This window comes from Streptomyces sp. NPDC097595, assembly GCF_044761525.1.
GTDB classification, from domain to species: Bacteria; Actinomycetota; Actinomycetes; order Streptomycetales; family Streptomycetaceae; genus Streptomyces; species Streptomyces drozdowiczii_A.
The window spans coordinates 167546-225216 of sequence record NZ_JBIWCN010000007.1; the positions used below are offsets into that span (position 1 = coordinate 167546).

The 57671-nt window shown below is 69.4% G+C and carries 34 protein-coding genes and 3 pseudogenes (2 of these 37 running past the window's edge); 12 read left to right on the plus strand and 25 right to left on the minus strand.

Annotated elements, in window-relative coordinates:
* The 6 genes and pseudogenes from ACIQZN_RS13755 to ACIQZN_RS13780 all read right to left on the minus strand — a co-directional run.
* A pseudogene (locus ACIQZN_RS13755) lies at window positions 1-205 on the minus strand (IS5 family transposase) (it extends 608 nt beyond the left edge of the window).
* A gap of 200 nt (window positions 206-405) precedes the next feature.
* A complete protein-coding gene (locus tag ACIQZN_RS13760; RefSeq protein WP_403992041.1) occupies window positions 406-1806 on the minus strand; it encodes a DNA-binding protein in 1401 nt (466 codons plus the stop codon).
* 360 nt (window positions 1807-2166) lie between these two features.
* Window positions 2167-2965 (minus strand): annotated as a pseudogene (locus ACIQZN_RS13765) (transposase family protein).
* Between the two features lie 163 nt (window positions 2966-3128).
* A complete protein-coding gene (locus tag ACIQZN_RS13770; protein ID WP_403992044.1) occupies window positions 3129-3977 on the minus strand; it encodes a hypothetical protein in 849 nt (282 codons plus the stop codon).
* A complete protein-coding gene (locus ACIQZN_RS13775) occupies window positions 3974-6262 on the minus strand; it encodes a WD40 repeat domain-containing protein (RefSeq protein WP_403992322.1) in 2289 nt (762 codons plus the stop codon). The genes ACIQZN_RS13770 and ACIQZN_RS13775 overlap by 4 nt, the downstream gene beginning before the upstream one ends.
* 210 nt (window positions 6263-6472) lie before the next feature.
* Window positions 6473-6820: pseudogene (locus tag ACIQZN_RS13780) on the minus strand (hypothetical protein); the annotation flags it as partial.
* Window positions 6821-6958: 138 nt separating this feature from the next.
* Between ACIQZN_RS13780 and ACIQZN_RS13785 the strand changes: the two are divergent.
* Window positions 6959-8017: an IS630 family transposase gene (locus ACIQZN_RS13785; RefSeq protein WP_403992325.1), complete on the plus strand. Its 1059-nt coding sequence runs from the start codon at window positions 6959-6961 to the stop codon at window positions 8015-8017.
* On the opposite strand, the gene ACIQZN_RS13790 is transcribed toward ACIQZN_RS13785, so the two are convergent.
* Entirely contained in the window at window positions 7973-8383 is a 411-nt protein-coding gene (locus ACIQZN_RS13790) for a hypothetical protein (protein WP_330452530.1), read from the minus strand. The genes ACIQZN_RS13785 and ACIQZN_RS13790 overlap by 45 nt on opposite strands.
* A gap of 778 nt (window positions 8384-9161) precedes the next feature.
* On the opposite strand from ACIQZN_RS13790, the gene ACIQZN_RS13795 reads away from it, so the two are divergent.
* Window positions 9162-10754 (plus strand): ISL3 family transposase, encoded by a 1593-nt coding sequence (locus ACIQZN_RS13795; RefSeq protein ID WP_403992328.1) that lies wholly within the window; start codon window positions 9162-9164, stop codon window positions 10752-10754.
* Window positions 10755-10786: 32 nt separating this feature from the next.
* The gene (locus ACIQZN_RS13800) at window positions 10787-11368 is read left to right on the plus strand and encodes a hypothetical protein (protein ID WP_403992047.1); all 582 of its coding nucleotides are present in this window, start codon (window positions 10787-10789) and stop codon (window positions 11366-11368) included.
* Here ACIQZN_RS13800 and ACIQZN_RS13805 read toward each other — a convergent pair.
* Window positions 11256-13262, minus strand: a complete 2007-nt coding sequence (locus ACIQZN_RS13805; RefSeq protein WP_403992050.1) for a caspase family protein — start codon at window positions 13260-13262, stop codon at window positions 11256-11258. The two genes, ACIQZN_RS13800 and ACIQZN_RS13805, sit on opposite strands and share 113 nt — an antisense overlap.
* 561 nt (window positions 13263-13823) lie before the next feature.
* Between ACIQZN_RS13805 and ACIQZN_RS13810 the strand changes: the two genes are divergently transcribed.
* Complete coding sequence (locus ACIQZN_RS13810; RefSeq protein WP_403992053.1) at window positions 13824-14819, plus strand: hypothetical protein; 996 nt, start codon at window positions 13824-13826, stop codon at window positions 14817-14819.
* A gap of 793 nt (window positions 14820-15612) precedes the next feature.
* On the opposite strand, the gene ACIQZN_RS13815 is transcribed toward ACIQZN_RS13810, so the two are convergent.
* From ACIQZN_RS13815 to ACIQZN_RS13840, 6 genes are read right to left on the minus strand one after another with little or no spacing between them, the layout of a single operon-like run.
* The gene (locus ACIQZN_RS13815; RefSeq protein WP_403992056.1) at window positions 15613-17541 is read right to left on the minus strand and encodes a DUF2357 domain-containing protein; all 1929 of its coding nucleotides are present in this window, start codon (window positions 17539-17541) and stop codon (window positions 15613-15615) included.
* The gene (locus tag ACIQZN_RS13820) at window positions 17538-19904 is read right to left on the minus strand and encodes a hypothetical protein (protein ID WP_403992059.1); all 2367 of its coding nucleotides are present in this window, start codon (window positions 19902-19904) and stop codon (window positions 17538-17540) included. Before ACIQZN_RS13820 ends, ACIQZN_RS13815 begins: the two co-directional genes overlap by 4 nt.
* Before the next feature lie 4 nt (window positions 19905-19908).
* On the minus strand, window positions 19909-21357 hold the full coding sequence (locus ACIQZN_RS13825) for a hypothetical protein (RefSeq protein ID WP_403992062.1): 1449 nt from the start codon (window positions 21355-21357) through the stop codon (window positions 19909-19911).
* Window positions 21341-24754 (minus strand): DEAD/DEAH box helicase, encoded by a 3414-nt coding sequence (locus tag ACIQZN_RS13830; RefSeq protein WP_403992065.1) that lies wholly within the window; start codon window positions 24752-24754, stop codon window positions 21341-21343. Before ACIQZN_RS13830 ends, ACIQZN_RS13825 begins: the two co-directional genes overlap by 17 nt.
* Window positions 24751-26148, minus strand: a complete 1398-nt coding sequence (locus tag ACIQZN_RS13835) for a lipopolysaccharide kinase InaA family protein (protein ID WP_403992068.1) — start codon at window positions 26146-26148, stop codon at window positions 24751-24753. The genes ACIQZN_RS13830 and ACIQZN_RS13835 overlap by 4 nt, the downstream gene beginning before the upstream one ends.
* A gap of 33 nt (window positions 26149-26181) precedes the next feature.
* Complete coding sequence (locus ACIQZN_RS13840) at window positions 26182-26856, minus strand: VWA domain-containing protein (RefSeq protein WP_403992071.1); 675 nt, start codon at window positions 26854-26856, stop codon at window positions 26182-26184.
* 857 nt (window positions 26857-27713) lie between these two features.
* Between ACIQZN_RS13840 and ACIQZN_RS13845 the strand changes: the two genes are divergently transcribed.
* The 4 genes from ACIQZN_RS13845 to ACIQZN_RS13860 are packed head-to-tail and all read left to right on the plus strand — an operon-like array spanning window position 27714 to window position 35999.
* A complete protein-coding gene (locus ACIQZN_RS13845; protein WP_403992074.1) occupies window positions 27714-29270 on the plus strand; it encodes a TIGR02677 family protein in 1557 nt (518 codons plus the stop codon).
* Window positions 29267-30568, plus strand: coding sequence for a TIGR02678 family protein (locus tag ACIQZN_RS13850; protein WP_403992077.1), 1302 nt, complete (start codon window positions 29267-29269; stop codon window positions 30566-30568). The genes ACIQZN_RS13845 and ACIQZN_RS13850 overlap by 4 nt, the downstream gene beginning before the upstream one ends.
* Entirely contained in the window at window positions 30565-34689 is a 4125-nt protein-coding gene (locus ACIQZN_RS13855; protein WP_403992080.1) for a TIGR02680 family protein, read from the plus strand. The genes ACIQZN_RS13850 and ACIQZN_RS13855 overlap by 4 nt, the downstream gene beginning before the upstream one ends.
* On the plus strand, window positions 34686-35999 hold the full coding sequence (locus tag ACIQZN_RS13860) for a TIGR02679 family protein (RefSeq protein ID WP_403992083.1): 1314 nt from the start codon (window positions 34686-34688) through the stop codon (window positions 35997-35999). Before ACIQZN_RS13855 ends, ACIQZN_RS13860 begins: the two co-directional genes overlap by 4 nt.
* A gap of 176 nt (window positions 36000-36175) precedes the next feature.
* Here ACIQZN_RS13860 and ACIQZN_RS13865 read toward each other — a convergent pair whose 3' ends face one another.
* Window positions 36176-38503: a chitobiase/beta-hexosaminidase C-terminal domain-containing protein gene (locus ACIQZN_RS13865; RefSeq protein WP_403992086.1), complete on the minus strand. Its 2328-nt coding sequence runs from the start codon at window positions 38501-38503 to the stop codon at window positions 36176-36178.
* Window positions 38504-39073: 570 nt separating this feature from the next.
* On the opposite strand from ACIQZN_RS13865, the gene ACIQZN_RS13870 reads away from it, so the two are divergent.
* From ACIQZN_RS13870 to ACIQZN_RS13880, 3 genes are read left to right on the plus strand one after another with little or no spacing between them, the layout of a single operon-like run.
* A complete protein-coding gene (locus tag ACIQZN_RS13870) occupies window positions 39074-40255 on the plus strand; it encodes a pyridoxal-phosphate dependent enzyme (protein ID WP_403992089.1) in 1182 nt (393 codons plus the stop codon).
* Window positions 40252-40893 carry a transcriptional regulator gene (locus tag ACIQZN_RS13875; RefSeq protein ID WP_403992092.1) on the plus strand — a complete coding sequence of 214 codons (642 nt, stop codon included), beginning with the start codon at window positions 40252-40254 and terminating at the stop codon, window positions 40891-40893. Before ACIQZN_RS13870 ends, ACIQZN_RS13875 begins: the two co-directional genes overlap by 4 nt.
* Window positions 40894-40919: 26 nt before the next feature.
* Entirely contained in the window at window positions 40920-41324 is a 405-nt protein-coding gene (locus tag ACIQZN_RS13880; RefSeq protein ID WP_403992095.1) for an FKBP-type peptidyl-prolyl cis-trans isomerase, read from the plus strand.
* A 12-nt stretch (window positions 41325-41336) separates the two neighbouring features.
* Here ACIQZN_RS13880 and ACIQZN_RS13885 read toward each other — a convergent pair whose 3' ends face one another.
* Together ACIQZN_RS13885 and ACIQZN_RS13890 are read right to left on the minus strand one after the other, a co-directional pair.
* Entirely contained in the window at window positions 41337-42572 is a 1236-nt protein-coding gene (locus ACIQZN_RS13885) for a DUF6357 family protein (protein WP_403992098.1), read from the minus strand.
* A 28-nt stretch (window positions 42573-42600) separates the two neighbouring features.
* Window positions 42601-43452, minus strand: a complete 852-nt coding sequence (locus ACIQZN_RS13890) for an alpha/beta fold hydrolase (RefSeq protein ID WP_403992101.1) — start codon at window positions 43450-43452, stop codon at window positions 42601-42603.
* A gap of 156 nt (window positions 43453-43608) precedes the next feature.
* Here ACIQZN_RS13890 and ACIQZN_RS13895 point away from each other — a divergent pair, with 156 nt between their 5' ends.
* Window positions 43609-44442 carry a PIG-L family deacetylase gene (locus tag ACIQZN_RS13895; protein ID WP_403992104.1) on the plus strand — a complete coding sequence of 278 codons (834 nt, stop codon included), beginning with the start codon at window positions 43609-43611 and terminating at the stop codon, window positions 44440-44442.
* 66 nt (window positions 44443-44508) lie between these two features.
* Here ACIQZN_RS13895 and ACIQZN_RS13900 read toward each other — a convergent pair whose 3' ends face one another.
* The 8 genes from ACIQZN_RS13900 to ACIQZN_RS13935 form a co-directional block, all read right to left on the minus strand.
* Window positions 44509-46017, minus strand: coding sequence for a DUF4246 domain-containing protein (locus ACIQZN_RS13900; protein ID WP_403992107.1), 1509 nt, complete (start codon window positions 46015-46017; stop codon window positions 44509-44511).
* Between the two features lie 75 nt (window positions 46018-46092).
* Complete coding sequence (locus ACIQZN_RS13905) at window positions 46093-47805, minus strand: PP2C family protein-serine/threonine phosphatase (RefSeq protein ID WP_403992110.1); 1713 nt, start codon at window positions 47803-47805, stop codon at window positions 46093-46095.
* 111 nt (window positions 47806-47916) lie between these two features.
* Window positions 47917-48687, minus strand: coding sequence for a triphosphoribosyl-dephospho-CoA synthase (locus ACIQZN_RS13910; protein WP_403992113.1), 771 nt, complete (start codon window positions 48685-48687; stop codon window positions 47917-47919).
* Between the two features lie 138 nt (window positions 48688-48825).
* Entirely contained in the window at window positions 48826-50553 is a 1728-nt protein-coding gene (atzF, locus tag ACIQZN_RS13915) for an allophanate hydrolase (protein ID WP_403992116.1), read from the minus strand.
* Window positions 50550-54131: an urea carboxylase gene (gene uca / locus ACIQZN_RS13920; RefSeq protein WP_403992118.1), complete on the minus strand. Its 3582-nt coding sequence runs from the start codon at window positions 54129-54131 to the stop codon at window positions 50550-50552. The genes atzF and uca overlap by 4 nt, the downstream gene beginning before the upstream one ends.
* A gap of 30 nt (window positions 54132-54161) precedes the next feature.
* Entirely contained in the window at window positions 54162-55817 is a 1656-nt protein-coding gene (locus tag ACIQZN_RS13925) for a purine-cytosine permease family protein (protein ID WP_403992121.1), read from the minus strand.
* 82 nt (window positions 55818-55899) lie between these two features.
* Window positions 55900-56646 (minus strand): GntR family transcriptional regulator, encoded by a 747-nt coding sequence (locus ACIQZN_RS13930; RefSeq protein ID WP_403992123.1) that lies wholly within the window; start codon window positions 56644-56646, stop codon window positions 55900-55902.
* A 142-nt stretch (window positions 56647-56788) separates the two neighbouring features.
* Window positions 56789-57671, minus strand: the 3' portion of a protein-coding gene (locus tag ACIQZN_RS13935; protein WP_403992125.1) for a polysaccharide deacetylase family protein. Its footprint extends 104 nt past the window's final position; the window shows 883 of its 987 coding nt (coding positions 105-987); its start codon lies beyond the right edge, outside the window — the gene reads right to left on this strand; it ends in the stop codon at window positions 56789-56791.

Genomic DNA, 57671 nt, shown 5'->3' on the forward strand with positions numbered 1-57671 from the left:
GCCAACAAGTCTGTCCCGCGCCGAAACCCAGCTCCAGAGGCAGGAGTTGCCAGGCCATGTCGTTGTAGAGGACGAACAAAATGCCCTGGAGACAGAGTCGGTCTGACACTGGCCGTGGCCCTGGCGACCGTTCCGGCCACGGTAGCAGCAACGGCTCGATCAACGCCCACAACTCATCGTCCACGATCCACGGTCGAGTACCCACGCATCACGAACGGCCGAATCGTCACATTGGTCACGCCCGACCAGGGCATCTCAACAAGATCGTGTTACGAGCTCTTAACGGAGGTTGGTGGAGTCGAGGGTAACCAACTTAGACAACTGCGGAGCATGCGCCAAGCGCTTAGAGGCTCACCCGTTCGGTGCCGTGTCGTACGCGCGGTGCTCCCCAGAGGCGGTCGCTTCTCAGATGTTGAGTAGTTGCCGGAGGGCGTTCGGGCCGAGGCGCTTGTCCGCATCGGCGATAGCCCCGTTGAAGCGGACTCCTTCGGTTCCGAGGATTTCTGCGGGGGTGTCCGTTCGGGTTTGGTCCGCCCACTGGAAGCCGTTGCTGACGCGCCCTGCTGCATTCAAGACACGCCAGGGGCTGGGACATTGGCCGCAGGTACTCAGGTGTCTTCCGACCGGAACGGCGTGGCTGCCTATCACTGCTGCCACGTCACCGTAGGTGGTCCATCGTCCGGCAGGGACTGCGCCCAGCAGGGTGTGCAGCTCCGTCCAGTCTTTGCGGGTGCCGTTGAGTTGCTTGGCCAGCCCTGAGAGGTTGAGTCCTGCGAGGGTGGCCCATTCTTCGCTGTCGACATCGCTGGGAACATGACTGGTGTCGACGTCCCACCATGTTGTGCCCTGTATGCCGTCGGGGCTGCGGCTTGTCACGCTCGTGAAGATGTGGTTTGCCAGTCCGGTGGGGGAGTAGGACGCGCCGTCGGCGTCCCAGATCAGTGGCTGAGCAGTGTTGTTGGTCCAGACGGCGGTTGCTCTGCTGCTGTCCTCTTCTACCCACGCGTTGATGGCATTACGGATGGCTTCCGTTGTGCCATGGCGCGGTGTCATGAGCAGTTTGGTGCCTTCGGGCAGCAGGCCCGCACCGACGAGTACGTGAACGGCGTTGCGTGAGCGTGCGCGTTCCTGCAGTTTCTTGGCTGCAGCCTCGCCTTCGACTCGGGCAGGTGTGAGCGTGAACTCCTCCACCTCCGGAGTCGGATAGACCTTGGTGAAGCCGGCGACGACGTGTCCCTCCACCTTCCACAGCCCCACCTGAATGAGGTCGATGTCGAGGCTCATTTCCGACAGCCAGACCACGGAGTGGGTGACCTGCTTGGGGAAGTCAGCGGCGATGATCACCTGTCGGGGACGCTGGAGCAGTTCCGGGCTCCACTCCCCGTCCACATGATCGAGCAGGCGCTGCCTGCATGCATCGATGTCGAGGCTTTGCCCCCTGCGCGTGAGGAAGTCGCGGTGCGCCTGGGTCAGGGTGCTGAGGTCGAACCGGGACACCAAGGCGGCGTAGGTGATCGCCTGGAGGTGTACGTCCCGGTCGGCGGTACCGCGCTTCAGCTCGACCACGACGAGGCGCCCGGTTGCGTCCAGGCCCAGGATGTCCAGCCGGTCGCGCGCAGGCACGCCGTCCGTATCGGCCCATCGGTCGTACTCTGCGGTAACGACGAGCACCGACTCCCCGAGCACCTGCGGGTGGGCGATTACCCACTCCTGCAAGTGCTGCCTCTCAAGGAGGCCTTCCGCAGCCAACCCGGTGCGCGCGATCGGTGTGGCCGCCTCGCCCATGACGGTGAAGAGGTGATCCACGATGGCCTCCTGGTGCAACCGGCAGCTCGACTTTCAGAGCTTACGTGGGCCGGATCGCTCCTCATGCAGTCCTGCTTGCCGGGCCCCAGATCGGCCTCGGCCCCTTCTGGAATCGATTCCGAGATTGGCTTGCTCATTTCCAGGGCATTCACGGCGACGCCGTATTGCGGAGAGGATTATCCGCAAGGGCGGCCTGTGAGAAGCGACGTAGGGGCACTGACCTGAGCGGCTCTGTGGCATCGTGTCCATCGCTTTCCTCTATCTGCTGAAGCTGGGGAGGGTCAGGGCAGGCAGGATCGAGCGCGGTCTGAACGGGAGGTAGCTCAAGTCGGTTGGAGTGTCAGTGAGCCTTTTTCAACCTCACGTTGAGACGGGGTGAAGGACGACGACGGCCTTCACCATCTCGGTGATCCGGCTGGTGTGGAAGCGCAGCTTCCGGAGGAGGCGCTGGCCCTTGAGGGTGGCCATGGGCTGTTCGCCGAGACAGCGATCCTGGCGTGACCGCTGTTGTGACGTGGCTTCTATCGCTTGAGCTGACGGCCGCGAAAGGGCACCCGAACCGGTCCGCCAGCTCCTTGGTACGCCTGTCGGCCCAGCATTTGAGGTGCGCTTCGGCAAGGGCTTCGATGATCTCGTGGTGGCGTGCGGCGGTCAGGTCGTGAGTCGAGTCGGGTAGAGCCGGCGAGGCCGGAGTAGCCGTCGGAACGGGTCGGCCAGGACCTGGACGTTCATGCCGTGGCGCTTGTGTTTTCCGGAGTAGTAAGGGTCTCAGCGGCGATCCGGTCGATTGGCAGCGGGGTGGCGTCAAGGATTACGAACGCCTTCGTCCGGATCGTCTTCATCGCCTTGGTCAGAGATGGGGTGAGGGCGGCCAGGACGTCGACGGCCTCGCGTATGTAGCGGAAGGCGGTCGCAATCCCGATGCCGAACTCTGCGGCGAGCCGCGCGTAGGTATCACCACACCGCAGGTGTGCGAGGGCGAGCAGAGTCTGACGCCCTGCTCAGTCGTCGCCACCGCGTACCGATCTCCTCGCCGGGAGGTGTGCTGTTCGGCCAGACACGCAAGGGGGCGACTGGACAGGTCGATCGATGACGGGTAGAGAGGGGCGCGAGGCTCCTGGCAGCACGTTGGATCTTGGTCGTGACGCCGCCCCCCCAAAGGCTTCGTCGTTAGGCAGAAGTGTCCAAATCAACCCTGCCATTGACGAGTTGGAAAAGGCTCATGCTCTCAGGAAGAGATCATTTTGTCTCGGTTCCAAATGGCCTGCCCCTGTTGGTTGATTGATCCTGCTGCCTCGGTCCGCCGTGCTGGGCCGAGCGGCTCAGTTGAGCGCTCCTGCCAGAGCGAGTCCGGTTTCGCGCGCAGTCAGGTAGGGGCGAACGTCGTGGGCACGCGCGCCGTTGTTGACGGTCTGGTCCTGGATGCGGGTTCCGAATGAAGGCGCGAGCTCTTTCATCAGAGCCACGGCATCTCCGTGATCGGCGATGTTGATCCAACGCTTCACGGGCACGGGCCACCGGGCCATTCCCCCGTGAGGGGTGGGTCGAAGTCGATCGAAGATGAGGCCGCGTACGGCTAAAGGGGACCCAAGAGTGATCAGCGTGAGGTCCTGCCACTGCGGGTGGGCGCACAATGTCTCGTATGCGACGATGCTGCCCAGGGAATGGGCGACGATCACTGTCGTCTCGCCGGTCACTGCGCGGGCCAGACGTTGTCCTGCAGCCCCCCGGACGTCTGGCTCGGTGAAGTAGCGTCGGACCTGGCGGGCACTGCCGATCATCGTGCCCTCGGCGAGGCCGGCGAAGAAGGTCGAGTGGCTGAGTGCGTTGAGTGCCCGCTGGACGATGAGGGGGGTACGTAGCCGGCCAGTGGTATTCGGTCCGGGTACGCGGCTCTCGGCGTCCGCGGCTGCCTCCCACCACGACAGGAGCAGCTCGTGCTCGAGTCCCAGTTCTACGTCGGATGCGTCGAGCGGCGGCTCGCCCAGGCCGCGGTGACCAGGTCGGCGGAACAGGTCACCGTAGAAGGCGGCCGAAACGTCGTCGCGAGGCAGTGTGCGGGCACCTGAGAGGGCGAGGCCGTCGTTCAGAGACGGAAGCCACGCCTCGGCGATCGTCTCGGGCCCTTTGAGTTGCTGCGCGATGCCGTGGACCAAAACGACACGGGTCATCTGGAACCCCTCTGTTCCCCATGAGCTGCGGGGGTCAGGCGGAGCGCCACCAGCCCCATGTCTGTCGCCACGCAGATCCGGCCAGCCTCGTCGACGGCAGCGCCGTTGATCCTGCTGCCGACGTTGATTTCTGCTTGGAGGGCGACCGCCTCGAGGTCCCAGACGCGGACCAAGCCGTACCCGTCGGCGGCTACGAGCGTAGGAGTGCCACCTACGCTCGCCACGCGCACACGTCGAACCGCCGCCGGGAACCGGTCCAGTTCGGTACTGGGGGGTGAGTGGCCGTCCAACGGCACCAAGCAGACTCGACCGTCACCGGCTCCGGTCACCAGGTGGTCGCGCCCGCCGATCACTGCCAGATCCAGGGCGGTCGCCCCCATCTCATAGCCGGTTCGGACCTCCCCGAGAGGGAGACCGGTCCGGAGATCCCACAATCGCACGGTCCCGTCGTATGAGGCACTGGCCACTATCGGCACGGTTCCCACCCGCCCGGTCCGTAGAGCGCTGACCAAGGCAGTGTGCCCCGACATGGGCGAGCATACGAGAGCTTCCGTATCGACATCCCAGGCGTGCAGGGTGTAGTCCCCGGCAACGGAGATCACGACGGGGCGCCCCTCCAGGACGTCGGCGCATGCAAGCTGTGAATAGCCGGCCCGGCGTGCCAACCTGTCACGTGCGCCGAGACCCCAGACCTCGACATCTGTCCAAGTGCTGCGAACCACGATCGAGTCATCGTCAATGCGCTTCGTGACAGCGTGGTAGATGGAGGACGCCCCTGAGGTCAAGTGGCTGGCGGCCTGTCGGCCGGTCTCCAGATCGTGGACACGCACAGCACCGTCGAGACTGCCTGTCACGACCACGGCACGACCATCGGTAGCGAGGGTGATGTCGGCCGAAAGCAGGTGTTGTTCAAGGCCGTACAGGGGCTCACCCAGCGGTTGCATGGTGGTCAAGTTCCACAGGCGGACCTGAAGCGAACCAACGCCGATCATCACCGGAACGTTCCCGATCCGCCCAAAGACGGGCGGAGTCTGCGAGCCCTGCGCCAGGTTGTTGCAACTGGCCAGGGCTGGGCCCTCTTCGGCGCCGGATTTCAGGTCCCAGACGCGAAATGTGTTGTCATACGAGGTTGTTGCCATGATGGTCCTGCTGCCTATGCAGCCGAGTGTGGCTGCCGCGACGAAGCCGGTGTGGCCGGAATAAGGACCTCCTATTACGGCGGACGTCTCCATGTCCCTGGCATGTACCACGTTTCCATCGAGGATCACGATGACGACAGGCCGCTCTTGGTGGAATCCGACTCCGACGGTCCGCGCCGCGGGTGTGAGAGTGGACGCGTCGAAATGGGAACAGAGCGTTGTGGTCAGGTGGCTGGGACCGGACTGGATGCGCCACAGGTATCCGTGACCCAAGGAGGTGCAAAGGGCAACCTCAAGTCCTCGTCTGCCCCGTCGGACCGACAGGTGCCGGATGTCCCCAATGTGGCCGGTCAGCGGTGCGCAGACGTCGGTGCCGTCGCGTGCATCCCAGAGGCGCACCGTTCCGTCGTCGCTTCCGGTGAGGAGGATCAGCCGTTCTTCGACTTCACCGAAGACGGCGCAGCGAACGGCGTTGGTGTGACCGATCAGCGGGCTGGCCGAGGCGCCCGCACGCAGGGGTTCCCACAATCGCACGGTGGTATCGGATCCGCCTGTGGCCACGACCAGCGAACCGCCCATCTCTGCGACGGCAACGGCCAAGACTTGGCCCGTGTGGCCTTTCAGGGGTGAGGCGCATTCCTGGCCGGTGTCCATGTCCCACAGGCGGGCCGATCCGTCTTCGCTCCCCGTGACTGCCAGGTCCCGGCTTCGGTACGAGTGGTAGGCCGCGGCCAGCACGGGTCGTGCATGGCCTTCGGCGGGCTGGTCCGCCGCGAGGTCCCAGATTCGTGCCGTCCGGTCCTCGCTCACCGTCACGGTGAGGGCGATGTCGCCTTGGTCGAAAAGTGCCGCAGCGGTGATGTCGTGGACGTGGCCGCGCAGGGGAGGGCCGAGCTGCTGCAAGGTGCGGACATCCCATACGCGGGCTTCCATTCGCCCGCTCGTCACCGCTACGGGGCGACCTCCGAAGTGGCCGGCGGCTGCCGAGGTCACTCCGCTCCGGCTGTAGTAGACATGTGCGCTGACCGGCTCCCCGACCTGACGGCGATCGTGCAGGTCCCAGCGGCTGAGCATGCCCGCCTGGTCACCGACCAGAGCGATGGCGCGGCCGTCGACTTCGGTTACGCACACCGCAGATACGCCCATCGTCGTGCCGATGAGGGGGCTGCCGTCCACGCGGGCGCTCCCGCCGCCGACCACCTCGGACAAGTCCCAGACGAACACTGATTTGTCGTCCCCGCCGGTGACGGCGATCGGCCGTCCGTCGAGTTCCCCGAGACTTGCGGCGAGGACGGAGCGACGGTGTTCGGTCAGCTCGCTCCCCAACTGGCGCCGGTTCTGCAAGTCCCACAACCGCGCCGTGCCGTCGGAGCTGGCGGTCAGCACGACCGGGCGTCCCTCGAGGGCTCCCATCGCGATGCTTGCCACGCGGTTGGTGTGCCCGCGCAGCGGTTCGCCGTATTCCTGGCCTGCCGAGAGGTCCCAGACCTTGACCGTGCCGTCATCACCACCGGTCAGAGCCACCGTGTAGTCACCAAGATCACCGATGGCAACGGAGCTCACGGCGATACCGATGGACGGGGGATCCCCGATCTGCTGCTGAGCCGTCAGGTCCCAGATTCGCGCTGTGCCGTCCACACTGCCAGTGACCGTGATCGGACGGCCATCCAGTGCTCCAACCGCGACGCAGCTCACGGTGCGGGTGTGACCGGCTAGTGGCTCGACTCAGTTGGTCGACCCGGTAATTGCTGTGTAGGCGGTTGGCCATCAGGCTGTCTCCAAGAACTGATCTTGGAGGTGGTCGTGGGACGTCGTCCGGGAGTGTTTGTTCGGCCGGTGAGCATGGAGGAGGGCCGGAGGCTCCAGCGGATCGGCCGGACCTCGAAGGATCCGGTCCGGCTGCGTCGTGCAATCGTGGTGCTGATGTCCGCCCAGGGCCAGCCTGTGCGGAACATCACCTCACTGCTGCAGGTCAGCGAGGACTACGTGCGTGATGTCATCCACGCGTTCAACGAGCGGGGGTTCGACGCGCTGGACCCAAAATGGAGCGGGGGACGGCCCAGAACGATCAATGACCAGGTGCGCGAGCGCATCTGTCTGATCGCCCGGACGTCCCCCGCCGACTGGGGCATCGCCGCGTTCTCCACCTGGAGCCTGACCAAGCTCGCCGAGCACCTGGTCAAGCGGAAGGTCGTGCCGACTCTCAGCCGGGAGACTCTGCGCCGGATCCTGCACGAGGGCAAGGTCTCCTGGCAGACCACCACTACATGGGAAGCCTCCACCGACCCGCATTTCATAGCCAAGATGCACCGCGTGCTGGAGCTGTACGACGCTCCACCCGCCGACGGCCGGGTGGTCTGCGTCGACGAGTTCGGCCCGCTTAACCTCCAGCCTCGCAAGGGCAAGGCGTGGCGCCCACTGCGCTCCCCGCACCGACTGCGGGCCACCTACAACCGCTACGACGGCGTGATGCACATGCTCGCCGCTCTCGACCTGACCACCGGCAAGATCTACTACCGGATCCGCAAGCGCAAGCGGTGGCGTGAGTTCCTCGGCCTGCTCAAGGCCCTGCGCAGCCGCTGGCCAGCCGAGAAGCTCTACGTCGTGCTGGACAACTTCTCCCCGCACAAGCACCCGAACGTCCAGGCATGGGCTGCCGCGAACGAGGTCGAGCTGGTCTTCCTGCCCACCTACGGATCATGGCTGAACTGGATCGAGTCCGAGTTCGCAGCCCTGCGTTACTTCGCGCTCAACGGCACCGACCACCGCAGCCACGACGAGCAGAACACTGCTATCGGCGCCTACATCCGCTGGCACAACGCCCGCGCCGAGCCGAAGACGAACTTCGCCCCCGATTCACGCATCCGCACCTGGACCCAGTACCCGGCGAAGGCGGCTTGAGAAGTCCTCCACCGGGTCCTCAGGAACTCTCGGCCACCTCTCCATGGCCGTGACGATCTGCGCCAGTTGGGCCTGGAAGTCCGTCATCTCGACCTCGCCTCGCCCAAACGCCTGCCATAGGCCTACGAGCTGGTCCTCCCACTCGCCGAACTCGATCAGCTTGTCCGCCAGCGTGAACCCGTCCAGCGACGGCTTACCGACCTCAAGCACCCAGCGAGTTGCGGCCGCGCTCGCGGTGACCCCGCGCCCGGCCAGCTCGACCACGGCGAACGGCGCCCGGTCATCCGCTGCGACCGCGAGGAACACACCCAGCGACACGGAGTTGTTCACGGCCAACCCCCGCCCGGAGGCGTCGGACTCGTTCACTCGCCATCCTTCCCTCCCAGGCCCCAATCCGGTGCAGCCTACCGAGTTGCCCGGACAACGATCCGAGACGAACCACTAGCAGCCGGTGGACGCCGCTCGTCGACCACCAAGCCCAATTCGCTGCCCAAGGGCGCGCCAAGGAGAGGTCCTCAATGCGGTCGGCCAGCAGATCGGCCTCGCACCGACGGGCCGAGAGCTGCAGGTCCGCAGCACGGTCTCCGAGCAGGCGATCGTGGGTCAGTCGATGGGCCACGTGTTCGTACGCGCTGCGGATGCGCCGGGCGATGTCGCCCTCAATGGAAGAGAAGGCCGTTACGAGTGCTCGCGGATCACTGGCCAGGAGAAACCCGGGATCCTCGATCAGGTCGGTCAGGGCGTCGCCAGCGGCTGCGTGCGTCGCCAGATGACGCCGGACGTACCCGGCAGCGCCGAGCCAGTCCGGCGGGCCGTCGACCGGCCTTGAGACGAGCGAGCGCAGGGCCCGTACGATCGACTGTTGCACCTGCTCCGCCGCCCGGCCCGCAGTGGCACGAAGATGCTCGGCGAGTGCCTTGTGGTAGAGGCGATACGCGGATCGTTGGTCATCGTCGATGACTTCGGCGACGTACGCTTCAGCCACGTCCAACGCCCAGGTGACATCCTCTTCGGGGTTCTGGCTCGCTTTCCGTGACGCGTGCACGCTGAGTTACGGCTGGTGCTCCGATCAGGCTTCGGGAAGTTGCCTGAAAATGATCAGGGCCGATCTTGGTGTGGTTGACAGTGCGGCGTCGTGGAAGAAATGTCGCCCCGCCTGGAGGGCCTGCTGTTACCGTCCATCGCGGACGTGTCGGTGCTGTCGCTGGACGTGAGTCACGAGGCGATACGCATCGACCTCTGCAGTACGGCGGCCGGGGCGGCATGCCCGGACTGCGGGAGCGAGTCGACCCGGGTGCACAGCTCTTACCAGCGGTTTCCTGCGGACGTACCGAGTGGCGGACGGCGGGTGCTGCTCCGACTGCGAGTCCGGCGGCTCTTCTGTCCGGAGTCGTCCTGTGCTCGGCGGACGTTCGCTGAGCAACTGCCGGGACTGACCCGGCGGCACAGCCGGTGGACGGAGCGGTTGCGGTCGACTCTCGCCGCGGTGGGTCTCGCCCTCGCCGGCCGGGCGGGCGCCCGGCTGGCACGGGCTTTCGGGGTGCCCATCAGCCGCAGCGCGGTGTTGCGGCTGATGGAAGCTTTGCCCGAACCGAGTGTCCCGGCCCCGCGGGTGGTTGGTGTCGATGAGTACGCCACACGCAAAGGGCGGGTCTACGGCACGGTGCTCGTTGACGTCGAAACCCGCCGGCCGGTGGATCTACTGCCTGACCGAGAGGCGTCCAGCCTGGCCGCATGGCTCGCGAAGCGACCCGGCATCGAGATCGTCTGCCGGGACCGCGCACCGTTCTTCGCGGAAGGCGCCACAGCCGGGGCGCCCCAGGCGACGCAGGTCGCCGACCGCTGGCATCTGTGGCACAACCTCGGGGAGGCCGCTGAGCGGGCGGTGGCCCGCCACCGCCACTGCCTTCGCGTCCTGGTCCCCGACCCCGAGGGGAAGGTCGACGAACCGGCGCCGCCCGAGGAGAAGGCGGACTCGCCATGGCGGAGCGAGCGGTTCGCCAACCGCGTCCGAGCCCGGCACGCCATGGTCCACGCGCTGCTGGAAGCCGGCCACAGCCGCCGTTCCATCGGGCGTCAGCTCCAGATGACTCACCGGACCGTCAAGAGCCTCGCCGACGCGGCGAAGCCGGAAGACCTCTTCCGTGGCCAGTGGCAGCACAACAGGACCTCCATCCTCGACGAGTACAAGCCCTTCCTGGACGAACGCTGGGACGAGGGCTGCACCAACGCCTGGAAGCTCTGGGAGGAGATCGTTCCCTTGGGCTATCGCGGCAGCTACGGCCGGGTCAGCGCCTACCTGCGCCAGAAGCGCACCTCGCCACGACCGGTCACCGCGCAACCACCGGCACCCCGCGTGGTGACGCGATGGATCCTCAGCCGACCCGAGACGCTGACACAGATCGAACAGCTCCGGCTCAAGGCAGTCCTGGCCAACTGCCCCGAACTCGACGCCCTGACCGGCCATGTCCGGTCCTTCGCCCAGATGCTCACCGCGCGCCAGGGCGAACGACTCCCGCAATGGCTCGACGCTGTCCGCCAGGACGACCTGCCCAGCCTCCACAGTCTCGCGGCCGGCATCGACCGAGACCTCGACGCGGTTATCGCCGGACTCACCCTGCCCTGGAGCTCCGGCGTCGTTGAGGGCCACGTCAACCGGATCAAGATGCTCAAGCGCCAGATGTTCGGCCGGGCCGGTTTCGCACTGCTCCGCAAGCGGGTCCTGCTGGCTCACTGATCGATGTCAGATGCGCGCGATAGCTTCCCCACATGGGTGTTTACCTGGTGAGCGTCGGCGCGGAGGAATGGTTCGGTGACGAGGAGGACGGATGGGGTGAAGTTGCTTCGGAACTCGATGCTGAACTCAGGCGGCGGGGCCTGCCGCCCTACGAGGACGTCCCCGCAGAGACGGACTTCGCACCTGGCTCAGGACAAGCCTTCGAGGAAAAGCTGACCCCCGACATGACCGGGTTCCTCGCCTTGTGCCAGACGCACCTGTCACGAGAGGAATCGGAGATCCTCTGCGGCTGGACCGTGCTCGTGCCCTTCTCGCTCGATGAGGAGATCTGGTTGCCCATCGAATCCGACGACCACGAGTCCATGGTCGTCGGCGCTCCTCAGGTACTACCGCTCGCCGAGAAGCTGGCGGCAGCCATCGATCTGCCAGCCGAAACCCCGGCAACGTGCGACAACCTCGACCTGAGCACGTGGTTCAGGCACCAAGCAATGGAACCGGCCACTACTCGGACAGGACCGTGGACCAAGGACCTGGACACAGCCTTCTACGTCGCACTGTTCCTGCGCGCTGCACAGCACTCGATCCGACGCGGCTGCCCCATTGTCTGCAGCTGAGGCGCGACTTCGGTCCCACTGGTCTCTCAGCGAAGATCACCCACCGTGCACGCGTCACGGAAAGCGAGCCAGAACCCTCTTCGGTGCACACAACGCCCGAGATCACCGAACTCAGCGTCGTCCACACATCACCCCTGGGCAGCCCTTTACCCTCCGAGAAGGCCAGCGCGAGCAGCATCCGTCGCACTCGGGCCTCGTCCGGACCGAAGCGGGCCAGATAGTCGTCGAAGGCCTCACCGACCTCGCTGGGCAGGTCCTCCGCCCAGCCAGCGCGGTCGGTATCGAGGGGAGAGCAATCGGAGCGCAGGGTGCGGGCTGTCGTCCTTGCGTAGAGGTAGACTCCGGCCGCCTTCGCCGCGACCGCGTCGGCGACCGTACGTGCGCGGTCGGCCTGGTCTCGGTAGGGCGTCGGAATCTCGGGTTCGTCCTCGGCCAACAACACTCGTGCGACGTAGCCGGACACGTCCTCCTGCGTGGCCCGGTAGCCGTCCCGATCCAGGTCCATAACCGTGAATGTGCGGCCCAGCGGGCTCACAAGTTCATGGCGAGCCCCCACGAGCAGCCTCACGCCGTAAATCTCAGACATGGGGCGCAGCAGCTCCCGCGTGATCCGGCGAGGCTCACCGTGGCCGCCGGCGTCCGCGGCGGTATCCGAACCTGCTTCGTCGACGGCGTCGACCACTACGACGATGGGTGCTCCCTGACGCCCGCGGCGGGTCAGCTCCTGCAGCAGAGCGGCGGGGCCATCGGTACGGGTATCGAGCGCGGTGGCGATGCGTTCGACCACCTCCTCCAGCCGTTTGTGCCGCGCGTGGACCGCAGCTGAGACAGACCCGACAGGAAGAACGGTCGACGCTTCGACACCGGAGAGGTCGAGACGAGCTCGGTATCCAAGGTCCGAAAGGGCGACGATCCGTCCGAGCACCGCCGACTTTCCGCATCCCGGGCTCCCGGTAACCACTCTTCCGCGACCGTCGCCCTGGGGCGAGGTTAGCCAGTCTACGAGTTCGGACAGCACCTGGGTCCGGCCGCTGAAGTAGAGGCCCTGCTCGGACTCGAACTCCACACCGCGCGACCGGGGGCCGAAGTGTTCGTCCAGATCTCGCTCCGCCACTCGTCGTTGGACCTGTAGATCGGTACCCAGGGGAGGAAGTTCCTCCCGATAATTCGAGTTCGCAAGGAACGGCGCGAGGCCGGTCACGAGTCCACTGGCCAACTCGGCTCGTTGGCCGCGACCTTCAGCGTCGAACTGTTCGTTGACGGCTTTGACGAGTTCGGTGAGGTCCAGGTACCGCTGGCGTTGGCCGGTCCTCCCGGCGGTGGTTTCGACGCCCTTGATCAGGGCCGTGACGAACTTGCCGTCCTCCGTAATGTCCTTGTGCCGGGCCGAGCCCAGAAACCACAGGCCGGTCGAGGCACCGTCGGCGGTGCTCCGGTAGGCGATTGTCTGAAGTGCGACCACAGCCGCGTCCGCGCTCCCTGCTCCGGCTGAGCAGGTGTCGAGGATCAGCAACAGGTGACGTAGCTCGCCGCGACAGAGGATGCGTACGAGGTCTTCAGTGGCCAAGGCGCTGGAGACGAGGTCGTCCTCCTGCGAATCCCAGCAGAGCAGATAGTGGCGGTCGCGTTCCTCAACGGATCCGTGTCCCGCGAAGTAGATGACGACGACGTCGTCGGCCGTCAGATCGGCATCGGACGACCAATGGGTCATTTTCCGCCGTATCTGATCGGCGCTGTCGTAGTCCCCGAGGCCCGGCAACACAGCTGTGTAGCCGAACGCTTGGAACAGCTCGGTCGTCGCCCGTACGTCCCCGGGCACGGAGGCCAGCTGCTCCTCCTTCGGGAGGTGGCAGTACTTGCCGCTCCCCAAGGCGATGAAGAATTGCCTTCCCACCCCACACCCCGACGTCGTGGACTGCTGGCCCCGAACTTTACCTAGCGACAGGTCAATCCGCCGAGAGTTGCGACGAGCAGGGGTGCATCAAACCTCCGGCGGCAGCCCGCCTCCGTCCTGAGGGTCGTGGCCACCCGCCCCGCGTCGGGGAGTTCAGCCAGTACCGCGAGATGGACGTTGCTGCCCGCCAAGTCGGCGTACTGCTTGGGTGTCCGACCTACCGTAGGCCGCAAAATACGAAGCCGCCCTGACGGCCTGACCGACGCAACCTCGTCGAAGCGAAGCAAGCTCACAACCCCGCAGGCAGCGTCATCGAGTCCGGTTGCTCCGCGGCCTCGCCCGCCACCCGTCCTTGTGGCCGGGCGGAGGAGAGCATTTGCTTGCGGCGCGCAGGGTATGCGCTAGCCTGCGGATAGGAATGGAGCCTGGGACGGTACCTGGGCCACCTCCGGTCGTCTTGAGGTACGGAGCGTCGGAACGCGCCCTCGCTACCACCTCCTTCCCGCTTCCTTCGCACCTGTTCTGTCCGGCCCCTCTGCCGGACAGCCGAAAGGCGTTTCGTTGACCATCTACTCTCAGCACGCCACCCGTGGAAAGTCCCAGATCCTGGCGACCTACCAAGGTCCGGACGGCGTCGTGTCCAAGACCGTGACAAGTCTTGCCGAGCCACACCTTGCGGTTCCGGTCGTCGACGCCCTCAACAGGATCTCCGCCTTCGCTACCGTCCCTGTCAGCATCCACGACCGCCGGGAACGGCGTGTGGGCTACTACCCGCGCACGCACCTCGCCGCCCTGACCGATCCTGCCGCCCGCCCCAACCTTCTCGGCGGCGCCCACAGCCTCTGGTACGAGTACGTCTGCCTGCGGCTTCACCAGGCGCTGGCCGACCTGGAAATTGCCGTGGCAGCTCTCCCCGGCACGGTTAGCAGGGCGATCCGATCCGAACTGGAGCAAGAGAAGCACGGGTTGCAGACAGGACTCGCAGAGTTCTCGGGAGCTGCCACCGAGGATGAGCCGGAGACCGAGCGCTGCTGGGAGTTCAGGCACCCCTTCGTGAAGTACGACGACGGGCTGGACACGCTGGGCGACGAGACGCGCGAGCAGCTCGACCGACGCGAGTCGGGATTCACCTCGGAGGAACGGGAGAAGGCGGTCGCTGCCCTCCGGGTGCTGGTCACCGCGCACGCCCAGGGCGGCGACGTGGGGGCTTCACTCGACGACCCCAGCTGTCGCCTTTTCGTGGAGCCGTACGACTCCGACGGCTTCTACCTGACGATCGAAGCGCCGGAGCCAGGCGACGACGAGACTTCGTGGGAGATCGAGGTCGGCCGATGGGTGCCGGACGATCCCGAGGAGGAGCCCGGGAATCACACTAGCGCGACAGGCCACGACATGGTCGGCTGTGCCCTTGCGGTCGCGCCGACCGCCGAGGAGATCACTCATCTGCTGAAGTCCGTGGACGAGAAGCCGCTGCTGCTCGCCGAGTGGGCCGAGTCGCGCGTGGGAGCGGTCCTCGCAGGGACGGCGATGGTGGTGACCGAACGCTACGTCTCGTGATCGAGTCGGCAAGGAAGGCTTGATGCTGACGTGGTGGGGACTGGGCACGGCTCGCCACACATGCCGAGTGGATGCTTAAGCCGTGGTGGTCACCTCGCGAGGTGACCACCACGGCTGGGCAGGCGTGCGTTGGGATCCGGATAGGCTGGGGGTTGCCTTAACGGAGTGTGGTCGACACGAACAGGAGCAACACCAACCGTCAGGTCAGGTTGTCGTTCCTGGGCGGCGTTGGCGGGGCCTGACTGTAGGGGGCGTGTCCGGCCGCCCTAACTGCCCGGGCGGTGGCGCGTGGCCGCATCGGGTACTCACGCTCCCTGCGGCTTCGTCACCGATGTGCGGTGTGGTGCGGCTGCTATTTGTCCCCGGCTGAGGGTCACCCGCCCAGCCCTCCCGCAGGCGCATTGGGCCACTGGGCACGGTGGTCCGGGGGACGGGTGTTGCCTGAGCGGTGGTGGAGCTCTCGCATGCGACACAGCTGGCAGACAGGTGAGTTCTCGACTCTCCTCGACCCCGGCCGCGATCCGCGCCCGGTGCACGTTCACGGGCTCCCCCGTGCGTGTCTGGTCGGCCCACTCGCCTTCGAGGGGATGGCTCCGTGCTTCGGGAGCACGTCTCGATATGCCGCGCGGCGGCCGGCCGACGAGGGGGCGGAAGGGGTGGCGTCACGTCGTCCTGGGAGACAGCAGATGTCAGGACGAGACGATCCTCTCCCGTTGTACCCCCACCGGCCGACTCGGCGGCCTCTTCGGTTCTGAGCCAACTGACCGCAACGAACGTCGGACCAAACGCCCAGTCAGTGTGGGGCCTGAGTCGAACATCCGCGTGGGCAGGAAACGGCTCGAGTCGCCTGGCCGCAGGTGCTGCACGCTGGGCAGATGAACTGACCGGTGCCCTCCGACGCCCAGCACGGGGCAGCCAGAAAGGCGCCACCGAGACGGCCGTCGAGGTCGGACTCGGTGGCTCCGGCAGCGGCGGAGCCATCCGATTCCAGTAGAGGGAAGGTCCGTCTACAGGCCATGCAGCGGCGGAGCTCCCACCGGGTGCGGCACGCGGAACAGAGTGCTGCGAACAGACCGCCTTCGCGGGGCTCGAACACGGTCTGACGCTGAGAGCCGGTCTTGGCGCACACTGGGCACACTTCGATCAGTTCGGCCTGGACGGCTGCGTCCTTCAATGTCTCGGAAACAGTCCGCAGTCGCTGGACTTCGTGCTCCGCTGCTCGACTACTGCCGTGCCGCCCTTGGGTCGTCTTGAGTAGGGCGGAGAGCTGCTCCAGCTCTCCCGAGACCGGGGCGCGCACGACCGCCACACCGTCGGGATGGGGCTCGAGCCAGTCACAGGTCGCCACAGTGGAACGCGTGCCGGCGGGCACGGGGACCGTGAGAGGGTAGCGGCGCGCGTCGGCGCCCAAGGTGGCCCATTGGACGGCCCGCACTAGACGGCTGACGCTGAAGATGTCCAGTGGGGACAGCGGGGCAACGCCGACATGCTGTCCGGACGCATCGCCGTCGCCGTGCCCGATCCGATACGCCGCCCCGGTGACGTGGGGCTCTGCGTCCTGGCGTTTCTGGAGCAGCCCCGGATGCACGATGAGGTCGTCGCACTCGGTGGCCGGCCGGTCACGACGGACGCCTGAGATCGAGGCAGCGATGGAGGCTGCGTCGGGAGCCGTGCACAGGTCGATCGTGAACGGAATGACGCGCAGCGCCTGGCGGTCATGCCAGTGAAGGGTGAAGTCGCCTGTCCGGGACCAGGTGAACGTCAACTGCTGACCGCGCATGCGGAAGCGGGTGGTCCGGCCAGGGGCAGGAGCCGGCTGATGGGCGTCCGGGGTGGCCTGAAGCAGTGTGCAGGCGAGGAGCAGTAGGAGGCCGGTGAACCGTTCGAAGGCGACGCGGACCTCCTGGCGGCGCTGAGCGGTCTCGGCCTCCCCGGGGCGTACGGCGGCGACGGTGACGCAGGCCTGCCAGAGTGAGGCCACCCTGCGGTAGTGCGGGTCGCTGCTGAGCAGATTCGTGGGGTGCAGTTCGCGCGGTGCAGAGCGGTGGTCGACCGCGCGCGCCAACGGTGAACTCAGCATGACCTCCACTACCGCAAGCAGCGATTCCAGGGTCCGCAGACGCGTTCCTGCGGCCGCCCGTTGCCGACCGGAGTCCTCGATGTTCCTCAGCAGGCCGGCCAGGTCCCGCCGGGCCCGCCAGGAGGTCTCCTCAGAAGTCATGAGCAGACCGTGTACATCGTCCGTCATCCTGCTGAGGTCCCTGAGCTGTGTGATCCGCTGTTGCAGGTGCGACCGCATGACATCGAGGACAGCTACGGCGACGCGGTTCTCGTAGATGTCGGCGTCCTCCTCGCTGCGCCGGGCCAGCAGACGGCTGGGGCGCACGCCGGCGAGCGTGTGCGAGGCCCAGTCCTCGGGCCGGGAAGCCAGGCGCGCCGGAGCGCCGGAAGCGATCGAGCGGACCCGGGAAGTCGGCACCACTTCCTCCACCGTGCGCAGACGCGTGTACGGACGGTGGCAGACTGCGCGCAGCGCACCGGACTCGCGCTCGAAGACGTCCTCCAGCGGCAAGGCCTCGGCCTCCTCGGCGACATCGAGGATGATCGGGGGCATGGTCAGCCAGTCGTCGAGCGTGGCGGCTTCGCTGAGACGGGCTGACAGGGCCAGAAGGTGACGGACGAGAAGGGAGTCCAGTCCCGGCTCGGCTGCTTCCCGCTTCATTGCCGACCCCGTGAGCGGAGCTCGTCGTCCAGCAGCCGTCGCGTCGCTGTCGGTTCGTGAGCGCCGTCGAACCGCCTCAGACTTTCGACGAGGTCGGCGCGCAATGCGTCGAGGGTGTCGCTATGGATGTCGTACCGTCCCCGGACCGAGCGCAGGATGCGTGTGGCCAGAAGATGGTCCAACGCCTCACCCGGGCTGCCTCCGGCGGAGACCACGACGGGTGCGAACTGCTTGATCTGCCTCTCGAGCCGGTTGCCCCACCCGATGCGCAGTTCCTCCGCGAGGCGATCGCGCCAGTGGTTGTCGAGGAATCCGATGATGCCGTCGGCCTGCGCGCCGTAGGTGGCCTGCGCCCGGTCGAAGGACTGGGTGAGAGCTTGATGGCCGAGCGGTTCCGGGAATGCGGGTGCCGTCTCCGGTACGTCCGGGTGCTGCCAGGGCAGCTCCAGGACGAAGGCCCGGTCGTAGGTCTTGTCGGCGAAGCCGACGGTTGTCTCGTCGTGATTGGCGGTGCCGATGAACCAGACGTTGTCCGGGACGGCTAGGTGCGTTCCGTCGATGATCAGGTCGGCAGGGTTTCTGACCGGTGCCGTGGTCAGTGCCAGACTGGGCCGGTCCTTGATGGCCAGTGCCGACAGCACTCCGCTGAAATACTGTTCCGGATGGGAGAGGTTCATCTCGTCGAGGACGATGAAGAAGGGCCGGTCCTTGAAAGCGGGGCACTGGGCACGGTACAGAGCCTTGGTGAACTCGGATTCGTAGAAGATCCGGTCGAAGCTGTTGTAGTAGCCCATGAGGTCCTGCGGGTCGCGCCAGCCGGCCTGGACGGGCACCACGGCGGCGCTGCTGTCACTGCCGAAGGCGATGGCAAGCGCGCGGGCCAGACCGGTCTTCCCGATACCGCTGATGCCCTGGAAGAGATGGAGACGGCTCATCGCCATGCCCGCCAGGACCAGGCGCAGGTCGGACTGACGGTAGGAGAGACCGGCCTGCTGGCGGATGACCGCCTGCAGCTGGTGCACCAGCTCTGGCATAGCCGTCGCGCGTGTGTCGAAGGGCCGGGGCGTGCCGAACTCCCGGTCCATGTACGAGCAGGCCGGAAAAGTCTGGCCTTCCTTGCCGACCTGGGCCGTGGCCCGGAGTTTGGCCGCTTCCTCGTTGAGCAGGTGCTGCAGTTGGTCGTTGGCAGCGCGCAACCAGTTGTTCTGTTCGAGGTAATTCTGACGCTCGTTGACCGCGATGCGATCACGTTGAAGCGCTGACTCCAGTTCCCCGCGCTCCCGAACCAGCTCTTCGTTGTCGGCGGCGAGGCGCTTGACCTGCTGCCTCAGCTGCTCGAGCAGGAGGGCGTCGGCTTGTGGCGCGGCGGCGCTCTCCTCCAGAAGACGCGCGTTCTCGGCGCGAAGCTCGGTCAGGCGCTCGACGACCTGCTCCAGGGTCATGCCCCCCAGCGACGCCAATGCGCCGTCGTACTCGTTGAGTCGGACGCTCAGACGTCCGTGCCCCTCGGTGAGGACAGCAATCCTGTGCCGGCTCTCCTCCATCTGCTGAAGCAACTGGCCGGTACGGCTCGTCACCTCGTGTTCGAACCGTTCCGCACGGGTGACCTGCTGCTCCTTGAGGGCGGCCTTGAGGTGGACGACGTCCTCACGTTCGTCCTCCAGCTGGAGCCGGGCGGATCGCAGATCTCTCTCGCGTTGGGCGAGTTCGCTCTCCTGCTGGTCCAGGGCCGCCTGAGTGTCAGCCAGGCGACGCTGTTCCTCGCTCCACCGTGCCTGTCGGTCCTGGCGTTCGGTGTCCAGCGCGGCCACTGCTGTCCGGCGCTGCTCCGTCAGCCAGGCCTCAAGCTCTCGGCCTGCCTCCAGGCGGCGTTCGGTGAATGCCGCTTCGGCCGCCTGCTCACGGTCGGACAGATCGCGGTCCCTGCGGTCGAGAAGTTCCGTGCGCGAGTCCAGCGCGGCGCTCCTCTCCTGCAGGGCTGTGGCTTCCTCGGCCCGTCGCGCGGCCGCGGCAGTGAGTTCCTCCTGCTCGGCACGGAGCGCCTCCGCCTGCACCGACATCGAGTTCGCCGCGGCTGCCTGGCGCTCGGCGAGTGCACGGTACCGCTGCCAGGCCGACGCGAGGTTGGAGCTCGCGCCGTCGGACCCTGACCCCGCCGCGACCACCACCTGGGCCTCGCCCCCTACCTGCCGTATCTCCTCCAGCAGCGCCGCGGTGTTGTCGGCGCTCTTAGGGTCGGTGGGGGAAACCATCGGGGCCGGCTGACGGGCACGGGCGGCCTCGGTGTGCGGAGGAGCGGGCGGCTGGCCCGGCCAGACCGTCCCCTTGCCCTTCTGACGCGTGCGTGTCTGCCTCTTCCCCATGTCGTCAGTTCACCCTCTTGCTGATTGTGGGTCGGCCGCTGCTCAGACCGAGCAAGTGGCGGGCCGCGTCGTAGGCGAGAGTCCGGATGTGCTCCAGCTCATCAGGGGCCGGTGCGCCGGTCGGTCCGTGCGTCGCGTTGTTGCGCAGGATGCGTGACCGGTCGAGATCCTCCAGGAGGGTGGGGCGCTCGCGGATAAACGCGGCGAGCGGATGCTGTGCGTTCTCCCCGGCCGCCCAGACGGCTCTGATCACGTCTCCAGCTAGCCCGCCGGCCGGTCTGGAGCAGTACTTGCGCATCTCCGGCGGCACGGATGTGGCGCCCAGGCGCTGGGCGGTCAATACGAACGTGCGCTCCCGCACCCCCGGCTCCCTGGATGGTGGGATCCGGGCAGGGAACCGTTCGTTGAGCTCGGGGAGTATGCACTCGAAGATGCGAATGGCGTTGCGCGCGGCGTTCTCCCGTTCCCGCGCGGTGTCCTTCAGCAGCGCCAGCTCGATGTCCGCAAGGTGGGTCAACACCTCGGAGTGGTTCCGGATTTCCTCGCCGAGCATACGTACCACGTCGGCGCGGGCATCCTCGGCGAGCTCCCGGTCGACCTTGCGCGCGGCGGTGGTCCGGTCGTGGCGGCTCTTTCCGAGCATGTCGTCGATCAGCCGGGCCAACTGCTCGTCGGTCTCTGCACGGGTGGCCAGAAGATCTGCGAAAAACCGCCCGTCGCCCACCGCGAACGGGTCCTCCACGGTCCACATGCGTCCGGACCCGTCGTTGCCCTCAACGACGTAGCACACGACATGGGCCGGGTTCGCCGTACCGTGGAACCCGATCCGTCGGGCCGCCCCCACGGAGCTGTCCGGATCGCGGGAAGCACCGCGCAGGCCCCGCGCCGCCAGGTCGTGACTCTTGCAGGCTTCGAGGACATCACGTTCCGACGGGCGCATCCAGGAACCGCCGGCCCGGAGCGTCAGCGCGCTAACCTCCCGGGAGGCGCCAGCAGTACCGAACTGGATGGTGACCCAGCGGCCGCGATGTGCTCGCAGGTCGGCGCGTACGGGATCGGCGACCAGGATACGAGGCAACAGCATCCCGGTGGCCGGGTCCTGGAAGACACGGACGAGCCGGGGCTCCGTCTCGGCGACTTCGCCTTCGGCCACGGTGCGCCGCCCCGCCTCGGTCAGCTGCAGCTCGTGTGCCATCAGCTGCCCCTCCACGAGCCGGGCGATCACCGTGCGGCACAGGGCAGTGTCCAGCCCGATCAACCGGGACAGGTCACCGACATCGCGGACCCCGGCGGCACACAGGCGCAGCACCACGGTCTGGAAGACGTCCAGTGTCCGGGAGTAGCCGGTCGGTGCCGTTGCCTGGTGAACCCACACGGGCAGGAGAACGGGCCGGTACCGTTGGCGGGGGGGAACGGCCAGCTGGAAGACAGGGGTCTCACGGTCGAACGACACGGCCGTCCACTCCCTTCCGGCACAGCTCCAGGAACCCGGCAAGAGGCTTGACCGCCTCCGGACTGCCGGGGCCGAACATGTCGTCGTCGCCCACCACGGCCAGCACCCGCTGCTGGCGGCTCATCGCCACGCACAGCCGGTTGGCGACGGTCAGGTGCCCGTAGGCGCGCTCGGCGTCGTTCCGCGCGACTGGTGTGCAGCTGCGCACAGTGGACAGATAGGTGACCGAGAACTCCATGCCCTGGAAGGCATCGACGGTGCCGACCCGCAATCGGTCGAGCGGCGCGCCGTCCTCGTCACGGCTGAGCCGGGTCACGGGGCGCCACCCGCCCGCATCGGTGAACTCGGCGAGTCCGGCCTTCTTCAGTTCCTTCCACACCTCGGTGACCTGCGCGGCGTAGAACGAGATGACACCGAAGGTCATCCTCGGGTACCGCTCGATCAGCGCGGCTATCTCCGCGGCGATGACGACGGCCTCGGCGTGGCGGGCGCGGCTCGTTCCCCGTTGGGTCTCACCGCCGGCGGACTGAGGCACGGGAACCCATACCGCGGGAACTTCGCCGTATCGTTCGATTCCGTGGGTGAAGTCACTCGCCTCACGGCCGTTGCGTAATTGCCCCTGGTAGAAGTTGTCGCTGACGAAGCTGCCGAGCACCGGATGCATACGGAACTGGGTGTCGAGGCGGACGAACCGGGAGTGCCCGTCGGAGGAGCTGTGCTCCCACTGCCGGGCCAGTCGTTGGAACAGACTCTCCTGCAGCCGCTCACGGACGTCGTCGCCGAGCGAACTCAGCTCGCGCTCCACGTCGGGTTCCAGCATGTGGGGAAGCTGGGCGTGGTCACCGACCAGCACGATCCGGCGGCGGGCCTGGGCGAGAGGGATGAGGAGATCCAGAGGGTTGGCCCGCGCTGCCTCGTCGACGACGACCGACTCGAACGCTCCGTCCCGACGGCCGACATCGACCATGGCTTTGGAAACGGCCTGCTGGCAGGTCGAGGCCAGCGAGACGGTGTAGGCGCGGAGTGTGTCGTCGACACCTTCTGGGTCGCTGCGCAGATCATCCCGGTAATCCAGCAGCGCCGCGGCTATGGCGTCGGGTGACCGGGTCACCGCTTCCGCGAGCTGTGCTGCGAGCCGGTCGAGGAGGTCGACGATAGCGGGATCGGCCACGGTGACCTCTGGAAGCCGGATGCGCGCGGTGAGACGGTCGAGCAGGGTATCGCGCAACGCGGTGAGCTCGTTGAGCAGTTCGGTGTGTGGTGCGGTGACGCTGATTGCCGAACGCAGGGGTTCCTGGTAGGAGATGCCGTCGAACAGCGGACTGTCGGCGAGTGCCAGCCGTGTCAACAGTGCCCGGGCTGTGCGGGGCCCGTCATCGTGGAATCCGGTTGCGGTGCAGCGCAGCGACCGGATGTAGGGCAGCAGATCCGCGCGCACGTCGGGGTCGGCCATGGCGGCGGCTCGCATGCGCTGCTGTTCGGCCCGGTCCCTGTGACTGCGGAGTTCCCCGACCAGTGACGGTTCGGCGATGTCCCCGACCTGGGTGAGTACCTGGTCCAGGAAGCGCGACAGGCTCTCGGGTGGGACCGGCGCCGCCCGATAGGTGGCGGCCAGCTCGGCGGTGGCTCGCCGGGCAGCCAGATGAGGCCCGGCCGGGCGCTCACGCAACCGCAGGTCGGCAGCACGGGCTGCCTCGATACGCCAGGTGTCCAGTGCCACTTTGCTGCCCCGGCCGCGCGAATCCACCTTGAGCGGTGGAAGCCCGAAGACCCAGCCACGAGTGACGAGGTGGTCCACCGCCGCATGCTGGAAACTCGTCAACAGGGTGCTCCCGGCCACATCTCCCCCCTGAGCGAGGTCGCCCAGCTGGTTGACCAGAGCAGCGATCACCTGGGTTTTGCCGGTGCCCGGTGGTCCTTGGATGATCGCGACGTCAGGAGTGTTGAGGGCGGTGAGCACCGCCTCCCGCTGGGCCGACGTCGGTCCGTGAGGAGCGAAGCAGCTGAGCGCGGAGGGGGAGAGCTTCGTGATCCGCTGCCGTGTCGGCTGCGGCCAGGCTCCTCCCTCCAGGAGAGTCGGCAGCGCAGGAATGTGCGTTCCGTCGGTGCGCAGCTGCTGCATGGCCTTTTCGCGCCGGTCGAGCCGACGCTGGTCGCCGCGGTGCGCCAGGTAGAGCCACCCTTGAGGGGGCGGGTCCTGCTGGTTGTTGAGGGTCGCAGTGAGCCTCAGGACCTCGGTGACACTGTCGTATCCGAGAGGTTCACCGACCCAGGCCTTCACCTTCTGCGCGCGGGAAGCGACGAGCCACTCCCGGTCGGTCATCGCGGTGTCCGTCACGGAGGCCGGAAGCCTCTCGGCAGCCTCGAGCTCGACGCGTTCGGCCGCAGCTGTGTTCTCCAACGCGGCTCGGGTGCGTGGCAGGGCCCGGCCGAGGTCCACAGTGAACGCGCAGCGGCCGTCGGACTCGACCTTGACGTCGGTGTAGCGGATGGTTCCGAAGTCGCGGAGGCGTCTCCTGATGTGGCGCGCCTCCAGCTCCTGGTACCTGTCCCACATGGCCAGGTAGCCGTTCTGGCTGGCCACCAGGTCGAGGCCCTGCTTTATCCTCTCGCGGTCCCGCTGTCTGGCGGTCATGTCGCGGAACTCGATGGATCCGACGGCCAGTGCCTTCTGAATGGTGCCGCCTCGGTCATGGACCGAGCTGAGCAAGCGGACGATGCGGTAGCCGGCGCTGTGTTTCTCGACATCGGCCATGAGCCCTGGCCCGTGCACCCGGAAGCCGGCTGCGAAGCTTCCGGCCGGTCCGGCCGAGACCACCATGCGCCTTGCGTCCGCTGGAGCGCCGGGACGGGGCTCCAGAAGGAGTTCGCGTGCCATGAACTCCATAAGCGAACCGACGTTGACGGTGTCCGTGCGGTCCGCGTACTTGGTGGCGTCCTCCAGCACGGCGTCGTCGACATCGAGGAGCAGTCCGGTGCTGAGCGGTACCGCGAGTCCTGTGGCAGGGGCGTAGATGTGAACCCGCACGGTGAAAGGAGTGTCGGCCGCCGACGAGGACTGATGCGGGTTTCCGGTACGGCGCCGAGGCGGCGGGACAGGCGTGGGCGGTTGCGGGCGGACCGGATGTGCGGTCACTGCCACACAAGTGGTCCCGGCCGCCTGGACCCGATCGAGCTTCCGCTCGTCCTTCGGAGTGGCCGGCCTGATCCCGAACGTGGTGGTATCGGTGACCAGGTCCAGTTGGCCTGTAGGCCGGTGATGGAGCCGGACCTCGACGCCGTCGGGGATGGTCTGGTCGGTGAACTCCTGTGGTATTCGATGCCAGAGGAAGGAAAGGAGCACGGGTTCGCCCGGCATACGGGCCGGCATCGCCGGTCTTTTGGTGCGCACGCTCACCCGCTCGCCTCCAGCGTCATCAGACGTACCCAGCGATGGATGACACCCTGCTTGCCGAAGTGAAGTGTCCAGGAACGGCCGTCGACCGGCACGGTTGCCTGGCTTCCCTGACCGATCTCACGCCACGGCCGACCGTCCTGGTGGTCGAGCCAGAGGCTGTCGCGCGAGAGGTTTGACACAGTCACGTCCTGGCCCTGGCACCGCAAATGCGCGACCACCGCATCGAGCTGGTCCGGGGCGGGCGAGGTGTGACGGGCCGTCAGTGTTGTAAGGCTGTCGGGGCGCAGCACGGTGAAGTCGGGCAGAGGCACCTCCGACAGCTCTACAAGGGGAGTGTCGTCTTCGGTACCGACCGGGCCGGTCAGTCCGTGGCGCAGTAGCCAGACCCGTCCGCGGGGCTTGCCGCAGGCCAGACAGGAGGAGGCCGCGGCTCGGTAGCTCCAGTGACACTCCGGGCACTCGACCGTCTGTCCCGCTGCGGAGTGCAGCGCTGCGGCCCATCGGGCAGCCGACGGCCGGACCAAAGGATCGGTCACGGCGTCCACGAAGCACCGGGTGGCCAGGCCCCACAGCTGACCGGACAACACCTCTTCCCGTGGTGTGATGCCCAAGGTGCACTCGTTGGTGCGGTCAGTGGGGTGATCGATCCAGGGAAGGCGGAAACAGTCTGCGTACTCCTGTTGGTAAGCGGGAGCGGAGTCCAGAACGTCGTCACCACGGAACGGGTGACTTGCCGTGAGGGTCTCGAAGATCAGGACGGCGAGTGCGTGCGCGTCGGCCAGCGTCGTGGCACCACTGCGCCCGGATACGATTTCCGGTGCCCCGTATCCCGGGGTGTGCACCGGCGCAGATGCGACAGTCGAGACAAGACCGAGATTGTCCACGTCAATGAGGCGGATCTCCTGCTGCTCGGGAGCTGCGGAGACCAGCACGTTCGAGGGCGACAGGTCCTGGTACACGATGGCGCGTGAGTGAAGCCGGGCGACGGCACCCGCGAGTTTGGCGAGCAGCCGCAGTCGGCGTTCCAGGCCGCCGGTGCGCACGTACCAGGCCGCGAGGTCTTCCTCGTCGGGCACACACAACGTGTCCAGCGGCACCATCTCGTCGGCGAGTTCCATCACATAACCGAGCTTCGGCGGAGCGAGCAGGGCGAGGACGCCCGCCAACGGAACGCCGTCCAGTGGCAAGCGCTGGATGCGGCGCAGTCGCGTGTGAACGGCTTCTGCCGCTTCCTGAGTCGAAGCAGTGATCATCTTGATGGCGGTACGTCCGCCACGGGCCAGCCATACCTCGCCCTGGCCGCCGGCACCTATCGAGTGGGACAGCGGCCACAACTGGTGGTACTCGTCCTCGACGGGCCGCAGCAGACCGTCGAGATCCCAGCGCGATGCCACGGATGCTTCCTCTCGCTGCGTTCTCCGACAGGGTCAGGCGCCGAATTCGGACAGATCGTCGGGGCGCAATACCGGTGCCCGATCCGGACGAGTGCTTCGAGCCTGCTGAGTGACGGTGACCGTGACCCAGCGGAAGTACTGCTGGATACGTCCGACGTCATGTGCCTCGAACACGCCGTTGGCCTCGTCGCTGGCGAAGCGGCGCAGTACGGCCTTCGCCTGTTCGGTCATGTCGGGACCGATGGCGACAGCCAGCCGGTTGGCGCGAGAACCCTTGGGGGAGTCGAGCAATCGGTCGAGGGCCTCTTCCCACTCGTCAGTGGGCATGCCGTCGGAAACGAGAACGAGAGTGGGAGAGAAGGAGCGGGCCGGGACGGCTGACTCGTCGCGCAGCACCTCGTCGGCGAGTCCGAGGGCCGCGCCGAGCGGGGTGCCTCCCGAGGCTTCCATGTCGATCCAGGAAGCCTCGGCCGCGGGCACCATGTCTTGGTGCAATTTGGCCTGGTTCTGACTGAAGGCGATCACACCGACGTGGATGGTGCCTCGCCCGACATCGGCGGTAGCGAAATCATCGAGCATGTGGCGGATGCACTCATTGAGTACATCGATCTTCTCCCGGGGTTCCCCCATGCTTCCGCTCACGTCCGCCAGTACAAGCACCGGCAACGGACGAGCCTTGGCAGCCATGAAACGCGGCGCGGCACTCACGATGTCCCCCCATCGCTCCCACCACACCATGGGCTGCACGTCGTAAGCCCAGTTGCGGCAAGGCCTTTCCTAACGCTGAAGCAGACAAGGTACTACGAATCACGCTTGGGCGTGATCAGACATAGCAACAGATTCGCTGGGGAGGGCGCCCGTCTCCGACGACCGGTCCGCATGGACGTAACCAGGTACGGGGAGGGTTGCCTTAACGGAGTGTGGTGGACACGAACAGGAGCAATACCAACCGTCAGGTCAGGTTGTCGTTCCTGGGCGGTGTCGGCGAGGCCTGACTGTACGGGTCATGTCCGGCCGCTCCAACTGCCCGGGCCGTGGTGCGTGCCGCATCGGGTACACACGCTTCTGCCGCTTCGCCACCGAGGTGTAGTCGTGGTGCGAGCCTCTCTTCGCTCCTGGCATCGCCCGCTGACGAACCACCCGTTTCCTCTACCTCGCAGGCGAAGTGGGCCACTGGGCTCGGTAGTCCGACGGACGGCTGTTGCCGTGTCTGACCGGGCGGAGCGGGGCCGCACCGCCGTGCACTTCAGCCTCGCGTGGGACACAGGTCCCCCGTGAACAGGAAGCCGCCGTCGCCGGACGCGATCGTGGTCGCCGGAGCCGCACTGGTCACTGTACGGATCATCCTGGAACCGTCGAAGCACCTGCCCTACCGTGCGAGCGGCAATGTACTCGTCTCCTGCATCCGGGTCTCGCAAAGCCTTGTCCACCCGTTCGAGAGCACGGAGCAATCCTCGGCCGTGAGTGCCATGAGAATGACGGCGAATCGAGAACGGGATTTCGGACCGTCCCTTAGCGTGGGCGCCGAAGTACCGCAGGGGTGGCGGAGGAGGGGACGTACCAGCATGCGCAGGGTTCCGCCGGAGATGTTCCGGTTCACCACGGGGGAGACGGCCGACTTGAACGGCGCCGTGCTCGAGGCTTTCGGGGTGGCCGGCGAGCACCTGGAGACCGCGCTCGGGCTCGACGGCGTACGGGAGCGGCTGCGTGCGGTGGGCTGGGTCTCGGACCTTGAGGACGAGGAACTGCACGAGACGCTGAAACGGCTGGTGAAGTGGGAACTCCTCGACGTGGTCCACAACCACGCGCAGAACTACCGCACGGCCGAGGAGTACGAGCGGCGCAACCTGCACTACTCGCTGACCCGCCGGGGCGAGGCCGCGCTCGCCGGGGTGCGACACGCCCTGGAGGTGCTGGCCTCCACGGGGGCGCTGCAGACCGCGGTGCTGGAGGCGATCGCCGACCGGCTCGACGAACTGACCCTCCTGTCAGGCGAACCTGCCGCGGCCGACCGACGGATCTTCAGCACCCTGCGGGAGCTGGAGGGGCATCTGGAGGGCTTGGTGGAGAACACCAAGGCCTTCAACGGCCAGTTGCAGAGACTCCTTCGCGCCGAAGGAGTGGATCTGGACGTGTTCCGTGAGGTGAAGGCCGCCACCGTTGCGTATCTCCAGGAGTTCCTGGTCAATCTCGACCGGCGCGGCGAGACGGTGGCCGCCGCCGTGGCACGCGTGGAGGAGCGGGGCATCGCGGTGCTGCGTGAGCGGGCCCTGCGCGGTGCCGAGCTGCCTCCGACTCCGGGAGAGGACCCGGTAGCCGGCTGGCTGGAGAGCCGGCGGGCGCGCTGGGCGGGGCTGAGGGCCTGGTTCCTGCCGGACGACGGGGCGCGCCCCCGGATCGAGCAGCTGCACGACATCGCCCGGCGTGCCATCGTCTCCCTTCTCCAGGTCCTGGAGCGGATCAACGAGTCCCGGCGCCGCCCCTCCAGCGCCGTACAGGACTTCCGGGAGCTCGCGCGCTGGTTCGCTGCGGCTCCCGACGAGGAGGACCTGCACCGGCTGTGGTCGGCCGCCTTCGGCCTCGGCCCGGCCCGCCATGCCCACCTCGCCCACCCGGACCCGGAGCTGATCCCCTCGTCCCACTCCTGGTCCGAGGCGCCGCCGGTACAGGTGTCGGCCCTGCTGAGGACCAGCGGACGGACCGAACGCTTCACTCGTACGGCCACGGTGCGGGACGTTGCGGCGGTCAGGGCGGAACGCGCCGAGCGGGCCCGGGCGGAGCGAGCGGAGCTGGCACGCGCCTGGCAGGCGCTGGAGACGGACGGCCCGGTACGGCTCTCCTCTTTCAGCACCCTCGACCCCGCGGCCTTCGACCGTCTCCTCGATCTGCTGGGCCGGGCGCTGGCCGCCCGGCCGGACGTGGGTGGCCGGCGACGGGCCACGACCGGCGACGGCCGGGTGGAGGTGGCGCTGTCGCCGCCCCCCGACGGGCGCACCGCCGTACTGCGTACCGTGCAGGGGACGATGGCAGGACCGGACTACGTCATCCACGTCACGGCCGTGGGTGGGGCGATCTCCTTCCCGGCAGTCCGCGCCGCCACGGGGCAGGAGGCCGCAGGATGAGCACCCTCGCCAACCAACTGGCCTCCGCCGAACGGGAGGAGGTCGCCCGTGCCATCCGCCTCCTTCTGGCCCGCCCGCTGCTCACCGAGGCAGCCGACCCGACCGGTTTCGATCTGGTGCGCCGCCGCCGTGACCCGCTGACTCGTTGGTTCGACTACACCTGCGGCTGGAATCTGGTCGTGGAGCCCCGCCGGGGCTACGCCCGCCTCACCAAGGTCCGCGTCAACCCCGACGGCTCCCGCCCCGCTCGCCGGGCGCGTTCCGGCCGGGCCCCGTTCGACCGCCGACGGTACGTCCTGCTGTGCGTGGCCGCCGCGGAGCTGCTGTCGATGCCGATGACGACCATCGGCATGCTCGCCGACCGCGTCGTCCAGGCCATGGCGGCCGACCGCGCGCTGGCGGGGTTCGACCCGGTCCACCGGCCGGAGCGCATGGCGTTCGTCGACGTCCTGAAGCTGCTGGAGTCGTACGACGTACTGCGTGTGGTGGACGGCACGACCGAGACGTACGTCGACTCCGCGGAGGCGAAGGTCCTCTACCGCGTGGACAACACGCTGCTCATGCGGCTGCCCGCCGCACCGGTCGGCGCCTCCCGGCTCGCCGTGCCTCCGGAGGAGGTGCCCGCGCGGTTCGAGGACCTCCTTGTCGGCCTGGTCAGGGAGCGCCGCTACGGAGGCGCTTCTGCCGACGATACGCACGCCGAGACCACCGCGATCACGGACGCCCAGCGCAACCTGAGGCTGCGCCACTCGGTGCTGCGCCGCCTCTTCGACGACCCCGTGCTCTACCGGGCCGATCTCGCCGACGACGAGCTCGCTTACGTCACCTCTTTGACCGGACGCCAGATCCTGCGCCGCTCTGTCGAACAGGCCGGTTTCCTCCTGGAGGAACGGGCGGAGGGCTTTCTACTCGTCGACCCGGACGCCATCGCCACCGACGTCCGCTTCCCCGACGACAGCTCCACAGCCCGAGTCGCCGCGCTGCTCCTCCTCGCACCGCTCTGCGCCACGCCCGCGGGCCTGCTGCCCGAGCAGCTGGCCGAAGCCGGAGCGGAGCTGCTGCGCCGCTTCCCGGGCTGGGCCAAGGCGTACCAGTCGGAGGAAGGCCCGGCCCGCCTTGCCGACGACGCCGTACGGATCCTGCTCGACGTCGGCCTGGCAGCCAGGGCCCGAGACCGTGTCATCGCGCGACCGGCCGCGTACCGCTACCGCCTGACGGAGGCCACCGGCCCAGCCCCGAAGAACGATCCGCCAGCCGTGACCGCCACCGGCATTGCCGGAGAAGGAGACAAGCAGTGAGCGTGACGGAACTCCCCCTTCAGCGAAGGCCCGAGGAGACGATCGAGCCGTCACCCGTTCACGAGACGAACGCAGCCCGCGGACGCTGGCAGCCCCATCGCGCGGGCATCCTCAACGTCTGGCGCTACTACGACGAGACCTTCACCTTCCACCAGGGTCGCCTGCTGCTGCGCGGTCAGAACGGCACCGGCAAGTCCAAGGCCCTGGAACTGCTGCTCCCCTTCCTCTTCGACGCCAGCCTCCGCCCCAACCGCCTCTCCACGTTTGGCGGTTCGGAGCGCACGATGCACTGGAACCTGCTCGGCCAGGGAGCGTCCGGAAAGACCCGTGTTGGGTATGTGTGGATGGAGTTCCGCCGCGTCGGAGACGACGGCACCGAGCACTGGTTCGGCTGCGGAGCCCGTCTGCACGCGAGCGTGCACACCACCACGGCGCACGCCGACTACTTCACCACCACCGCCCGGATTGCCCACCCCGACGGGGTTCACCTCGTCAACGACACCGGACAGCCCCTGACCAAGGCGGCCCTCACCGAAGCCCTGCGCGACCGCGGCGAGGTACATCCGGCAGCCACCGACTACCGCGCCACTGTGCGGCGCGAACTCTTCGCGGGCATGGGCGAGCAGCGGTACGAGTCCCTGCTTTCCGCCTTGCTCCAGCTCCGCCAGCCCAAGCTGTCCGAACGGCTCGACCCCTCCCTCCTGTCCACCCTGCTGTCCCGCGCCCTGCCCCCGCTCGGCGAAGGAGAGATCACCGAGCTCGCCGAGGGCTTCGAGCGCCTGGACCGACAGCGGGACCACCTCGACCGGCTCGACGCCGAGGTGACGGCCGCCGAGAACGTCGCCTCCCGGCAGCGCGCCTACGCCCGTCGGGTCCTGCGGGCCGGCGCGGCAGCGCTGATCTCTGCGACCACCGAGATGGACGACCTCACCCGGAACGCCCGCGTCAGCGCCGAGGAGTACGAGAAGGCGTGCGAGGAGCGCGCCTCCACCCTGGCCCTGCGCGAGGAGCTGGAACTGCGGGCGCACGCCTTGGACGAGATCATCGAAGGGCTTCGGGAGAGCGACGCCTACCAGAAGGGGGAGGAGCTCCGCCGCGGCACCGAGGAACAGGTCGCGGCCGCCGCGGAGCGGCGTACCGCCGCCCGGTCCGCCGAGGCCGAGGCGGAGGAGGACCGGAAGCACGCCGACGAGGTCGCGGGACACGCCCGCTCGCGCGACGAACACGCCCGCGCGACTGCGGACGAGGCACACCGCTCGGCCCGGGCCGCAGGCATGGAGTCCATTCACCACGAGGTGAAGACGATGCTGGACGCGGAAGGGGAGGTGAAGCCCCTCGGCAACGAGTCGGCGAACACCCCGGTCAGGACGGGGAGCAGGCGGTCCGATGCTCCTGGCACCGCCGCCCGCCGACTGCTCCGGGGCGCGGTCACCGCCCGACGGCAGCAGGTCGCCGACATCACCGACGCGATCGACGCCCACGACCGGGCGGTACGCGACCGGGGTACCGCCGAGGGCCTGCTGGACGAGGCCCGAACCCGGCTCGCGGACGCGATCACCCACCGCGACACGACCGCCGCCGCCTGGGACGAAGCCCTGGCAGCCCAGGCGGAGCGGCTGCTCGCCTGGGCCTGGGACTGCACGGAGCTGCGCATCCCCGACCTCGATGAACTGGCCGCCAGGGCGGCCGTCGAGGCAGACGTGCGCGAGCTGGTCGAAACGGTCGCACGACCGCTGGACCAGGAGATCACCACGGAGCGGGCCGGAGTCCGCACGGCGCAACAGGGGTTGGAGCAGGAACGTGACCTGCTCGACGCGCGGAGGCGCAAGCTCAGCGGCGAGACCGATCTCCAGCCCGTCGCTCCACCCACCCGCACCACCGTCCGCACGGCTGCGGCGGGCGCGCCGCTGTGGCGGCTGATCGCCTTCCACGAGGACGTCCCGCTCCCCGTACAGGCCGGGGTGGAAGCGGCACTGGAGGCGTCGGGCCTCCTGGACGCATGGGTGAGCGCATCCGAAGGGCTCACCCTTCCTGGGCACGACACCCGTGTCGAGGTCGGCCTCGCCACGACCGCCCCCGGCTCCAGCCTGCTGGACGTGCTGAGGCCCGAGGAGGACATTCCCGTACCGGCCGGCACGGTGACCCGCATCCTCGCCGGCATCGCGTACGGCACCACCCTGCCCGGCGGTCACCCTGCGGCAGTCTCCTCCGACGGCGCCTGGCGCCTCGCGCCGGCCACGGGTTCCTGGAGCAAGCCGGAGCCCGCCCACATCGGAGCCCTCGCCCGGCAGCGGGCCAAGCAGCGTGAGATCGCCGAACTGACCGAGCTGATCGCCGAGAAGGACGCCTCCCTGGCCACCCTCGCCGACCGGCTGCGGGAACTCGGAGCCCGCGCCGCCCGGCTGGCGGAGGACCGCACCGCCCGGCCCGACCACCGGGAACTCGACGCCTGCCGACGGGACTGGGACCGGGCCGAGGAGAAGGTGGCCGCCCGGGACGACGCCGTGCGTGACGCGACCGAGCATCTGGCCGCACGCGAGGGTGACGTGGCCGGCGCGCTGCGCACGCTGAGCCGCAGGGCCGCCGAACACGGACTGCCCACGGACCGCGACCGGCTGCGCGAACTCGGCCGCGACGTGGAGAGCTTCCGCGACCTCGCCGATGCCTGGACGGACGCCCGCATCGACGCGATCGCGGCCGCTGAAAGGGCTGGTGAGACGGCCGCACGGGCGGACCGGTCACGCCTTCGCGCGGAGAAGCAGACCGCCGACGCGGCCGCTGCGGAAGCGAAGGCGGCTGGTATGACGGCACGCCTGAAGGCGGTGGAGGAGACGGTCGGCGCGGACTACCGGCAGATCGTCGCGCGCGTTGCGGAGACCCGTGCCGAGCGGGTCCGCTGCGGCAAGGAAGCCCGCCAGGCAGCCGAGCTCCTCCTGGGCCTGGAAGGCCGCATCGGCGAGCTGAGGGCCACCAGTGGCCAGGACGCCGACCGGCAGGAGAAGGCAGCCGAGGCCCGCGACGGCGCGGCGCGGCGGTTCCGGCACCTGTGCCTGGTGGGTCTGGCCGAGGACGCGGGCGTCGTACCCGAACTCGACGCCGGGGACGGCACCAAGGCCACTCTGGAGGCCGCCCGCGCCATGGCGGCACGGTGGCCCCACGTCCCGCACGCCCCGCGCCACCTCGGCGACGCCGCCACCCGCCTCTCCGAAGCCGTCCACGAGGCCCGCCGCCACCTCGGCGTCCGCGCCGACCTGGAGCTGGAGCCCGACGACGACATCCAGCTCTTCACCGCCACCCTGGAGGGCGTCCGCGTGGGGGCGACCGGTCTGCTCGCCGCGCTCGCCCAGGAGCGTGACCGCAGCCGCGAGGACATCAGCACCGCCGAACGGCGCCTCTTCGACCAGATCCTCACCGGTGACATCCGCCGCCACCTCGCCGCCCGCATTCGCCGGGCCGGCGAACTCGTCGCGCACATGAACGGGCACCTGGAGCGGGTCCGTACCGCCTCCAACGTCGCCGTCCAGCTCGTTTGGGACGTCCGCCCGGACCTCCCCGACAGCACCCGCACCGCCCGCCAGCTGCTCCTGAAGGATCCCGGTCGGGTCACCGAGTCCGACCGGGAGGCCCTGCACGCCTTCTTCCGTGCCCGCATCGAGGAGGCCAAGGGCAGCGACACGGCCGCGAGCTGGGAGGAGCACCTCGGCGAGGTGCTCGACTACACCGCCTGGCACATCTTCACCGTCCGCCTCGACCGGGCGGACGGGAGCGGCTGGCAGCCCCTGACCAAGCGGCTGCACGGCGCGCTCTCCGGCGGGGAGAAAGCCATCGCACTGCACCTGCCCCTGTTCGCCGCCGTCGCCGCCCACTACGAGGACGTGCCCCTGGCCCCCCGCCCGATCCTCCTCGACGAGGTCTTCGTCGGCGTCGACACGGTCAACCGCGGACAGGTCTTCGCCCTGCTCACCGCACTCGACCTGGACCTCATGATCACCTCCGACCACGAGTGGGGAAGCTACAGGGAGCTGCCCGGCATCGCCGTCCACCAACTCCTGACCGACGGAGACGACGCCGTCACCAGCGCGCGCTTCGTCTGGAACGGCACCGGAATGGAGGAAGGATGACCTTGCGGGACCACCCCGTGTCCGGCGGGACGACCTCTCGGGAGCATCTCGCGCCGGGTGACGCGACCCTTCGCCGCCCCGAACTCCATCCCGTCTGGCAAACAGTCCACGACCGTCTCTCCTCCGGCCGCCCCGTCAGACGCGTACGCCTCGGACTGCTGGACGAGACCCAGCGCGAAGCCCTCGCAGACCTCCTCGGCCTGGACCGCCTGCCGGACCCCCGGCCCTCCGTCGCCCTGGCCCGCCTGGAGGAGGCCGTCACCGAGCTCTCCGGCCGCACCGTACGAGAAGTCGTCGCCGAACTCATCGGCCCGCTCGGCGACAGAGCCGGTGAACGCCGCCGCCAGGAGGACGAACGCGAGGGCCTGTGGGCCTGGCTGGCTGGTCACGACACGGTACGGGCGCAGCCGGTGCTCGCCGACTGGGCTGCGTCCTGTCGAGCCGCAGGGCTGGTCGGCGGCTCGACGGAACGTACCCGTAAGCTGCTCACCGACGCGCTCAAGGTGCTCGCCGAACTACCGGGCCAGGCCGAGCCCTTGCCCGTCTTCGCCGCCCGAGCCCTGAACGGCCACGCTCACGCTCTCGACGACGGCGCACCCGTCTCCACCCTCGTCCTGCGTGCCCTGGCGACTCTGTACGACATTGCTCCGCCGCAGTCCGCAGCGGAACGGCGCGCCCTGTGGTCCCGCGCTGGCGTCGCCGACGACGAGCTGTCCGCCACCGTCGCCGTCGGCGGACTGCGCCCCGGCGGCGACGGCCTTCTCGCCCGTGTGGCCCGCCTGTGCACGGAGGCCGGCCAGGCCGCCAGCCTGACCCTCGCCCACGTCAGGAGCCCGGGCGAGCTCACCCTGCCCGCCACCCCTGTCCCACCCGTTGTCCACGTCGTGGAGAACCCGAGCATCTTGGCTCTGGCTCTCCGTCGCTTCGGCTCCGACTGCCCACCGCTCGTCTGCACGTCCGGCTGGCCCAACGGCGCAGCTATCCAGTTCCTGCGCCTACTCGCGGACCGAGGCGCTGCTCTCCGCTACCACGGTGACTTCGACGGCGAAGGTATCCGCATCGCCGCGTACGTCATCGAGAAGACAGGGGCGTACCCCTGGCGCATGACGGCGGCGGACTACCGATCCGCGATCGTCCGCAACGCCCACGGTCCTCGACCGGGGCGCATCACCGGAGCCCCGTGGGATCCCGAGCTGGCCGAAGCCATGGCGGAGTACGGCATCGCCGTGGTCGAGGAGCTGGTGGCCGATGTGCTGTTGGAAGATCTCGCTGCTGGGGCACGCCGGCATCACCCCTTGCGCCATGCCTAACGCTCCAGGCGATCGAACGGCCGTAGGGCACTGCTGACCTGTGGGAAGGCCTCCTCGTTCTGGACGAGGACGATGCCAGTGGCGTCGCAGCCCTCGCTGGCGCCGCATACGGCAAAGACCGGGGCTCCTCGCAACCGCGAGGTGCCCCGGTCAACCTTTCACGTCAGGTCATTGCCTCATGGGTAGGCGACCACATTGCTGGGAGTGGTGTTCGAGGCGGTCACCGCCCCCGCGTCGTTGATGACGTGGGTGATGGAGCCCACGCCGCCGAGTGAGACCGTCAGAGCGTTGTGGAACTTCACGCCGGGAGTGTTGGGCACTTCGAAGGCGTGGTAGCTGTTCACCGCGGGGTTGACGTTGAAGTAGCAGTAGCTTCCGAGTCCCCACGCCTCGTGGGTAGTGACGCCCGCGCCCACCTTGTAGGCGGCATATCCGTTGACCCCTGCCGCACTCATCCACGCGCCCTGATTGGGCACGTCGTACGGCATCTCGTTCTGGAAGAAGATCGTCTTCCCGTTCTGGCCGTTCCAGACGACTTCGTGCTTCTGGTAGTGCTCGACGAAGAGACCGGTTGCCAGAACGCTGCTGCCGTTGACGATCACGCCCGTGTCCGCCGTGTTGGTCGTCCAGCCGAAGCTTCCTGCCTTGCCGTGGTCGGCCCGCCAGGCCCAGATGTGGTCGACGATCACGTTGTTGCTGTTGACGATCAGACTGGTCGTCGCCTTGCCGGCGATCTGGCCACCGATCCGGAAGAACACGTCCTGGATGGTCGTCGGATTGCCCGCGTGGCTCGCGGACGATCCGGACGGGCCGACGGTCAGCAGCGCCGCCGAGTTGGTGGTTCCTGCGTCGATCAGCAGGCCCTTGAGACGGACTCCGTCCACGTCGGCGACCTGGATCGCGTTGACGCCGTTGTCCGGGACGAAGGTCGGGTAGCCGATGCCGAGGACGACCGTGTTGGGCCGGGTGATGTTCAGGGTCTGGTTCAGGTGGTAGACGCCCGGCGTGACGAACAGGTTGCAGCCCTGAGAGAGGGCGTTGTTGATGGTCGCGGCAGTGTCGCCGGCCTTGACCACGTAGAACTGGCTCATCGGCTGAGAGGTGCCGGGAGTGCTGCCGTTCGCCCAGCTCGCCCCCGATGCGTTGGTGCGCAGCGACGGAAGGAACACGCGGTATTTCCCGGCGCCGTCGACGTACAGATACGGCACGTCACGGGAGACCGGGGTGGTGGCCAAGGTGGTCTCGGGCGGGTTGGGGAAGGTGTTCGCGGGAGCACCGGTGGTGCCGGAGAAGACCATGTTCCACACGCCGCCGGCCCAGCTGCCCAGGTTGCTGTCCCGGGTGTACCACTGCTGCTGCGAGATGGACGCCGCCTGGCCGCTGACTTTGGTGTCGGCGATGTAGCCGCCGCTCGCCCAGCCGTAGCTGGCCGGGTAGAGCTGCAGGTCGCCGCGGACGTCGATCCGGCGGAACGGCGCAGCCTGCGCCACGGCCCAACGGTTCCCGCCCACCGGATTGATGGCCAGATTCTCGGCCGAGCGCCAGAAGTTCTGCGTCGCGTTGCCGGCGTCCGAGGCGTTGAAGGCGTCCACGGTGACGTGTCCGTTGATCGTCACGTCGCCCGGATTCTGCCCGAGACCCGCCACCGAGGTGTAGTAGCCGACATTGTCGTCGACGGCGTACGTACCCGGCTTGAAGAGCTGTGCCACCCGGTTCTCGCTGAACTGCGCGGAGGCGGTGTCCTTCATCTGGGCGAACTGCGCGTCGAGCTGTGCCTGAATGGTGGCACTGGACATGCTCGGGTCGTAGATGTGCACGTTCGGGCCGAAATTCGGCGTGTCCGACTGGGTGGGGCAGCTTGCCGACGCGCCGATCGTGTACGTCGCGCTGGCGATCGCGGAGTCGGCGAGTCCGGACTTGATGGCGATGGCCTTGATGGTGGCGGTGGCCGTGATGCTGATCGGCCCGCTGTACAGAGTGGACGCCGCGGTGGGGGTGGAGCCGTCACGCGTGTAGCGGATGCTCGCGCCCGCGGTCGCGTCGGCGAGCGTGACGCTCTGGGCCGATGCGTAGGTGCCCGCCGCGGGAGTGAAGGTGGGGGTGGCAACAGTGCCGGTTCCACCACCGCCCTGGGTGTACGTGAAGTGGGGTGTGTCGTACTGCGGCCCGCTCTTCTCGTAGGTGAACCAGTACTCCAGGACCGTTCCGTTGGCGAGCGAGCCGACGGTCTGGGTCCACGTGCCCGCATTGTTCGTCATACGGACGTTCTGCTGGTTGGCGCTGCTGACCAGGTAGTGCACATCGACGTAGACCGCGGACGTGGTCGGTGTGAACGAGATCTGAGCTTGCGTGGAGCTCAGTTGAGTGACGCTCTGGGTGTAGTCAGGCGCGGCTGCCGAGGCGGGAGCGGCGCTCTGATCGAAGCCGAGCAGTCCGACGAGTGCGAGTATGAGGGCACTCAGCAGAGCGATGACGCGGTGCTTCGGACCTTGCAGGGGTCTCATGCGGCCGGGTGGGACGGTTGTGCGCATGGGTGGGAGTCCTTTCACCTGGTTTCGTGAAGTGAACACCGGATCAACGCTGCGGAGGACAGGGTGCAGACGGTCTCGACACTGTGCGGGCATCGCCTTGCCAACTCTGCGGACCTTTGAATGAACCTCTTGAGAACGCTCTCAATCTACGGATGAGCGAGGTGCTGGCGCCGTCAAGGCAGTGTTGAGTGACAGGGGCGAACCGTCAAGAAGATGCACAAGCTTCAAGCCTTGAACGCTTATCACGCGTCAAGTCGCATCTGAGTTCCGCCCAGAGAGGTGGACTCGCGCGGTGCGGTTCGGGTAAGGAACGGTCGGCGCGGGCAAACCTGTTCCGCAGGGCATGAAGACGGACGGTGACGAGCCGACGACGTGAGGAGAGAGCCCCATGGCCGACTTCTGCGCGCTGTGCCCGCTTGAGCCGCTGTGCGCCCCCGCGCGGTGTTGACGTTGGACGGGCTCGGTCTTGGATTTGTTGTTCATATCTGGATGATGCGTCTAATCTGAGGTGTACGCCCAGTGAGACGGAAGCCGGGATCGACCATGACCGATGAGCAGCCTTCAGGTGTCGCCGTCCCCGTCCTCCTCGACCGGTCCGGCAGGCGCTACCCCCTGGATGATCCGCGCTGGCGGGGTGACGACGGGGGTCCCCTTGCCGTCAGTGCGGTGGCGGGGCTGCGGCCGGAGCAGATCGATACCGCCGAGCGGTCCCTGTGGCGATATCGCGCCGCCCTGCCCGTGCCGGCTGACCGGCGGGTGAGTCTGGGGGAAGGCTGTACGCCGATGATTCCGGTCGACTGGGGCGGGCGGCGGGTTCACTTCAAGTTGGAGTGGTTCAATCCGACCTCCAGTTTCAAGGACCGGGGGGTGTCCGTGATGGTCTCCCACCTTGTGGCGCACGGGGTTGAGCGCGTGCTGGAGGACAGTTCGGGGAACGGCGGTTCCGCGGTGGCCGCCTACGCCGCCGCTGCCGGGATCCGGGCCAAGATCATCGTCCCGGCCGCCACCTCGGCGGCGAAGATCCTCCAGGCCCGGGCGTACGGGGCCGAGATCGAGCTCGTGGAAGGTACGCGCGACGAGGTCTCGGAGGAGGCGATCCGGCAGGCGGAGCGGATTCCGTACGCCAGCCACAACTGGCATCCCATGTTCATCCAGGGCACCAAGACCGTCGCCTACGAGATGTGGGAGTCCCTGGGCTTCACCGCGCCCGACAACGTGGTCCTCGTGGCCGGGGCCGGCAGCAATGTCATCGGGTGCGACCTCGCGTTCGGCGAGCTGCTCGCCGCCGGACAGATCGCCCGGCGCCCGCGCCTCTTCGTGGGACAGCCCGAGCACTGGGCGGCCATCGCCGACACGTTCAACGGCATCGACCCGGGCTCGCGCGGTGAGCGGGTGCCGACGATCGCCGAGGGCGCGTCCATCGCCCGGCCGGTCCGGCTGCCCGAGGCCGTGGAGGCCGTCCGCCGCTCCGGCGGAGCCGCGTACGCCGTACCCGAGGCGGAGATCCACGCCGCCGTCCGCGCCCTGAGCGCGCGCGGCCTGTACGCCGAGCCGACCAGCAGTGTCGCGGCGGCGACCCTCGACCACTTCATCGCGTCCGGTGAGATCGCACCCGACGAGACGACCGTCGTCGTGCTCACCGGCGCGGGGCTCAAGTCCGCCGAGAGGATGGCCGCGGTCTTCGACGGCCCCGGTGACGACGTACGGGAAGCGGGCGGCCGATGACCGGCCCCACCGGCGATCCGGACGACGAGCACCTCGTACGGGAAGCCGAGCGCATCGCCGTCGCGGTCGGGCGCATGTTCCCCGGGCTGTGCGAGGTCGTCCTCCACGATCTGCGCCGGCCCGACCACGCCATCCGCGTGATCGAGAACAATCTGTCCGGACGGCAGGTCGGCGACCCCGCCACCGAACTTGGCCTGCGCCGCATCGCGGACCCCGACTACCCCGGCGTCGTCCAGAACTACAGCAACCGGTTCCCGGACGGGCGCCCCGCCAAGAGCACATCGATCGGCATCAGGAACGCGGAGGGGCGCTATGTCGCGGCCCTCTGCCTGAACCTGGACGTCAGCACGCTCTCGCCGCTGGCCCTGACCCTCGCCAACCTCGTCGCCACGGGTGCCGAACACCAGGGCGAGGTGCTGGAGACACTGCGCGACCGCGGCGGCCGCGAACTCCGGGCGGTCATCGACGCGTTCGCGGCGGAACGCTCCAGCACCCCGCGCGGCCTCAACCGCGAGCAGAAGCGCGAGCTGGTCCGGCGGCTGCACCACGACGGGTTCTTCGAGACCCGCAGCTCCGCCCAGCTCATCGCCGACCAGTTGGGCGTTTCGCGGGCGACCGTCTACAACTACACGAAGTAGCCGTGCCGACAAGCGAGGGATCCGTGATGAGTGAACCGGCCAAGCCCGAGATCGAGGTGCCGGAGGGCCCCGCGCCCACCGAGTTGACGACCCGGGACCTCGTTGTGGGGGAGGGGCCGGAGGCGCTGCCCGGGCGGGTGGTGCAGGTCCACTACGTCGGCGTCGCGTTCGCGTCCGGCAGGGAGTTCGACTCCTCCTGGGAGCAGGACCGGCCGTTCAAGTTCGCCGTGGGCGGCGGCAAGGCCATCAAGGGCCTGGACCGGGGCCTGCGGGGCATGAAGGCAGGCGGCCGGCGCGAGATCATCGTTCCTCCGCGTCTCGGGTACGGCAAGCAGTCACCGTCCGCCTTCATCCCGCCGAACTCGACCCTGGTCTTCGTCGTGGACCTGCTTACGGTGGTGGGCCCGGGCGGCTCGACTGGACCGGCCTGACCCCGGCACCGCCTACCGGCCGCCCCGCCCCCGACGCGCGCGCTCGAACTCCGCGTGGTCCGCGATCCACGGGCCCAGCCCGTCGAGCGCGGCGCACCCGCCCCGGACGAAGGCGCTCACCAGGCGCCGGTACCCGCTCATCCCGTCGACCAGGCTGTACTCGACCCGGTACTCCGGCTCGGCCCCGCCCCGCCCCTTGCGCACGGTCGTGATCCGGGCGATGGAGTCCGCGTAGAAGTGGACCTGGATTCCCTCACCGCGCTCCTCGTCCTCGATGGTGAAGACCTCGTTGGCCGAGCCGACACGTTCCTCGACGAACTCCCAGAACGCCACGGCGGCGCTACGGGGGCTGCCCGGGCGCCACTTCTTCTCGGCGCCCTTGTCATCGGTGAACGCCAGGGCCCGGCGACCCTCGGCGGCCTCCTCGTACGCTGCCAGGGGCGTGCTTCTGGCGCGGTCGACGGCCTCCGAGCACATCAGGAAGCCCAGGGTGCGCACCGCGTCATCGGCGAGTTCCGGGTGGTCCCGGCGTACGGCCGACTCGACCGTCGCCGCCATCCGCTCCCAGTCCCGCTTGTCCGTGCCGCGCCTGCCCCGTCGTGGATCGCGGCCGATCCGCAGGCCGGCACACGCGTGTTCCGCGGTGGCGACCACCCGCATGACCTCGGGCAGCAGCGCCGGGTCGACGGCGTCGGGCAGCCGCCTCGGGATCGTCGCGCCGTGCACGTACTGGCCCGTGTACCTCAGCACGGCCGCGTCGAGCGGACCGAGTACGGTGCCGCGCTCGGCCCGACGGCGCTCCGCGTGGTACTCCTGAGCCCGTTTCGCGTCGGAGGACTCGGTCGCTGTGCGCATCGCGGCACAGACCTGGCCCCGTTCGAGCAAGTCGATGCCGGCCCCGTGGGCGATGAGCCGGCCCTTGTCCCAGGGGATGCGCCGGAAGTACGCGTCGACGTCGGCGGGCGCGGCGAGCAGGACCGGGTCCAGGAGCGCGACGGCGGCGTCCTCATCGAGCCGGCCCCGCGTTCCGGCGGCATCGCACAGGGGCAGGACCGCACTCCACAGCAGCAGATGCCTGCCCAGATCCTCCCGGATCACCGCGAGATGCTCTTCCCCGACCGGGAACGTGAACGTCCGGGGCTCATGATTGGCATCCGCCCCGGCCCCGAGCATCAGCTTCAGCACCCCGTCCTCGCGGACCACACGCGGAATCCAGCCACTCCTACGCGTGAATACGACCTCGCTCATAGCCCCAGTCTTTCCCACGGTCGGGGCTTCAGGAGGAGGCACCCCCGTCGTCCAGTACAAAGGACCGGATGTGGGCGCTCAGCTCTGCCGGCTGGTCCTCGGGGATCAGGGTGTAGCTGTCCTCGATCTCCACCAGCCGGCCCTTGGGCAGGAGCTCGGCGAGTCGGCGGCCGTGTTCCGGGGGCATGACCTTGTCCTCGGCCGCCCACACCACGAGGGCGGGCCGGTCGAAGTCGCGCAGTTTCTCCGCCCAGCCCAGCAGTTCGCTCTTCGGCGGGACGCCCAGTACGTACGTGCGCAGGTCCCGGCGGATCTCCTTGGAGGTCCACAGCGGGGTGAACCAGGCGTCCATCACCTCGTGCGGGACCGGGCGCTTGCTCATCCAGCCCCAGGTCACGGGCAGCCGGCGCATCGGCTTCAGCTTCAGCAGCCTGAACGCGAGGTTGATGCCGCCCGGCAGCCTCGCCGAGGTGAACAGATTGCTGCCCGGCACGCCCGGCGGGAAGTTGTCGAACGCCTCGCACGACGTGATGACGAGCCGCCCGATCCGCTCGTCGCGGCCCTCGGAGACCAGGGCCTGCGCACCGCCCCAGTCGCTCATCACCAGCGTGACGTCGCGCAGGTCGAGCCGGTCGAGGAATTCGGCGACCAGCCGGGCCACGCCGGCGATCGACAGGTCCGCGTCGGGGCGCATCGGCCGGCGGTGGCCTCCCAGCGGCAGCGTCGGCACCACGCAGCGGACATCGGATCGCAGCCGCGCCACCACGTTCCGCCACAGGGTGCCGTCCATCGCGACGCCGTGCAGCAGGACCACGACCGGCCCCTCACCGCCGGTGTCCTGGTACTCGACCGTGCCCGCCGAAAGGTCCACCTCAGCCATGTCTCGTCTCCTCACCGTGACCGTGTCTACCAGCTCCACCAGGAGTTCGTCACCACCGGGAACACCGGGTCCCGTCCGGGCGGTTGCATCGACGGGGGTGCGGCGCGTCCGCCGCACCCCCGCACCGCATGTTTGTTCCCGCTGGAGGATTGTGTGATGACTGACCGGCCGCTGACCCTCATGGCAGTGCACGCCCACCCCGACGACGAGGCCACCGGGACCGGGGGTGTGCTCGCCCGGTATGCGGCGGAAGGCATCCGCACGGTGCTGGTGACCTGTACCGACGGCGGTTGCGGTGACGGACCGGGCGGCGTGAAGCCGGGCGATCCCGGGCACGACCCGGCGGCCGTCGCCGTGATGCGGCGCCGGGAGCTGGAGGCCAGTTGCGAGGTCCTGAAGATCAGCGATCTGGAGATGCTGGACTACGCCGACTCCGGGATGATGGGCTGGCCCGCCAACGACGCGCCCGGCTCCTTCTGGGGGACGCCCGTGGAGGAGGGCGCGGCCCGGCTCGCCGAGCTGATGCTCCACTACCGGCCCGATGTGGTCGTCACCTATGACGAGAACGGCTTCTACGGGCACCCCGACCACATCCAGGCCAACCGCATCACGATGGCCGCCCTGGAGATGACCGGGCTGACGCCCAAGGTCTACTGGACGACGGCACCGCGCTCGATGATGCAGCGCTTCGGGGAGATGATGCGCGAGTTCGGCGAGGACCTGCCGGAGCCCGACCCCGAGGAGACCGCCGCGATGGCGGAGATCGGCCTGCCCGACGACGAGATCACCACCTGGGTCGACACCACCGCGTTCAGCGGCCAGAAGTTCGACTCCCTGGCAGCGCACGCCAGCCAGGGCGAGAACATCTTCTTCCTCAAGATGGGCAAGGAGCGGTTCGGCGAGCTGATGGGCGTGGAACCCTTCGTGCGCGTCAAGGACACCACCAACGCCCCCGTCCCCGAGAACGACCTCTTCGCCGGACTGCGCTGACCTCCGGGCCGTCCGGCCGGATCCTGCCGGCTCACACCCCGCCCGGGTGTGAGCCGGAGGGCGTACTCAGTGCTCGCAGAGGGAGAACTCCCGCTCGAACAGCTGCTCGTTGTGCTCGTCCACGAAGAACTTGCGCTCCCGCATGAGCTCTTCGCGGTACGCCTTCGCCTCGTCCAGGGTCATGGTCGACGTCCCGGCCCAGGGCTGCTGCGGTGCTACGTCGGAGGTCGAGACGATCGTCTCCGACGGGTCCACCAGGAAGAAGGCCACGATCTTACGGTGCCCGGCGCGGCTCGGGTCCGCGAGGCGGAACGGACCGACGCGGTGCTGAAGGACGTTGGGGAACGCCAGGCAGCGTCCGGCCGGGGTCGAGGCCGAGCCCAGCACCTGGTTGAGCGGACCCTCGTCGTCCAGGCCGTACACGTCGCTCACGCCGTTGTGGTCGTTCTGCTCGTAGTCCGGGTCGTCGACCGCGGCACGGAAGCTCAGCCGGCTGTCCGTGATGTTCTCGCTGTCCCAGTAGTAGATGCCGGTCGACACGATCCGCTCGTTCAGCATCCCCTCGACGTGCCAGGAGCCGCCCGCGTACTCGGGCTTCTCCGGCGTCAGGTGGATGGTCGCCAGCTTGGCGATGACCTGGAGCCGGCGACCGCGCAGGACGACCCGGTCCGACGCGGCGACCGGCTCGGGCGCGGTGAATTCCGGGGCGTCCGGGATGACCGGGCGACGGTTCTGGTACCAGTCGTCCTGGGCCAGCTCGTACGCGTCGACCGCCTCCTCATACGCCTTCTCGTCGCTGAAGTCGTCCTCGTCCGGGTGCTCCGGCTCCGAGTCGTACCAGCCGTACGGGTTGGCCTTGATCCTCGGCGGGCGCGGATGGCGCAGATCGGTGAGCACGTTCTCCAGCAGCGGGAGCATCCGGGTGAACAGCTCCGGCAGGACGGCGGCCAGCTCCCGGTGGTCCTCGGGGTGGACGTTGTTCACGTACGAACGGAAGGCGGCCTTGCCGTCCGCGCTGACGTCGACGTCCGTGGGCAGCCACTGGAACCGCTCCGAGAACTCGTACTTCGAGTAGCGGTTCGCCGGGTTCTCCCAGGCCCGCTCCGGGCCGCCGCTCACGTCCCGCACCAGGCAGAACAGCGAGGGATGCACCAGGTCCAGCACCTGGCCGTCCGACCCCGGGTGCCAGTCCTTCTCCTCCTCGGGGACCTCCTCCAGCACCCGGACCGCCTCGCGCAGCCGCGACCGCAGCTCCGTGTCGATCAGCGCGTCCGACTGCCAGACCCCGTCCACGGCGGAGACCTCGATGCCGGTACGGGCGTCCCGCAGCTGTGCGTAGTGCGCGAGCTCGGCCAGGACGAAGCGCACCTGCGCCTCGGTGAGGCCCTGGTCGGCGGCCTCCCGCGCCCACGTGGCGGCTATGGCGGAGTCGTGCATCTTCTCGAACCATCCCGGCTTCGCCCGAAGGTGCGCGCCGCACGCGATCATCTCCAGCTCGCGCAGGGTGCGGGGCCGCGTGGACCCATGGGCGCGGGAGGTGTGGAACGGCAGCGGAAAGGCGGACAGGCCAGTCAACTCTCTTGGTCCTTCCAGGCGGTGAGTGATGGCCGGAAGACTACGGGAGCCCACTGACACCGCCCCGGGCACCGGTCAGGGCCGGCGCAGGGCCAGAAGGGTCGCGTCGTCGGTGCAGTGGGGGCCGTCCAGGAGGCCCACGAGCCGTTCGACGTAGTCCTGGAGCCCGGCGTGGCCGGGGCCCGGCGCGGACTCCCGGAAGCAGTTCTCGGCCGCGCCGAGGAAGCGGTGGGTGTCCTGGTCGGGGTCGGCCGGGCGGCGCTCGGTCAGCCCGTCCGAGTACATCAGGACGATGTCGCCCGTCTCCAGCTTGGTCTCGGTGGCGTTGTACGAGGTCCCAGGCAGCACGCCCAGGGTGAGCCCGGGCCCTCCGGCGGGCGCCGGCAGTTGAGCGGCGCGGCCGTCCCGCAGCAGCACCGGGCGCGGATGCCCGGCGCAGGTCCAGCGGAGCAGGGCGTGCTCGGGGTGGTAGTGGGCGATGATCGCGGTGGCGGTGGACTCCCTGGCGTCCGCGCACGCCACCTCGTTGAGCCACTGCGTCAGCAGCTCCACGGGCTGAGAGGTGTACGCGAGCCCCGCGAGCGCGTAACGGAGCTTGGCCATCAGGGTGACCGCCTCCAGGCCGTGGCCCCGGGCATCGCCCAGCGCCAGCAGCAGCCGCCCGTCGGGCAGCCCGCGGGCCTTGTACCAGTCGCCGCCGACCCCGGCCCCGAGCGCGTCGGGGCGGTAGACGGCCGCCACCTCCAGGCCGTAGCCGTCCAGTTCGTCCTGGAAGTGCGGCAGCACCGCGTCACGCAGGACCCCGGCGATCTCCGCCACCGCGTCGGCCCGCTCGTGCTCTCGGCGGGCTTCGCGCTCGGCCCGTCGTGTCGCCTCCCGCCTGCGCCGGTCCGTGGTGACGTCGGTCATGACGGCCCGTAGGGCCCACACCAGGCCGCCGGGCGCGATGCGCACGGGTTCGGCGACCATGCGGAAGACGCGCTCGCTGCCGCGGAAGCGCAGCTCGCAGCGGGTGACCCGCTTGCGCAGGAGGACGTCGTACAGCGCCTGGTACAGCGTGGTCAGGCAGTCCGGTGTGGTGGCCGCGGCCAGGTCGGACAGGCTGGGCACCGGGGCGCTCTCCGCCAGGCCCAGCACCTTGCGGAACCCCCGGGACGGCTGGATACCGTCGTCGGCGAGATTCCACTCCGCCCAGCAGGTGCGCATCAGGTGCTGGGCAGCGGCGGCCATGTGGAGCCGGCCGCCCGGTTCCCAGGTGAGCAGGAAGTGGTCGCCGCAGGGGGCGATCCGGACCTCCGCGCTGACCCGTACCGGCCCCGTGCGCGTGTTCACCAGCCACTCCACCGTGTCGCTGTGCTGGGGCGCACCCTGGTGGTGCGCGTCGGTCAGCATGCGCGGGATCGCCGTGGCGGCCAGCGAGGGGATCCGCTCGAACAGCGACACCGGTCCGGTCCACGGGGGCAGGGCCTCGCCCGGGAACCGGGAGGTCTCGTCGGCGCGGGCCGTGGCGTTGCGGGCGAGGAGGACGACATCCCGGATCTCGCCGTCCTCACCGAACTCCGGGGTCAGCAGCAGGGCCGCCACCGGGAGGGCGTCGAGCACCTCCTGACCGGAGGGCGGCGACGTGGCGGCGGCCTGCGGGGCCGGGGCCACGATGTCGGGCGCGGGCCCGTACCGCTCGGCGTACCGGGTGACGCGCCGCCGCTGGGCGTCCAGCAGCGCCCGGATCGCCTGGAGTTCCAGACGTGCGCGTGCGCCGCCCGCGGGAGGGGGTTCGTCCACGGGCATGTCGGGCCTCTCGGTGCGGGTGTACGGGCGGCGCCGGAACAGCATCGGGGCGGGGGGCCGGGGGCGCCACTCGGTGTACGCCGGGTGGCGGCCGCCCGGGAGCCGGGGGGACTACGCCGCGACGGCGAGCGGTCGGCTGTCCACCGAGTCCAGGAAGAGCACCACGGTGTGCAGCGCGCCGCTGGTCGCAGGGCAGATCGCGTACCGGGTCAGCTGCTCGTCCAGCTCGGCGAGGCGCCGGCGCCCCTCGGGCATCCCGGCGCCCCCGGCGGCCAGGACCGCGGCGGCGTCCTCCTGGACGATCCGCAGCGCCAGCGGCCCCTTGTCGCGTACGACCCGCTCGTCGTCCATGGCCGCCATCAGCGTGAGCAGCGCGTCGAGCTGCGCGGTCTCCTCGGCGAGGCCCCGGGCCCGGGCCTCGCGCACGGCGGAGAGTGCCGCCTCGGTCGTCGTGAGGTCATGGGGACCGGCCCGGCGGCCGCCGGACGGCCCCACCCGCTCATCGAGGGCGAGGGCCCGCGTGCAGGCGTCCCGGGGGCCGGTCGCGCCCTGCGCCCACGCGGCCGTCAGCAGGCAGAGCGCGCGGGCCGCCAGGTCGAAGCCGTGCAGGGACGCGGTGGCGGGCAGCAGCTCCTGGGCCGCGCGGCAGGCGGCGGCGAGCCCGCCGGTGTCCGGTCCGGCGTGGGCGGCCGCGCGCAACGGGCCGTGGAGCCGTGCCCCGACGTCCACGAGCGAGGAGAACACCGAGTTGGCCGGGGTCTGCGCGGTGCGGGTGTCCGGCAGTCCCGGCTTGGGCGTGAGGAACACCTCGCGGGTGAAGGCCGCGACGGCGAGGTCCGCGAGGCCGTCGGCGTCGATCCGGGGCAGGTGCTGAGAGGACATGCGTATCGCTTCCACTGGGCGGTGCGGCTCGGACGGGCCCGGCACGGGGCCGGGCTTCCAGGGTGATGCCCGCCACCGCAGGGACAAACCGGGACCAATGTCCCTACGGTGTGGGCCGTCCTTCCCGCACTCGCGCCCTCAGGCGGTCGTGGCCTCCCCGGTCGTCTCCCCGGTCGCCTCCAGATAGGCGCGCCAGCCGCCGTGCTCCGTGATGTCGGTGCCCCCGGACGCGGAGTGCGGGTCGCACTGGAAGCCGAGGACCCAACTGCCGTCGTCGAGCTCGACGCGGCCCAGCGACATGGGCGCCGGCAGCGCCGCGAGGAAGCGCCCGAGGGCGGCGGGCGGCAGGAGCCAGCGCTCGCCCGAGATCGCCGCGCCGTCCTTCGGCCCCACGCGCACGAGGCCCGGCTTGGGCGGGGTCGTCCCGAGCGCCGTGAGCCGGTAGGACGCGGCGGTGGTCACCTCACCGGCGTACCGGGCACCGGAATCGGTGAGCTGGTGGTTGAGCGGCTGCCCGGTCAGGTGGGCGCCGAACACGGCGAGGCCGATGCCCACGTCCGGCAGGGGGCCCGGTCCCTGCTCCCCGGTGAACAGGGCGGCGATGTCGATGGCCGGCTGGTCCTCGAAGGCGCGGGTGACGACGCTGACGCCGAACGGGCTGCCGTCGGCCTCCCCGGCCGGGACCGCGACGGCCGCCATGTCCAGGAGGTTCACGAAGTTCGTGTACGTGCCCATCCGGGAGTTGACCACCACCGGATCGGCCAGCACCTCGGCGATGTCCGGGTGCCCGGTGGTCGTCGGCAGCAGCAGCGCGTCGTAACCGGACAGAAGGCTGTACGCGTGCGCCCGGTAGCGGTCCAGCCGCTCCTGGTCGGCGGCGAGCGCATGGGCGGGCAGAGCGCCGGCGGCGAGGATGATCCGGGCGACCGTGGGGTCCACCGCCGACCGCTGCTCCGCGATGAAGTCGCCGACGGACGCGTAGCGTTCGGCGACCAGCGCCCCGTCATAGAGCAGCCGGGCCGCCTCCAGCAGCGGTGACACGTCCACCACGGCGGTCGTGGCGCCGGCGGCCTCCAACTGCTTGACGGCCGCCGCGAACGCGGCGCGCCCCCCTGGCGACAGCGGGGCGAGGTCGTCGTCCCGGGGCACCGCGATCCGGGGCCGGGCCGGCGCGGCCAGGCGGACGTCGTCGGGCCAGGCCCGGCTACGCGGGTCATGCCTGTCCGGGCCCGTCATGAAGCCCATGGCGGTCTGGGCCTCGGTGAGGGTGCGGGCGAACACCGTGACCGCGTCGTAGGAGCGGGCGGCGGGGATCACACCGGTGGTGGGCACGACGCCCAGCGTGGGCTTGATGCCGACGATGCCGTTGAGGGCGGCGGGGACCCGGCCGGAGCCCGCCGTGTCGGTGCCGATCCCGATGTCCGCGATACCGAGGGCCACGGCGACCGCCGAACCGGAACTGGACCCGCCGGAGATCTTCTCGGGGCGCAGGGAGTTGCGCACGGCACCGTACGGGCTCCGCGTCCCGACCAGGCCGGTCGCGAACTGGTCCAGGTTGGTCTTGCCCAGCAGGAGCGCCCCCGCGTCCACCAGGCGCCGCACGGCCGGCGCGGAGGCGTCCGGGAAGTAGGTGAAGCCGGGGCAGCCGGCCGTCGTGGCCATGTCCGCCACGTCGATGTTGTCCTTCACCGCGAGCAGGACACCCGCCAGGGGCAGCGGTTCACCGGCGGCCAGCCGGGCGTCCAGGGCGGTGGCCTCGGCCAGGACCTCCTCCTCCGGGCGCAGGGCGATCCACACCTCCGGCCGGTCGGTCTCGGCGATGCGGCGGTAGGCGGCGGTGACGCGTGCGGTGCAGCTCTGGGTCACGCTGCTTCCTCTCGTGCGACGACGGCCAGCGGGGTGCCGGCGTCGATCTGCTGTCCGGGGGCGACGAGGACGTCGGTGACGACGCCATGCGCGGGGGCGCGCACCACGACCTCCATTTTCATGGCTTCCAGGACCAGAAGTGCCTGTCCCGGCTCAACTCGGGTGCCGGGCCCGGCTTCCACCTTCCATACGGTGGAGCTCAGCGGAGCCTCGACCAGGCCCGAGCCCGGCGGGAGGGCGAGCGGGGCCGTGGCTTCGGCGACCGGTTCCGGTTCGGCGCGCGGGGCGAACTCGCCCGCCGCCTCCCAGGCCAGCCGTTCGGTCTCGAAGGCCGCGGACTGGCGGTTCCGGAAGGCGGCGATGTCCGCCGCGTTCTCGCGCAGGAACGCCTCGTGCTCGGCGAGCGAGAAGACGCCCGGCCGGATGTCGAGAGCGGTGCGCCCGGAGGCGAGATCGCCCCGGATGTCCAGGAGTTCGGCCGGATCGACCGGGTGCCAGACGATCCGGTCGAAGAACCGCAGCAGCCAGGGCGTGCCGTCGGCGAAGGAGCGGGGCGGGCGCAGACCGCCCCACACCGGCACCGTCCGGCCGATGAGCTGGTAGCCGCCGGGGCTCTCCATCCCGTAGATGCACAGGTACGAGCCGCCGATGCCCACCCCGGCCTCCGCCGTCCAGGTGCGCGCCGGGTTGTACTTGGTGGTCACCAGGCGGTGGCGCGGGTCGAGCGGGGTGGCGGCCGGGGCGCCGAGGTAGACGTCGCCGAGGCCGAGGACGAGATAGCGGGCGTCGAAGACCGTACGGCGTACGTCCTCGACGCCGGCCAGGCCGTTGATACGGCGGATGAACTCGATGTTGGACGGGTTCCAGGGGGCGTCCCCGCGCACCGAGGCGGCGTAGCGGTCGATGGCCTCGTCCACGGTCGGGTCGTCCCAGGACAGCGGAAGGTGCACCTCCCGGCTGGGCACGCGCAGTTCGGCGGTGGCCGGCAGCTGGTCCTCGGCCTCCCGGAGCAGACCGAGCAGGGTGCGCAGCGGCAGCACGTCCGGATCGGTGTGCAGATGCAGCGAGCGTACGCCCGGAGTGGCGTCGACCAGTCCGCGCGGTGCGAGCGCCCGTATGTGCTCGGCGAGGGCGTGGACGCGCATCCGCAGACCCAGGTCGAGGGTCATCGGGCCGTACTCGACGAGGATGTTGTCGTCGGCGCCCCGCCGGTAGGTGACCTCGGGGGCGGCGTCGGTGGCGGGGCGGCGGCCGAGCACGCCGTCGTCGCCGTCCGGGCCGCCTGGGGCCGGGAGCGTGAGGAGCGCGGGGGTCCGGCGCAGCGCGTCGGCGGTCCGCTCGGTGACCGGGACGAACTGCACGGTGTCGCCGGGCCGGAGCTGCCCGGTCTTCCAGCGCTCGCCGCGCACCACGGTGACCGGGCAGGCGAAACCGCCCAGGCTCGGTCCGTCGGGGCCGAGGATGGCCGGGGTGTCGCCGGTGAGGTTGACCGCGCCCACTGAGTACGCGGTGTCGTGCACGTTGGACGGATGCAGTCCCGCCTCGCCGCCGTCCGGACGGGCCCACTCGGGGCGGGGGCCGACGAGACGCACCCCCGTGCGCGCCGACTGCGCGGAGACCTTCCAGTGCGTCCCGTAGACCGTCCCGATGCCTTCCCGGGTGAGGAAGTCCGGTGCGGCGTGCGGCCCTTCGCTGACCGCGATGCGCCAGTGCGCGGCGAAGTGCGGACGCGAGGCGGCCGGTACGGGAGCGGGCGCCGGTGCGTCGGTCCCGGGCCGGGCGGGCCGCAGCACGTCACCGGTGCGCAGGGCGCGGCCCGCGTGGCCGCCGAAGGCGCCGAGCGTGAAGGTGGCGGCGCTGCCCAGGTAGGCGGGCACATCGAGGCCGCCGCGCACCAGGACGTAGGTGCGCATCCCGGGGCCTTGTGCGGTGCCCACGTCGAGCAGCTGCCCGGCGGCGAGCTCGACCGGCTCCCACATGGGCGCGGGGCGGCCGTCGACGGTGACCGTGGCCGGGGCACCGGTGACGCAGACGGTGACCGGCGCGGAGAAGCGCAGCGCGGGCCCCTCCAGCGTGCACTCCAGGCCGGCGGCGCCCTCCGGGTTGCCGACGGCCGTGTTGCCGAGCCGGAAGGAGAGGTCGTCCATCGGTCCGCCGGGCGGGACGCCGACCTCCCAGTAGCCGGTGCGCCCCGGCCAGTCCTGCACCGTGGTCTGCGCGCCCCCGCGCTCCACGTCGATCCGGGGGCGCGGGTCGCGCAGACCGGCCAGGGTCGCCGTGGTGTGCCGCGCCTCGAGCACGACCGGTGCGCGGCAGGCGGCGCGCAGCAGCCCGAGATTGGTCTCCACCCCGTCCACCACCGTCCCGTCCAGGGCCTCGGCCAGCCGGGCGAACGCCTCCGCACGGGTGTCGCCGGTCGCGACGACCTTCGCGAGCATCGGGTCGTACGCCGTGGAGACGTGCTGCCCGGTCTCCGCCCAGCCGTCCACCCGTACGCCGGCGGGGAACCCGACCCGGGTCAGCAGGCCGGAGCTCGGCCGGTGGTCCCGGCCCGGGTCCTCGGCGTAGACGCGCGCCTCGACCGCGTGGCCCCGGGCGGCCGGCTCCGTCAGGAACCCGCGTTCGCCGCGCGCCAGCCGCAGCATCCAGGCGACCAGATCGATGCCGTGGATCTCCTCGGTCACCGGATGCTCCACCTGGAGACGGGTGTTGACCTCCAGGAAGTACGCCTCCTCGCGCACCGGGTCGTACACGAACTCCACCGTCCCGGCCGACCGGTAGTCCACCGATGCGCACAACTCCCGGGCGGCGGTGTGGAGTACGGAGCGCAGATGCGGCGGCAGGCCCGGCGCCGGGGCCTCCTCCAGCACCTTCTGGTTGCGCCGCTGGAGGGAGCAGTCGCGGTCGCCGAGCACCACGACGGAGCCGGCGCCGTCCCCGAAGACCTGCACCTCGACGTGGCGGGCGTGCTCCACGTAACGCTCCAGGAAGACCCCGCCGTCGGCGAAGCTGCCCCGGGCCAGCCGCGACACCCGGGCGAAGGCGTCCCGCAGCTCCCCGGGCCCGGCACACGCCTGCATGCCGATGCCGCCTCCGCCGCCGGTCGCCTTGAGCATGACCGGGTAGCCGATCGGCTCCGCCGCGCGCAGGGCCTCCTCCTCGTCGGCGAGGAGCCCGCTGCCGGGCAGCAGCGGCACGCCCGCCGCGAGCGCGGCGTCCCGTGCGGTGTGCTTGGCGCCGAACACCTCCAGCTGGGCGGGCGTGGGGCCGACGAAGGCGAGGCCCGCCTTCTCCACGGAGGCGGCGAACGCCGTGTTCTCGGACAGGAAGCCGTAGCCGGGGTGCACCGCCCCGGCCCCGGTGGCGAGGGCGGCCTCCAGGACCGCGTCGGCCCGCAGATAGCTCTCGGCGGCGGGGGCGGGGCCGAGGCGCACGGCCTCGTCGGCGAGGCGGACGTGCGGGGCGGTGCGGTCGGCGTCGGAGTACACGGCCACCGTACGCAGGCCGAGGGCTTCGGCGCTGCGGATGACCCGGCAGGCGATCTCGCCGCGGTTGGCGATGAGCAGGGTGTCGAACATGACGGCAACTCCTGGGTACGGGGCCGGGTTTCAGGCGACGGGCGGCTGTGCGGGCAGCACGTGGTCGCCCACGCCGTCGGTGCTCAGGCAGAGCGAGCAGACGACCGCGTCATGGGTGGCGCAGGCGGCGAGGTCGGGGCGTTCGTACGACTGGTGGCAGACGTGGCAGTCGTAGGTCACCGCGCTCGGGTTGCCGTCCGCGTCGAGCATCGGCTCGTCCAGGCCGTCGTCGGTGCGGCGCAGGTAGTAGCGGCCCTTGGTGACGTACGCGACCAGGGGCGTCAGCACGAAGGCGATCACGGCGGCGGCGACGGGGGAGTACGGCTGGAGGGCGTCGCCCAGGGCGTGGAAGTACATCGCGATCGACAGGCCGGAGGCCGCGGTGAAGGCGATCACGCCGACGGGGTTGACGGCGTACAGCATGCCCCGGCGGAACTCCGGCCGGAGCGGCGAGATGCGCAGCAGGTACTTGTTGACGCCGATGTCGGTGGCGACGGTGACGATCCAGGCGATGGCGCAGTTGGAGTAGAAGCCGAGGATGTCGTTGAGGAAGCTGAACATGTCGGCCTCCATCAGCGCGAGCGCGAAGCCGAGGTTGACCAGGACGAACACCAGCCGGCCCGGGTAGCGCCGGGTGACCCGGGTGAAGGAGTTGGTCCAGGCGAGCGAACCGGAGTACGCGTTGGTGACGTTGATCTTGATCTGGCTGATGACCACCAGGACCACGGCCAGCGGGACGACCAGCCAGGACGGCAGCATCGCGTCGAACGCGCCCCGGAACTGCTGGATCGGCTCGGGCGCGGCGTCGGCGCCGACCTCCGCGATGATGTACACGGCGAGGAACACCCCGATGGCCTGCTTGAGCGCGCCGAGCACCACCCATCCGGGACCGGCCATGATGACGGCGGTCCACCAGGTGCGCTTGTTGGCCTCGGTCTTCGGCGGCATGAAGCGCAGGTAGTCGATCTGCTCGCCGATCTGCGCGATGAGCGAGAGGCACACGCCTGCACCGAGGAGCACGGACGCGGTGTCGATGCCGCCCTTGCCGTCCGTTCCCGCGTACGAGAGGAACCGGTCGACGGTGCCGGGGTCGGTGGCGACCAGATAGACCAGCGGGCCGACCATGAGCAGCAGCCAGATCGGCGTGGTCCACACCTGGAGCTTGCTGAGCGCCGACATTCCGTAGATCACCAGCGGAATGACCATCAGCGTCGAGACGAGATAGCCGAGCCAGAGCGGCAGTCCGAGGCCCAGTTTCAGGCCCTGCGCCATGATCGAGCCTTCGAGGGCGAAGAAGATGAAGGTGAAGCTGGCGAAGATGACGCTGGTCAGGACCGAGCCGTAGTAGCCGAAGCCGGAGCCACGGGTGATCAGGTCCAGATCGAGGTTGTAGCGGGCGCCGTAGTACGCCAGCGGGAAGCCGGTGGCGAAGATGACGACGGCGGCCACCGCGATGGCCAGGAGCGCGTTCCCGGTGCCGTGGGCCAGGCCGATGCCCGCGCCGATCGAGAAGTCGGCCATGTAGGCGATGCCGCCCAGGGCGGTGGTGGCCACGACCGCGGGGGTCCAGCGGCGGTAACTCCGGGGCGCGAAACGGAGGGTGTAGTCCTCCAGCGTCTCGCTGGTGGCCCGGTTCCCGGTGGCGGTCGGTGGTGTGGACGTCGCACGTGACTCGGTCGTACTCATGGGCAGCCCTTCGGGGAGCGGTGAGCGGAGGGAAGGCCGTGCTGAGGACGGGCGGGGGCGGACGTCGTCGGCCGCCGGGGTCTCAGACGCGGTCGGCGTGCAGGGCCATCTGCGTCATGGCGCGCTGTGCCCTTTCGAGCACGACGGCCATGGAGTCGCCGACATGGGCGTGCAGAGCGCGGTGGCCGTCGGTGAGGCGGCCGTCGAGGACGGCCTCCATGATCGCGATGTGCTCGGTGATGGTGGTGCCGACCCGGTCCGGGGTGAGGAAGTCGTACATCCGGACCCAGCGGATGCGCTCGCCCACGGCCACGAGGGCGTCCGTCAGAGCCGGGTTCCCGGAGGCGCGGGAGAGCTCGGCGTGGAAGCGCTCGTCCTGGACGACGAAGCGGGGATCGGGGTCCGGGGGCCGCTCGCGCATGGCGTACCAGCGGTCCAACTCGGCCGTGAGGACGGCCGGATCATGCCGTACGGACGGGTCGTCGATCGCCCGGGCGATGCCGCGCAGTTCCAGGGTGACCCGGAGTTCGTAAAGGTCGCGCAGCTGGGCGAGGTTGGGGATCGTGACGAAGAAGCCGCCGTCCCCGCGCTCGATCAGGCCGTCCGCGAGCAGGCGCGCCAGGGCCTCGCGCACCGGGGTCCGTGAAACGCGGAAGCGTGCGGCGAGCCGGGTCTCGGCCAGTCGCTCGCGCGGCCCGAACTCGCCGTCGAGCACGGCCGCGCGCAGCTGTCCGTACACCGTCTCGCGGAGCGAGGGCGCGGGTTCCGAGTCCGTGCCCCGCGCGGTGTCCGTGGGCGTATACAGCGTCGTATCCAGCGTCGCATCCATGGGCGGAGACGCTAGGAACCGGTTGTTTCACCGGAGTCCACGGCGGAGTGAACTACTGGTTTCCGGCAGCTCACGCCGGCCCGGGGCACGGCGAAGCGCCCCGCACGCGGGCGCGGGGCGCTTCACCATGGGGGCGGGGTGGTCAGCCGGTCGCGCAGGAGACCGTGGGCCAGGTCCAGTTGCCGTTGGACTGGATGGTGACGCCGAAGTTGTTGCCGCTGCCGTTGGGCTTGGCGGTCAGCACCTGGGCGCTGGGGTAGCCGGCGCTGATGTTCCAGGTGGACAGGACCTTCTCCGGGGACGGGAGGTTCATCGTCACGGTCCAGTTGCTGGAGCCGGAGACCGCGACGTTGAGGTTGTAGCGGTCGCCCCAGCTCTGGCCCGCGGACAGGGTGGCCGTACAGCCGCCGGTGTTCCCGCCGCCTCCGCCGCTGCTGCCGTCGGGGGCGACGGCCCGCCCGGTCTGCGGCGAGATCATGCCGGAGCACAGGCCCCGGGAGGCGAGCGACTGGGCGATGCGCGGGATGGCGGCCAGGGTGTTGGCGGGCCACTCGTGCATCAGGATGACCTGGCCGTCGGTGAGGCGCGACACGGCCTGGACGATCGCGTCGGTGCTCGCCCCGTTCCAGTCCTGCGAGTCGACGTCCCAGATCACCTCCGTGAGCCCGTACTTGGCCTCGACGGCCTTGAGCGTGGCGTTGGTCTCCCCGTACGGCGGCCGGAACAGCTTCGGGGTGCCGCCGCCGGCGGCCGCGATGGCCTGCTGGGTGCGGGAGAGCTCCGAGTCGATCTGGGCCTGGCTCTGCTGGGTGAGGTGGGGGTGGGTGTAGCTGTGGTTGCCGACCCACATGCCCGCGTCGACCTGGGCCTTCACCTGCGCCGGGTACGAGGCGGCGAACTGGCCCTCGTTGAACATGGTGGCCCGCAGACCGTTCTGCTTGAGGGCGTTGAGCAGGGCGGGGGTGTGGTCGTTGGACGGGCCGTCGTCGAACGTCAGACCCACGTAGCCGTTGCAGGCGGCGGCC

What these genes read in the sequence shown, in the direction of transcription:
- ACIQZN_RS13770 (WP_403992044.1), bottom strand. Translation starts at nt 3,977, where the DNA reads ATGACCCGTGTCGTTTTGGTCCACGGCATCGCGCAGCAACTCAAAGGG.
- ACIQZN_RS13775 (WP_403992322.1), bottom strand. Translation starts at nt 6,262, where the DNA reads ATGGGCGTATCTGCGGTGTGCGTAACCGAAGTCGACGGCCGCGCCATC.
- ACIQZN_RS13785 (WP_403992325.1), top strand. Translation starts at nt 6,959, where the DNA reads ATGGAGGAGGGCCGGAGGCTCCAGCGGATCGGCCGGACCTCGAAGGAT.
- ACIQZN_RS13795 (WP_403992328.1), top strand. Translation starts at nt 9,162, where the DNA reads ATGTCGCCCCGCCTGGAGGGCCTGCTGTTACCGTCCATCGCGGACGTG.
- ACIQZN_RS13800 (WP_403992047.1), top strand. Translation starts at nt 10,787, where the DNA reads ATGGGTGTTTACCTGGTGAGCGTCGGCGCGGAGGAATGGTTCGGTGAC.
- ACIQZN_RS13815 (WP_403992056.1), bottom strand. Translation starts at nt 17,541, where the DNA reads ATGAAGCGGGAAGCAGCCGAGCCGGGACTGGACTCCCTTCTCGTCCGT.
- ACIQZN_RS13820 (WP_403992059.1), bottom strand. Translation starts at nt 19,904, where the DNA reads ATGGGGAAGAGGCAGACACGCACGCGTCAGAAGGGCAAGGGGACGGTC.
- ACIQZN_RS13845 (WP_403992074.1), top strand. Translation starts at nt 27,714, where the DNA reads ATGCGCAGGGTTCCGCCGGAGATGTTCCGGTTCACCACGGGGGAGACG.
- ACIQZN_RS13850 (WP_403992077.1), top strand. Translation starts at nt 29,267, where the DNA reads ATGAGCACCCTCGCCAACCAACTGGCCTCCGCCGAACGGGAGGAGGTC.
- ACIQZN_RS13860 (WP_403992083.1), top strand. Translation starts at nt 34,686, where the DNA reads ATGACCTTGCGGGACCACCCCGTGTCCGGCGGGACGACCTCTCGGGAG.
- ACIQZN_RS13865 (WP_403992086.1), bottom strand. Translation starts at nt 38,503, where the DNA reads ATGAGACCCCTGCAAGGTCCGAAGCACCGCGTCATCGCTCTGCTGAGT.
- ACIQZN_RS13870 (WP_403992089.1), top strand. Translation starts at nt 39,074, where the DNA reads ATGACCGATGAGCAGCCTTCAGGTGTCGCCGTCCCCGTCCTCCTCGAC.
- ACIQZN_RS13875 (WP_403992092.1), top strand. Translation starts at nt 40,252, where the DNA reads ATGACCGGCCCCACCGGCGATCCGGACGACGAGCACCTCGTACGGGAA.
- ACIQZN_RS13880 (WP_403992095.1), top strand. Translation starts at nt 40,920, where the DNA reads ATGAGTGAACCGGCCAAGCCCGAGATCGAGGTGCCGGAGGGCCCCGCG.
- ACIQZN_RS13885 (WP_403992098.1), bottom strand. Translation starts at nt 42,572, where the DNA reads ATGAGCGAGGTCGTATTCACGCGTAGGAGTGGCTGGATTCCGCGTGTG.
- ACIQZN_RS13890 (WP_403992101.1), bottom strand. Translation starts at nt 43,452, where the DNA reads ATGGCTGAGGTGGACCTTTCGGCGGGCACGGTCGAGTACCAGGACACC.
- ACIQZN_RS13895 (WP_403992104.1), top strand. Translation starts at nt 43,609, where the DNA reads ATGACTGACCGGCCGCTGACCCTCATGGCAGTGCACGCCCACCCCGAC.
- ACIQZN_RS13905 (WP_403992110.1), bottom strand. Translation starts at nt 47,805, where the DNA reads ATGCCCGTGGACGAACCCCCTCCCGCGGGCGGCGCACGCGCACGTCTG.
- ACIQZN_RS13910 (WP_403992113.1), bottom strand. Translation starts at nt 48,687, where the DNA reads ATGTCCTCTCAGCACCTGCCCCGGATCGACGCCGACGGCCTCGCGGAC.
- uca (WP_403992118.1), bottom strand. Translation starts at nt 54,131, where the DNA reads ATGTTCGACACCCTGCTCATCGCCAACCGCGGCGAGATCGCCTGCCGG.
- ACIQZN_RS13925 (WP_403992121.1), bottom strand. Translation starts at nt 55,817, where the DNA reads ATGAGTACGACCGAGTCACGTGCGACGTCCACACCACCGACCGCCACC.
- ACIQZN_RS13930 (WP_403992123.1), bottom strand. Translation starts at nt 56,646, where the DNA reads ATGGATGCGACGCTGGATACGACGCTGTATACGCCCACGGACACCGCG.